We start from the raw sequence: 56,979 nt of genomic DNA on the forward strand, positions 1-56,979 counted from the left end.
AGCGATAATCCCATCATCACGTTGCCTGCCATGGCAGCTTAATCAGCCCGGCTTAGCCGGAGGTCGCTGTGACTACCGCAGGCGAACCTACACCACGCCTTGGGGCACGATCCGCCTATCCGCGCGAAGGCCGGAATTTTTACCCTAGAACCTATCTCTCCGACTGAATGTACCGCCAGTCTGCTTAAAAGCAAACTGGCGGTCGATCAGCGCGAGAACTCTATCAGAGGGTGGCGCGCACGCCCAGATAGAAGCTGCGGCCCATAGGGTCATATGTGCTCGGATCCGTGCTGCCCGCCAGTTCAGATACGATCGGCGGCTTCTTGTCGGCCAGGTTGGTAACGCCGAACCGGATCTGGAACCGGTCGGTAGCCTTGACGTGCCCGAACAGATCGAACGTGTCATAGCCGGGCACGCCCTTCTTTTCAGCCGCAGGCGCTGAGATTGAGGTATAATCGCGCAACCGGCTTAGATGTTGCCAGCGTACGCCTAGTCCAAATACCGTCGAATCATAGCCGATCGTGCTGGTGATGCGCCAGGGCACATAAGTCGTGCCGCTGCCGATTGTGCCCGCATAGTCGATATAAGCCCCGCCCGGCAGGCTTTGAATCTTGAAATTATCGAGATAGTTGGCGAGCACGTTGACGGTGAGGTCACCGCTGTCGCCGCCTATCTTCGCATCGAGCGGCAGGCGCCAATCGAACGCGAAGTCGATGCCGGCCGTCTTGTACCCGCCCAGATTTAGATACGGCTGATTGATATTGTAGATAGTGCCGTCTGTGTTGCGACTGATCCCCGAACAATAGGGACTGGACTGCGCATAGCTCCTGTTCGTACCTGTGGCGTTGAAGCAGCTATTGACGAGAGTGACACCGCTGATGGTCCCGATCGCGTCCTTAATCGCGATGTTATAATAATCAACCGACAGCGACATACGGCGCAACAGCGGTGAGGCGAAGGGCGAACTAAGCACGGCCCCAATCGTGTAGGTGTTGGCGGATTCGGGCTTCAGGCCGGCAAAGCCACTGGTGGTGCCCAAGACTTGCGTATTATTCGCTTGGAAGCTGTCGATGATGGAAGAGGGGACGCCCTGTGCGATGCACAAGCTGCGCACCGCCGCGCCATTCGCCCCGCTGCGGTAGCCCGAACGGACATCGCACGGATCGCCGCCGCTCGGCACCGAACCTAGATTGTTGAAGCTGCCGATCGCGGCCGACGAGCCCAGAAACAGCTCGCCGACATTGGGCGCGCGTACCGCCCGCTGAAAGCCGCCGCGTAGTCGAAGCGGCTCGACAACGTGCCAGTTCGCGTCGATCTTGTAGGCGCTGACGCCACCCGAGACATTATAGCGCGAATAGCGATAGGCTGCGTCCAGATTGAGGCTCTTGACCAGCGGCAGATCTTTGAGGACCGGGATCAGCAATTCGGCATAGCCTTCGACGACGTCGGTCGTGCCGCGGGTGTTGGTGGACGGGTTGAAGGATATAATTTGCGTCGGATTAGTCTGAAATTCCGCGTCCGCCGTGAAGCGATAGGCGTTGCGCCGATAGGAACCGCCGGCTGCGAACCGCAACTCGCCCGCCGGCAGGTTGAACAGTCCGCCTTGGACGTTGGCTTCCACGCTGTCCTGTGACAAGTTAGTATAGGTGGACGGGATTACACTCAGATAATTCAGGCAGCTTTGCGATATCGCCTTCTCGCCAAAAACGTTCAGCCCGCCCTCGCAAAGTGACGCGCCACCGTCTGTTGCGCGCAGCAGAGTTTCGACCCGGTCATAGGAAAGGCCGCCCGAGATAACCGTGCTCGTCGTTTTGGTATTGCCGTGCGAATAGCTAAGATCCCAGCTGATCCCGCTGTCCCCCAGCTTGCCGGTAAGGCCAGCCAGGATCTGGTAAACAGTATTTTCGGTTTTGATATTGCGCAGGCCTGCCGCGGTGAAACGTTTGGTGACGTTGAAGTCGGCAGTGGAGTTGGGCCGCGAAGCCAGTACTTTGGCCAGATCTGCGGGAATAAAGGGATTGACTACTGGAATGACCAGCGCCTGGTTGCCCTGCGCAAGCGCACCGGAGCTGCCGGTGACGACCGCATAGCGCGTCGCCATCCCCTGGACGAAGGCGCTGACGCTGTCGCTCAGCTCATAATCGGCGCGGGCGAAACCAGCATAGCGATGCAGCGGCGCCAGTATGCGTACTTCCGCATTCGGATCATAATAAAGCGATGCGCCGCGTTGCGTATAGCCGGTCGTGACGCCGCGATAGTTGCGTACGCCGTTGGTGTCCGTGAATAGCGTGCTGTCATTGTTGAAGCCAAGGACTGTGTTAGCCGCGATCGACGCGCCGACCGTGCCATAGGATGCGAACAGTGTATTGAGCGCCGCCGTTGTGGGCAGGTTTCCAGCGGTGGGATTGAACGTTCCCGCAGGCAGGCTGTTCGAAGCAACGCTGCTGCCGCCGGCGGTGAAGGCATCGGTGTAGAATTTGCGGTCTCGGCCGAACAGCCCTTCCCGGTTATAATATTCGCCTGCCACCATCAGGTGACCGCGCCCGCCGGCAAAATCCATGCCCGCCAGCACCGAGATGTCCTGCGTCGCGCCATCGCTCTGGCCGCTGATATTGCTCTGGGCATCGAGTTGCAGGCCGATGAAGTTGCGACGAAGCTTGAAATTAACAACTCCCGACATGGCGTCCGAACCATAGACGGCGGATGCGCCGCCGCTGATAATTTCGACATTTTCGACCAGGATGGCGGGCAGGTTGTTGACGTCGATCGCCATCGTGGCGCCTGCGGGCTGCATCCGGCGACCGTCCAGCAGCACCAGGTTGCGTGACGCGCCAAGGCCGCGTAGGTTCAGCGTGGCTTGCCCGGCCGAGGCGATGTTAGCGGTGTAGGCGGTGGCGCCAGGCAGCAGCTGGGGCAGCTTGTTGAGCTTGCCTTCCAGCGAGACGTTGCCGTTCGAGTCTAGCGCGGCGTTGCTAACGGTGACGATCGGGCTGTCGGCTACGAAGTCGCGGCGGGCGATGCGCGATCCGGTCACGACGATGTCGGTGGCGCCATCGGCCTGTTGCGCTGCGGCGGTACCTTCGCTCGACTGGGCCAAGGCTGCCGAGGATAGGATGAGGGCAAAACTGCTGGCGCCCAAAAACGAGAAGGCTGTCTTCTTGATGCGACCCGGAGGCGTCGTTGGCTGACCGGTATTGACGATAAACATGATGTACCCCTTAATTTTTTCAGGAATATTCCGTCCCGGGTCCTGCGTTTCTTTTTTTGTTTTTATGGTTTTATTTGATCCGTCGCGACGCCACAGAGGTGGTCGCCGCGAGGGCCGCGTCGGCGCTGGATGCGCCGAGCTGAAAATCGAAGCGGCCAGCGGGCACCATCCATGCGCCAACCTTGCCGTCCCAATCGGCCAGGATCTTCGGCTCAATGGGGAAGCGGATCGTCTTGCGCTGTCCCTTGTCGAGCACGACCTTACTCCATCCGGCTAGCCGCAGGCCGGGCTTTCCGGCGCGTTCGCGCACATAGACCTGCGGCACGTCACCGCCCGCCCGGTCGCCGTCATTCTCTATTGTGAAGGACACCATGATTTGCGGCCCGTCGGTGACGGAAAAATCGCTGTAGCGGAAATGGGTGTAAGACAGGCCATGGCCGAATGGGAACAAGGGCTTGACACCCTTGCGCGCGAACCAGCGATAGCCGACATCCGATCCTTCGATCCGGTAATCGACGTCGAAGCCCGCGATCGTCTGCGACTGGGATGCCAGATCGCGCGCCCTGTCCTTGCTGTCGTCCAGCACTGGGCGGGGCAACTGGTCCAGCGATGCTGGAAAGGTCACAGGCAGCCGGCCTGTCGGGTCGACGTCTCCGAACAGGACATCTGCTATCGCCTCGCCCCCGCCAATGCCGGCATACCAGGCTTCGAGGATGGCGCCTACATGGTCTTTCCAGGGCATCAGGACCGGTCCGCCGGTTTCCAGCACGACGATGGTGTTGGGGTTAGCCCGCGCCACGGCTGCGATCATCTCGTCCTGGCCTTGGGGCAGCGAGAGGTCGGGCGCGTCCAGCCCTTCGGTCATCCATTGCGTCGCGAAGACAATGGCGACGTCGCTCTCGCGCGCCATGTTGGCAGCGGCGGCGGGATAGAAGCCCTGATCGTAGCGGACGAATGCGTCTTTGGGCAGTTTCGCCTTGATCGCGGCAAGCGGTGAAGATGGGTGGTACATAATGCGATGACGTGCGCCGTTGCCGGGAAAGTTGATCGCGGGCCCCTGCACCGGCTGGACCTGTGACGAGCCGCCGCCGGACAGTACGCCTTCATTGGCAAAGCCGCCGATCACAGCGATGCGGCGCGCACTCCGGAGCAGGGGCAGCATCCCCTCATTCTTGAGCAGCACTATGCCGCCTTGCGCCGCGGCGCGCGCGATAGCCTTGCCTTCGGCCGGATCGACAGCCGCGATCTTGGGCGGATTTGTCATCAGGCCAGACGCGAACATCGTGCGCAGGATGCGGCGGGTCGCGTCGCGCATGCGATGGTGGAGCGCGCGGTCGCGCACGGCCGCAGGTAGCAAATCCTGCGCGAAATAGGGGCGGGCATCATTCTCGTCGGCGGACTCGCGGTCCAGCCCGGCGGTCATGTCGGATATGCCGCGCACTGCGCTCCAGTCAGACATCACGAAGCCCGGATAACGCCACTGCGTCTTGAGGATATCTGTCAGCAACGCCTTGCTGCCGCAGGACTGGGCGCCGTTGACACGATTATAGGCGCACATGACCGCGCCAGGATGGCCAATGTCGATCGCCAGCCGGAAGGCGAGCAGGTCGCTGTCATGTGCTTGATCGTCGCGGATCAGCGCATTGGCGATATGGCGGCCGGTTTCCTGCGCGTTCATGGCGAAATGCTTGATTGTCGAGATCATATGCGCGTCCTGCACCGCGCGGATGCCCAGTCCGCCCACGACGCCGCTCAGCAGCGGATCTTCGGAAAGATATTCGAAATTTCGACCGCCGCGCGGTTCGCGCACCAGATTGACGCCTCCGGTGAGAAGGACATTGAAGCCTTTAGCGCGGGCCTCCTTCGCCATCTGCGCACCGACGCGATAGGCCATGTCGGGATCCCACGCTGCGCCCATAGCAAGCGTCGAGGGAAAGGCGGTGGCCCCGTCCTTGCGGCTGCCGCTGACCCAGGACACGCCCAGCGGACCATCGGTTTCCCGCAACGCGGGCACGTTCAGACGCGGGATCGGCGGCGTGTAGGACGCGGAGGAGACGACATCGGCGGGCAGCGGCGTGGCGGTGCGGTCTGTTCGCGAAAAGATCGAGCGGACCATGTTCAGTCGCTCTGTATCGGTCATCTGCGCCTCGATGGCAGCGGCCTGCCGATCCGGATGTCCAGCTTTATCGGGCAACTGGGCGGCGACCGGGAAGGACGCGACGATGCTCGTCACTACATAGGCTGCGACCGGCCAGAAGATAGGGGGCTGTGCCATGTCGGAAGTATGTCTCCAATGCGTCTTTAATAACGACTATCAATCTTTATTGATTTCATGGGGCTGTCAACTGCTTGTCATATAAAATCTCCATGAGCACATCCTCACGTGGCCAAAGGGGGGGGGGCGCCGCCGTCTTCTTCGGCTAAGAATATCCACTTTCCGGTGATATAGCCGTTATGCACGGAGCGCCCGACGGAAAGTGGTGCGACAGGCGGCTTGCGTGATAGCGCAATGACGTGAGTCTGCTTTGCTGATGCCGGCGTCAGGCAGGGCATCCCAAGGCCGCGAACAACTCGATGCGGGAGCGAAGGCATCGATGATTCGCAGTGGTCGACGCGATCTGCGCTTCAGTCTGCTGCCATGACTGTCGAACGTTTGGTTCGCCAGGGACGACGCTCCAGCCCATATGCCTGGTCGTGCCGGTCGAGGCAAATCAGAAAAATTCGCGACGATCGACGATGACAGCTTGACAGCCGTGACGCTACAATAAAGAATGATGATCGCTAAACGAGAGATGTGGAGAAGCCGAGTGAGCGCGTCCGTTCGCCTGCACGATAAATATCCGGAACTTGGCCGTGGTCTCATCCCGATCGAGCCCTATGTTAGCCCCGACTATTGGAATCGGGAAAAGGCGGACCTGTTTCGCAAGACCTGGTTGCACGTCGGCCGCGTCGAAGAGTTGCCGAACCCAGGCGACTATATGGTCAAGGATATCGCTGCGTGCGATGCGTCGATCATCGTGGTGCGCACAAAGAAGGGTGACCTGCATGCCATGCATAATGTTTGCGCGCACCGGATGAACCAGATCGTCTATGACGAGCGGGGCAATACGCGTAAATTCTTCTGCAAATTTCATGGCTGGGCCTATGACCTGGAAGGCAATTTGACGGGCGTGCCGGACGAAGATTGCTTTTTCGACCTGGATCGCTGCGCTCATGGTCTGGCGACGGTGCCCTGCGACATATGGCAGGGTTTCATCTTTATCCACGTCGATCCGAACCCCGCAATGACCCTCGTCCAGTTCATGGAGCCCATGTATGGCAACGTGGAAGGCTATCCGTTCGCCAAGATGACGTCCTGCTTTTCCTGGACTACCGAAGTAGCCTGCAACTGGAAGCTGGCGATGGACGCCTTTCAGGAGGCTTATCACGTCGCCTATGTCCATGGCCATTCGATCGCCGATTCGATCAAGACCGACGATGGCGGCGCGATGCGGCCGCTGGATGGATTGTGCGGCGACTATCATCGTCGGCTCTCGCTCGCCGGCAATACGCGCACCGTCTACGGCAACCCAAAGGCAGTGACGCAAGGCGGCGCCGCTTTGGAAGAGGCGCTGGCTGAGTCTGCCGCCGCCAAGCCTATATCGGCGGCCGCGTTGCGGGCAGGGGCGGGGGGTGCGCGCTACGTATTTCCGATGGCGGACCTGCCCTCTGGTGTGAATTGGACCGGTAGCCCGGACTGGATGTTCGACATCAATGTCGTCTTCCCCGATTTCTACCTGTCGCTGCGCCCCAATTACTTTCAGGCCTATACCTTCCGCCCGATTGCGCATGATCGCACGTTGGTGGAGGCGCGGGTCTATTATCCCGAGATGCTGACCGCCGGGGGGCGTTTCTATCAGGAATATATGAAAGTGCAGCTGCGCGACGTGCTGCTGGAGGATTTCTCCACATTGGAACGCACGCAGGCAGCCTGCCGGACAGGCGCCAAAACCCACATGATCCTGCAGGATTATGAAATCATGGTCCGCCACAGTTTCGAAGTGATCGAACGCATCCTGGGCGACGCGGAACGCGCGCGCGCGGCGGCCTGAAGGACAAAAGCATGTTGCCTAAACAATTCGATGAGCTGCAAGTCCACGCGGGCTGGTGCCTGGCCACGGAAACGGAGCGTAATATCCGTCGGCACGCCTGCACGATCGAGGAACTGCGCGCCTTTGCCGACGCCGTCCTGCCGCGCGTCCCGCAGATCGTAGCCTATCTCGATCGTCAGCCGCTCGACGCCATGCCGGATGTGGACAAACCCTTGTTCCACATGTTGCTCTCGCTGGCAGAGATCGCGCCGGCCGTCGAATCCTACCATCAACCGGCGGTCATCGACGGCTATGATTCCCGCCGATTTGCCGCGCAGGAGGACTTCGTCCTCCGTCCTGCCATCTAAGGATCACGCCATGGCCAAATGTCGTATTTTCGCGATCGACGAGGGTTTGAAGACCGTCGTGGAAAATGGTCTCTACTCCAAGCATCTGTTCGGCACTGCCATCAGCATATCGGTGGTTAAGTTCGTGGCCCCGCGCGGCCCGGACATCCCGGCCAAGGCGCATCATCACGGCGAAGAGGCGTCGCTCCAAATCATTGGCGGCTGCAACGTGATCGAAGGGACCGGCAATGGAGACCCGGCCGATCCGGTGACGTACATGGGGCCGCGGACCGCGCTCATCATCCCGGGCGGCATCTCGCATTATGGGACGAACTACATGGGACGTGAGGGGGCCAGCATGCGATTGAACGTCGTAACGCCCCCCCGACCGGAATTTGGACCTGAAGACGGCGCGCCCTATTATCCGCTTCGCAACCGGGGAAACGTGGCGTGACGGCCGGCATGTGCATCAGCATCGCCACACCATCCGCACGCAAGATGACGTCCGCCATTGGCGGTCATCTGGAAGCGCGGCTGCGGCGCTTCGCGGGCGGCGAGGAACTTAATGAGTCAGGCGACACGTTGTTCGAGGAAGTCGCCGCAGTGATCGAAGGCGCGTTCCATGTCGATGCGGCGGGCGAGTCCTACGACCTGTCGGCAGGCGAGGGCATCGTCATTCCCCCGGGCGAACCGCGCGCGTGGCGTTGCGACGCGGACGAGGGGGGGCTGCTCTATCGCGTGTTGGTACGCGTGCCCGGCGTGGCGCCATGACCCGCATACTTATCGTGGGTGCCGGTCATGCCGGAGGACGCGTGGCGCAGCATCTGGCAGACGGCGGCTTCGAGGGCGAAATCCTGCTGGTCGGAGAGGAGGCGCATGCGCCCTATGAAAGGCCACCCTTGTCCAAGGCTTTTCTGCTGGGACAGCAGAGCATCGAGGATTTTAGCCTGCCGGATTGCGTCGTCATAGGCAAGGGCCGTTTCGAACGGCGGCGGGGCCGGGTGACGGCGGTGGATCCGGCCGGGCGGACCGTCCGTCTTGACGATGGCGGCGCCATCGGCTGGGACCGTCTGGTTATTGCGACGGGCGCGGATGCGCGCCGTCCGGCAATTCCGGGCGCAGTCCTGCCCCACGTCCATGTGCTGCGTTCGATTAATGACGCCGAACGCCTGAGAGCGGCTATCGAGACGGCGGATTCCATTGCCATCGTGGGCGGCGGCGTCATCGGCTTGGAGGTTGCCTCCAGCGCGCGCGAACTAGGTGTGCGGGTGACTGTCATCGAACAGACCGACCGTGTCATGGCCCGGATCCTCCCTCCTGGCGTATCCGGCTGGCTGGCGGAACGACACAGAGCGGCGGGTGTCGACCTGCGTCTGGAGGTAGGCGTGGCGGCCATAGGAGCCGACGCGCTGCTGCTTACCAACGACGAGCGGGTGCCAGCCGATGTCGTGCTGCTCGCCAGCGGCGCGATGCCCGCCACCGCGGCGCTGGGCGGCCTGATCGCGAAGGGATCTGACGGCGTGGCGACTGATGCGTTCTGCCGGGTGGCCGGGTGCGAGCATATCTATGCCGTCGGCGACGTCGCGCTGACCGACAGCCCGATCTATGGCCGGGCGATAAGGCAGGAAACTTGGCGAAACGCGGAAAATCAGGCGCAGGCGGTCGCGGCGATCCTGCTGGGTGGGGCGGATCCCTATGTCGAGCTGCCTTGGATGTGGACCGATCAGCTCGGGCATAACATCCAGGTGGTAGGCATTTGCGATGGCGATCGGGAGATCATCCGGAGCGATTCACGCGCGGGCGGCACCTGCATATTCCACCTCGCCGGCGACCGCATTGCCGGCGCTGTGATGATCGATGCGGGACGCGAGCGTCGCCAGATCGAACGGCTCATCCGCGACCGCGTCTGCGTCACCCAAGACCAGCTGACGGGCGCGCCACTCAAGTCGATCCTATGAGCGAGGTGGAACTGGGCGAGCGCCTCCGGGCGGTGGAGGACGAACTGGCGATCCGTCGCACGCAAGCGCGCTACGCTGCGTTTGCCGACGCGAAATATTCACCGTTGCGCCGGCGCGTGGACGACAAGGCGATGATGGACGCCGCCGTGGAACAGGCCGCGTGCTTCACCGCGCAGGCACGCTGGGATGGCGGCGTGTTCGGCGGCACCATGATCGGGCGCGACGCCCTTGCCAAGTGGTTCGCCGCCCCGCCGTGGAATTTTGCCATGCATTATTACGTCGCGCCACAAATCAAGATCGCGGACAATGCTGCCGATACGCGCTGGCGCCTGTGGCAGGTCGGCCATCGTGCGGGCGAAGCAGATCCGTTGCTACTGGCTGCGATCACGCAACAGCGCTTCGTGCGGCAGGCCGATGGCGAATGGCTGATCGACGGCATGCGCTTCGAACAGGTTCAGACCTTCCCCCTTCCTCCTTCCGGCTTCCCGCCGGTCTTCCCGACGACGGAAATTTCATGACGATGCTTGCGATGATATCATTGGACACTCCCGAACCTGCGCCCGGGGAAACGGGCAATGTCTCGCCAAGTGTAGCCGAAAATCTATGCCCAGTCGTAGCCAATCATCCCGTCAACGACGAATATAGACTGCTTGTCGTGGATGCGCCCGAGGTCGCGCTGACCGCGCGCGCCGGACAGTTCTTTCACTTGGCCTGCCCGCCTGATGGTGAGGCTGGCAATTTCCTGCGCCGTCCGATGAGTATCCATCGTATCGACCGGGATAAGCGCCAGCTGCACTTCCTCTACAAGGTGCAGGGCAGCGGGACGCGGGGGCTCGCGAATCTGGGCGCTGGCGACGTGCTGGACGCGCTCGGGCCACTAGGCAAGGGCTTCGTCCTGCCCAACGTCACGCAGCATGTCCTGATGATCGGCCGGGGCGTGGGCCTTGCCACGCTGGCACCGCTGGCCCGTGAGGGGGTCGCTGTCGGGGCGCATGTCACGGCGATCCTGTCCGCGCGAACGGCCTCGTTGTTGATGGCGGAAGGTACGCTGCGCGACGATGGGGCGAGCGTCATCATCGTGACAGATGAAGCGGAAAATAGTGATCCGGTCGCGCTGGAAGGGCTGTTGATGCGCATCCATGCGGACCGTCCGATTGATTTCGTCGCGACCTGCGGCTCCAAGCGGCTTGCGCGGCTGCTCCAGGGATTTGCTCAGGAGCACGGCATCGCCGGTCAGGTCGCGCTGGAACAAAGGATGGGGTGCGCGCTGGGTATGTGCTTTGCCTGCGTCATGCCCTTCCGCTGCCCCGGCCCCGATGGCGAACAGGCGACAAGCTACAAGCGCGTTTGCTGGGATGGTCCCGTTTTCGATCTGGCGGAGGCGGTGATATGACCGATCTGTCAGTCCGCATCGGCGATCTGACCCTTGCCAACCCGATCATGCCCGCGTCTGGTACGCTGGCTGAGGGGTTGTCCGACGTGTTCGACCTCTCGCGCTTGGGTGCGATCGTAACGAAGACGATCACAGACGACCTGCGTGAAGGCAATCCGCCACCGCGTGTCGCCGAATTGCAGCATGCTACTCTGTTTTCGATCGGCATACCCAGCAAGGGTGCCAACTATTATCGCGACACGACTGTGCCATTCTACCGCCGGTTCGCGACCCCGATCGTCGCCTCGATCTCGGCCGATACGGTCGAACAGTTCGGCACGCTCGCGGCGAAGGTGTCGGTGCCCGGCGTTGTCGCAATCGAAGCCAATGTGTCCTGCCCCAACCTCAAGAAGGACGGCCTGGCCTTCGGCATGGACCCGCAGGCGACGGCGGAGGTGATTGCCGCCATGAAACGGTCCACGCCGTTGCCGATCTGGGCGAAGCTGTCGCCCAATGTGGGCGATATCGCGGCTATTGCCCGCGCCGCCGAAGGGGCGGGGGCCGACGCGCTCGTGGTCGCCAACGCCATGCTCGCGATGGCTATCGACATCGAAAGTTGGCAGCCGCGCGTCGCCAACCTAATGGGCGGCATCACAGGCCCTGCGACCAAGCCGGTCATCCTGCGCATGGTCTACCAGTGCTCGCAGGCGGTCTCAATCCCGATCATCGGCTGCGGCGGCATCTCCAACGCGGCCGACGCGATCGAATATCTGCTGGCCGGCGCGAGCGCGGTGCAGGTCGGTACTCAGAGCTTCGTCCAGCCCACCGCCATGATCCGCCTTCTCGATGATCTAGACGCCTATTGCGTCCGTCGCGGGATTAAGCAGGTAAGCGAGCTGACCGGGGCGATGCGGGCTTATTCGCCCGAACAAATGGCGCGGCAGGGTTCGCTATGACCGGAGAATGGACGCAACTGGGTACACGGGACGCCGTGATGCAGGGCGCGTCGTGTCGCGGAATTATGATCGCCGGGCACAGGATCGGTCTGTTCATGGTCGATGACCAGATTTTCGCGATCGACGATCTGTGCACGCACGGCAACGCGCTGCTGTCCGACGGCGACCTTGAAGGCTATGAGATAGAATGCCCGTTGCACGCCGGCGCGTTCGACGTGCGCAGCGGCAAGGCGATGTGCAAGCCATTAACTCGGGACGTGCGCTGTTACGAGCTTCGGGTGGACAACGATATGCTGTCGATCCGGCTGGACCGACCATGAGCGAGAAGATCGCGATAGTCGGGACAGGCGGCACCTTCGCCATGGAAGCGCGCCATGCCTTCGACTGGGTGGAATATGGCGAAGGTGGGGTGGTCCGCCCGATCGCTGACTTGCTCGACGGCGCGACAGCGGGTCTCGATGTCGCCCTGCAACCGGTTGATTTCCGTGCGCTGGGCAGCACGGGCATCACTCTGTCCGACTGGATCGACCTAGCACGGCTAGTCGCGACGATAGAGGTTGGCTGCGTCATCACGCATGGCACTGCGACGCTGGAGGAAACCGCTTTTTTCCTCTCGCTTGTTCATCGCGGCGACCGGCCGGTGGTGCTGACCGGCGCGCAGCGGCCAGCCAATTCCGCGGGTTCCGACGCGCTGCCTAACCTGCGCAGCGCGATTGCGGTTGCCGCGTCGCCGGTGGCACGGGGCGCAGGCGTGCTGGTGGTGATCGACAATATGATCTTCGCCGCGCGCGACGTGACGAAAGAGAGTTCGGGCGCGCTCGATGCCTTCGTGGCGCCCGAATTCGGACCGCTCGGCCGGGTGGAGGCGGACGGATCGGTCCGCTTCCGGCGTGTTGCGCCCCCTTCGGCGCCGGCGATCGACCTAACTCGCGCGATCGCGCCTAGCGCTGTGACCTTGCCGCGCGTCGACATCGCCTATTCCTACGCCGGGGCAGATGGAACCGCGATCGATGCCTTCGTCGCAGCTGGCGCGCGGGGCATCGTGTCCGCCGGATTGCTGCCCGGCCGCCCCGCCAATGGCGAGGCACGCGCATTGGCGGCTGCGGCTGCGGCGGGCCTGTTCGTTATACAAGGCACGCGGGGCGGGCGGGGCAATGTAGTGCCGCAGGCTTTTCTCGACCGCGCCGGCATGATTGCAGGCGGTGACCTTTCGCCGCAGAAATTGCGGATTGTCGCTATGCTGGTGCTGAGTGCAGGGGGTAGTCTGTCCGACCTGCGCGACGTGATCGGAACAATCTAACGGCTAGGCGTGGAGACCGGGAATGAACAGTGTGACGATGGCCGCCCCAATGCCTCTTGTCAGCGCCCGGCGTGTGACCTGGCTGTGCTGGTTCGGACTTCTGGCCGAGGGCTATGACCTGGGCGTCTTTGGTGCGGTGCTGCCCGGCCTCCTGTCCGATCGGCTTTGGAAGCTTACTGCCGTGCAGGCAGGCATGCTTGCCAGTCTGGCACTGGTCGGCATGTTCCTGGGCGGCTTCCTCATCGGCACGATCAGTGACAGGATAGGTCGGCGCGGTTGCTTCATCGGATGCATCGCGTTGTTTTCGGCTGCGACCGGCGCGGCGGCAACTGCGCTCGATCCGACGGTCTTTGGGTTGTTTCGTTTCATTAGCGGTATCGGCGTCGGCGGCATGATTCCGGTCGCATCTGCCTTGGTGACCGAGTTTGCTCCGCCCGAAAGGCGGGGGCGCGAATTCGCAATCATGTATTCGGGCTATTCGATCGGCATTTTCGCAGCCGCATTAGTGGGATACGTCTTTCTGGCCAGCCATGGCTGGCGTGCCGTTATGCTGGTGGGGGCGTCCCCCCTGCTTCTGCTGCCCGTGCTGGCCGCGAAACTGCCCGAATCGCCGGCCCTGCTCCTGCGGGCCGGCAAGGTCGATCGTGCGCGCGCGATTGCTTCACGGTTCGGCGTGGATCTGCGCCAGCACGATGCGCAGCGTGTGGGTGCGGCAGGATGGCGGATGGCACTGCGCATCTTCGCGCCCGAATACCGGCGGGCCACGGCGGGTTTCTGGGCGGCGACCTTCTTGGGCATGGTCGTGGTCTATGGGCTCAATACCTGGCTCCCTCAGATTATGCGGTCTGGTGGCTATGATCTGGGGCCGAGCCTGCTGTTCCTAGGTGTGTTCGCGCTTGCGTCCTCGGCAGGCGGCGTCCTGCTCGGCATCCTGGCAGACCGGTGGGGCAGGGGGCGGGTGATCGCATCGGCGTTCCTGCTGGGCGCGGTGGCGATCCTGCTGCTGGCGACGCGCTGGCCTTTGCCGGTCACCTATGTCGTCGTCGCGGCCGCAGGGGTCGGCAGTGTTTCGGCGGCGGTGCTCGTCACCGCCTACCTTGCGAGCTATTTCCCGGCCGATCTGAGGGCGACCGCCGTGGGCTGGTGCCTTAGCTTCTCTCGCTCCGGGGCGATCGCGGGGCCGATGCTTGGCGCGGCAGTGGTGCAGGCGCGGTTGCCGACTGCCACGAATTTCCAAATTTTCGCGGTGATGGCGCTGCTCTCTGGCATTGCCATTCTGGTTGTACCATCCCCGCCGCGCGACGGGCGCTAAGGGCCGACCGCATTTCTTACTTCCGAACCGGACGACAGGGCTTCGATCATGTTCTCGCTGTTTTTAACCTTCGTTCATCCCGATGCCGCAAGACGGTTGAGTGTCCGCGAGCATGATCGCGTCGCCGCCCTTGTACGGTCCGTTCCCGGCTTGCACCGCGCCCATCTCTTCACTCCGGACATCGCGCGCGATCGCTATTTTGACGACGGCCCGTCGCCGATGCTGACGCTGCAACTTTATTTCCCACAACTTCAGACGCTGGAGGCGGCGGCTGCTGAAGGTGGGGCGCTGGCTTCGCTGTTCGGCGGGCTATTCCCCTCGCTTGCCGCCGCCGAAGTGGAGCAGCAGGCGATGTGGACCCGGCCCTTCGCAACGCCGGCATCTGATATGCCCGATGACATCACGCCATGCAGCTATCTGGTCCACTATCCTGGCCAGCCCGAAGATCTGAGCGTCTGGCTACGCTATTATTTCGCTAACCATGCGCGCATCATGGGGACATTCCCCGGCGTGCTGGAGGTCGAGGTCTTTTCCTGCGTGGACTGGGTAAGCCAGCTGCCCGCACGGCACGTCGCCTATTTCCAGCGCAACCGGATCATGTTCGAAAGTGCCGCGGCGCTGGAAGGCGCGCTCAATTCGCCGGTGCGCGAGGAGATGAAGGCCGACCGGGCGCTGTTTCCGCCGTTCAGCGGCACCAATATTCATTTTCCTATGGCGACCGACACGGTCTTCGGGCCACGGTTCGCTCCCTTCGCACGAGGTGACGCATGACCGTTACTATGCGCAGAATCGCCGTCGTCCTGCTGGGCTGGGCAAGCTTGAGCGCCGCCTTGGCGGCGCCGGATCCCGCGCCTCGTGACGTCGTGGTCGACTGGGCTGTGGCGATTCCCATGCGGGACGGTACGCGCCTCAACGCCAACATCTATCGACCCGCTCAAGCAGACGGCGGCTTGCCCGTGGTTCTGACGGTCACGCCCTACACGGCCGATACGCTGCATGGCGTCGCCATGTGGTTTGCCCGTCACGGCTATGTCTATGCAGCGGTCGATACGCGCGGCCGGGGCGGATCGAGCGGTGCGTTCCTGCCGACCTTGCACGAGGCGCAGGATGGCTATGATGTGATCCAGTGGCTGGCGACCATGCCTGGGTCAGACGGGCGCGTGGTAGGGTGGGGCGGGTCCTATGCGGGGCGCAATCAGCTCGCCTTCGCCACGCTCGCGCCGCCCGCGCTCAAGGCAATCGCCCCCGCCTCGGCAGGCATGACCACGGTCGATCGCGACATGCGGGCCAATATTCCCTTCCCGCAACTGATGCAGTGGCTGGTTTATACGAGCGGCCCCACGTCCAATCGTGCGGCTTACACTGATCGCGCCTACTGGCTGGGCGCGCTGGCCGAACTGGCAAGCGGCCGCGTGCCCTATCGCGATTTCGACCGCATGGTCGGCTTGCCCAGTCCCTTGTGGCAGAACAATCTGCGCCACCCTACGATTGACGCCTATTGGCGCGAGACGGTGACCGACGCCGGTATTCTGGATGCCGCGCAGCTCAAACGGGTCAGCATTCCGCTATTGGCTATAACCGGTGCCTATGACCCTTCGCAAACAGGTCTGCGTGCCTATCTTGACGCGCGCGCGTTGGCTGTGTCACCTGCAGTGATAGATCGCCAATATCTGGTCCTGGGCCCGTGGGATCATCCCGGGACGCGCAATCCACAGCGGGTGACGGGGGGGGTGGACATGGGCGCGGCCAGCGTGATCAATATGCTGGAACTGCATCGGCAATGGTTCGACTGGATTCTTAACCGTGGACCCAAGCCCGCCTTTCTGGCCGATCATTTCGCTTACTTCCTCGCCGGCGCCGATCGCTGGGAAACGGCGCCCAGCCTCGCCTCCGCGAGCGCTCCGCTGCGCAAGCTGATGCTAAGTTCTCCCGTCAGCAATGCGGGGGCGGTCACGCGAGCAGGCGCGTTGACGGCGCGCGCGCCTGGACAGGCTGATGACCGCTATGTTTATGATCCTTCCGTGCCGGGCCGCAACGAAGGCGTGGAGGGCTTTGACCTGGTGGCGCCAAACTGGCTGACCGATGCCACCGCGGTCACAAGGCTGAACGGGGAGGGGCTGGTCTATGACGGGCTGCCGCTGGACGCGCCCACAGACCTTGTGGGCATACCGGCGGCTGACCTTTATCTGACCATGGACGTGCCCGACACTGACATCCGCGTCGCGCTCTATGCGGTAATGCCAGACGGAACGCAGATCTTTCTAACCCAGGATCAGGCGCGCGCTCGTTATCGCACCAGCCTAACACGGGAAACGCCGGTCGTGATAGGCAAGCGGCTGCCCTATGCGTTTCATCGGTTCGATTTTGTCGCCCGGCGCCTGCCGCAAGGCGCCCGGCTGAGGCTGGTCGTGTCCCCGCTGGGGCTGAGCATCCATCAACAGCGTAACCGCAATTCGGGTAAGCCAGTGGCGGACGAGGTTGCTGCGGACAATCGGATCGCACATGTAGCGCTCGCGATGGGCCCAGGGCTAAGTCGGCTCGACGTGCCGTTGCGTCCCGCCCGCTAAGCTACGGTTCGACCGGATCGCCCAACAACATGGCGATCCAATGATCGGTCAGCCGGTCCATGTCGCGCACATCGCCCAGCCGGCGATTGATCGCGAAGCCATCAAAGGCCATCCACATCATGTGGGAGATCAGTCCGTCCTCAACCAACGGGCAGCGCGTTTTGGGCAGGATCTGGACCAGCAGGTTCGTCAGATAGTCCTCGACGCTCAAAAGCAGATCATTGGGCTTCTTGTCGTCGGGCGGGGTGGTGGCCAGCGCTTCAACCAGCGCGTTCGCCATGCCATGGTCGGTCGAGGGAATGTCGCGCCACAGCGCCAGGATGAGGCGCCGCAGTCGGGTTTCGGGCGTGCGATAGCGCATGACCGTCAACTCTGCCTCCTCCAGCTTCGCCAGCAGCCAAGGCCGGTAGACAGCGTACAGCAGCACGATCTTGGACGGGAAATAGACGTAAAGGTTGGCGACCGTCATGCTTGCCGCCCTCGCGATGGCCGATACGGTCGTCGATGCATAGCCACGTTCGGAGAAGAGATCGAATGCCGCCGCCAGAATGGCGTTGCGCATATCGTCCTTTTTCACCTGTGCCATCTAAGCCCTCTTATATGTTCTGCGCGCACGGGTGCGATCGCAATATTTTTCGAGCCTTATCGCGCGACGGTCGGGGCGCAACCCCCTTTGCGCAATCGCGATCCGATTGCAGCATTGATGTATAACACTCGCTGAAAAGCGGCGGAGAATCAAACCGGCCTTAAACGGCAGCCGCTGATTGGGCCGATCAATCTGTTAATGGATTAGCTGTCTGATTGCGACACATCATTGGCTTTAATCTCGGACGTCGTCGACTTGGGCCATAAGATCGTCTGGCGCCGCAGGCCTGTAAAGAAGATTGGCTAGCGAGGGGATCAGGCCGATGCGTTTTTCCACCTTCTGGCGTGGTGTGGTGGCCTGCAACACGCGCTGCCGTCCTCGATTATAGGCTTGGGTGACGCCGTTCAGCAGGAATTTGAGATCGGCATGGCCGGCAATGTTGATGCCCAACACTTCACGGGCGACGCGGCCATTGAAGCGTTCGACCATGCCGTTGCTTTGAGCCCTACAGGGTTCGACAAACTGCTCTGGTCGATGCAATCTCGCGGCTTGATGGCGCGAGCAAAGCGATGATCGAAAGTCGCATGACCTCAGGTCGCGAGTCAGCTTCCGGCGACGGAGTCTGCCCGGTGTCAAGGCCGGGATCGCCGTGGCGCGATCTGCCGGCGCACTACGGCCTCCACACCACCATTTATAACCGATTCAATCGCGGCCAACCGGGGTCTGGCACCGGTTGTTCGGGGCCCTGCTGATCAGTTCGCCGGGTCGATGCACCTGATGACAGTTCAAATATCCGGGCTCTCCCAGCACGCAGTCGGTGGAAAAAGGGCGACGATCACGCCATCATATTTATATCGTAGGCAATGGCTCGCGCAAACCTGAGACAAGCACACGGACGAGGTGCTTGGCGTCATCTGCCCAGACTGAATCAGCATTGACGAGCGACAGCCCGGATACAGCGCGCAGCAAGTTGAGCGGGTCGAACTCGACCTTGATTTCGCCTCCCTTCACGACTTGATCGAACAGGCCAACAAAGGCCGAGCGAACTTCGGCCCCGGATACGCCTTCATCGGATGTAGCCGGCACGACCAAAGCGCTGATTGCCTCGACGACGACATTCTTTGCCGCAATGTGATCGATGAAGAAATCTAGCCAGAGCAGCAGCGCAGCCAGCGGGAGATGGTCACGCGCCAGATCGGCGGCGGCGGCGATCAGGCCCCGTGCGTCGTCACTGCACACCGCATCAATCAATGCGCCGCGCGTCGGAAAGTGCCGATAGAGGGTGCCATTTCCAACACCCGCAGCCTGGGCAATGGCATCGAGGCTAACCTCGGATCCCCGCTCACCGAAGATACGACGTGCCGCTTCCAGGATCGCTGCGCGATTGCGCTCGCCATCCGCTCGAGGCTTGCGCCGTACATTCTGCAATTCAGCACGCATGGAAACACCTTGTTAACGGAGTGCGGCTCCGTATATAAACGGAGTGTCACTATCACTTATGTTTATTTCACAATGACCAAAGTGACAACGTCCTATGGCGATGACAATGCAAGGAAATGACTATGACGACGGCGTTCGGCGAGACTTCGACCGCGGACGAGGTGCTCGAAGGCATCGATCTCTCTGGAAAGCATGTCGTCATAACGGGAGTCTCAGCCGGTCTCGGTGTCGAGACAGCACGTGCGCTGATGGCGCGTGGAGCGCATGTCGTCGGCGCAGCGCGTGACTTAGCCAAAGCAAGCAAAGCCATCGAACCAGCGATTGCAGACGCACGGAAGGGCGGCTCCATCGAGCTGGTCCAGCTGGATCTTGCCTCTATCGCAAGCGTCCGTGCCTGTACGGATGCCTTTGTGGCGACTGGCCAGCGCTTCGACGTGGTAATCAACAATGCTGGGGTGGCATCTACGCCGTTCAACCGGACCGTGGACGGCTTCGAACTGCAGTTCGCGACCAATCATCTGGGTCATTTCGAATTCGCCAGTCGCGTAGCCGAGCTGATCGTACCCGGTGGCCGCCTTGTGGTGCTGGGGTCTGCCGCACACCGATTTTCCGATATCGATTTGGATGACCTTAACTGGCAGCGCACGCCCTATGACGCCGATATGGCTTATGGACGCTCGAAAACGGCGACCCTGCTCTTCGCGGTGGAATTCGATCGACGCCATCGAGATCGGGGCGTTCGCGCGGTTTCGGTTCATCCTGGCGTGATCAAAACCGAGCTTGCGCGGCATCTCGATCTCGCCGCACTCAATACAATGCTCGACGAGTTAAATGAGCGCAAGGCAGCGGCAGGCGAACGGCTGTTCGCGTGGAAATCCATTCCCCAAGGCGCTGCGACAACAGTCTGGGCCGGTTTCGTGGCCGCTGCCGATGCTGTTGGTGGACGATACTGCGAAAATTGCCATATCGCCCAGATCATAGATGAGGGGCAAAGTGACCCTACTATGGAAGGTCTCTACGCATACGCCGTCAATCCAGAGCGCGCCCTCGCACTATGGCGCGAAAGCGAGCGTCTTCTTCAATCATTGGAGAGCTAACGTTAAATCGCTCCAGCTGCATCACCTGCGCATTCCGGCTGAAAACGAGGGAAAACTGCGAATATCGGCTGCTGCCGAGAGCCGACCTTCGACGTCGGCACCGGGAACGGCGGCTTCGTCTAAGGATTTCGAGCACTTGCGTACGGAATCCTGGCATGGAGGAACCCGAGGGGCCCCAACCACTGGTCTATGGGAAAAAGTCTGTGGTGTGGATCGTGGGGGAGAGGCAGACTTGTAAGCCCGTCCATAATCTGCGGGATAGCAGCTGCTCCGATATCCTGCTTGGCGCAGTCGAGCGGCGATATCGCCTAGTCTGCGAGATCGGTAAGTCGCTGGCAAAGCCGCATTCCACGGGCGCAATTTAGCTTGGCGAGCAATCATCTACGCCGGGCTACGGCAAAATTCGCTCGAACGTCGAAGAATCAATCGGTCGCGCGCATGTCCGCCTACGGCAAGCTGGCCGAACTGCGTGCAAAGGGCTCCACGATTTCGGCAATCATTGTCAAACCGGGCTTGATCGCAAAACGGTTCGGCAATGGCTGCTAGCAAAGCACCCGGGCCTCTGGCAGCGCGAATGGCATCATCCTGCTCACGATTTTGCCGATTTTCCGAAAATGGGAAGAAGGATGTCGCAACGCCACCCACCTTTACCGCGAAGTGACCGAGGCCGGCTATCAGGGCAATGCGAAGGCGTTCAGGTACTGGGTGAAGATCAGGCTCCTTGAAGGCACCGTGCCGCCTCCGCCTGTCAATCGGCGTGCAAACGAGACCCCCGATCGGCGCGCAAAAGGGGGTCTGACGCAGTTTTGATGATCGGTGCTCAAGTTGCGCCGATCAGCCGGGCCTCGAGAAGGTCGAGTTTTCCGCGGCCGTACATCTGACGTTTGACCAGCTTGAGCTTGGTGATTTGCCCCTCAGTCTGGCCGTTCGACCATCGGGAGACCACTGCGGCTCGAACGGCGGCAATGTCCCTGGCGACGCCGTTTGCAAACGATGCGACGAGGCTGGCGCGTGCTCGGATTATCCATGGATCGAGATCGGCTCCCGCTTTCCGGCGGATCATAAGGTGGAACCCGTCGATGATCTGCCGTGCCTCGACAAGCGATGGCACGCCGGTTTCGACGGCGGCGACGGTGAGCGTTTCCGCCTTGGTGAGATCGTTGCGCTCGATCGTCATCAACCGCGCTATGGTTCTGGCTGAAGGCACGCGCTGCAGCGTGTCGGCATCTACCTTGTCGGCTCGCCTTCGGCGTGTTGCCCACTCTGTGACGACGCGAAGCGATCCCCGGAACCCCTGTGCCTGCAATGAGCGCCACAGTGCTGCGCCATTGTGGCGACCCGCCGCCCACTGCTGATCCAGCCATGGCAGATAGGTCTCAAGGGATGTTTCTCGCGTCCTGAACACGTCGCTGCGCTCGCCGCGCAGGACCCGCCGCACCGTGCCGCGACTGTGGCCGGTGCGGCGCACGATCTCCTTGATCCCCACACCGTCCCTGGAGAGCGCGAGGATCGCGGCATTGGTCTCTTCGCGATGAAGATATCCTTCGTATTGCAGCCGCTCGGCCGCCGTGAGCAGCTCAGGCTTGATCGACATCGCACCGATCGCGCATCGGATCTGCCGCATCGACCGGCGCACCGCGTCTAGGAAGGCATGGCTGGCGTTTTCCATGAGATGCCAGCGGTCGGCGACCTGCACAGCATTCGGCAGCGCCTTGGCCGCCGCGCGGGCATAAGCGCCGCCGCGATCGCGGGCAATTATCGCCACCTGCGGCTGCTCTGCGAGCCATGCCTGGGCGGTCGCTGGTTCCCGGTCCGGGAGCAGACGTATCGGCCGACGCCGCTCGAGATCGCAGATGATCGTGCCGTACCTTTGATTGCGCCGCCAGGCCCAGTCATCGATGCCGATCACCGTCGGAGCCGGAGACGGTGGGGTTCCCCGGCGTCTTACGACGCGGAGCAGCATGTCATTGCTGACAGGGAGCATCAGCCGCCGCGCAAAGCTGGCTGCGGGCCGACCTCCAAGCGCGAGACCGAGGTGATGAACCAGTGTTTCCAGTCGGCCCGTGCGCCGTGCCTAAGGAGCAACAGCCCCATCAGCGAAGCGTTCCGCGAAGATCCTTTGCCCGCATGACACAGTGTCGCACCGGAAACGGCGGACATCGGCCATCAGTTTTACGGCGCGGCCCGCCAAGGGCAAATCCGAGATCTGACGCCGGTAACGGCTGTGAACGCGGCAACTGACGCTGCGGCACTTTGGGCAATGGCTGGTCGGCGAAGAGCTACGAACGAGAATCGTTGCACCATCGTCGGCGATTGACGAGGCCACGATGGTAAACCCCGGTGGGATCACCGAGGAAGGTCGTAGTGCTTTCTGCATGGCGTTGCTCCCAACGTGGAAAACGAAGCCATTCAGGCAGATAATTGCATCAAAATTGAGTCAGAGCCCTTTTTGCACGCCGATTCACACAGGTGGCCCGCCAACAGCGGGCTGCACGATGGAGCGGCCCGCCTTTCAGTCCGCCAAGTCAGACCTTACCGTTGGCCAGCAGCTCGCGGGTGCGCTTGAGGGTCGAGAGGGGCCCTCGTCACTGTCGAACTGCGCCTTCTCGGTCTGCTCCTCGGGACCGCCTGGCTGCTGGCCGCGTAAGCCTAGGTAGCAATAGAAACGGGCCCGCCTCATCCTCGAACAATTCGTTGACGATGGCGCCTTCGCGCGGGCCGTTCGCCTTGAAAAACGTTACCTTCGATTGCGCTTCCAGCGTGATGATCTCGCGTAGATCCTGCCCTGCGATAGTACTCGCGCCACATGCGTGTAGCGCGCCGGCGACAGATTGCTGTGCCCGAGCAAGACCTGGATGATCCGGATATCCGTGCCGTTCTCAAGCAGGTGAGTAGCGAAACTGTGGCGAAGTGTATGCACTCTAACCCGCTTGACCAAGCCTGCCGCCTGCGTCGCAAAACGGCAGGCCGCATTAAGCACTAGGACGTCGATCGGCTTGCCGGCGCGCCCAGGAAACGCCAGCCTTCAGGTCTTGCAGGACGCCAGTAGGCCCGCAGAATGCTCAACAGGCGCGGTGACAGCATGACCGTGCGGTCTTTGGCCCCTTTGCCGTGACGGATCTGGATCAGCATCCGGTCACTGTCGATATCCGCAATCTTCAAGCTCACCGCCTCCGAGGCACGCAGTCCGGCTGCATAGCCTGTGGTGAGCGCGGCGCGCGCCGTCAGTGATGACACGGCCTCCAGGATGCGCACCACTTCGTCGGCGCTCAGGATGCTAGGCAGTTTGCGTGGCGTACGCGCGTAGACAATCCGCTCCGGTATCTCTGCCCGGTCCAGGGTCCCGCCATAGAATAAGCGCAAAGCGCAGACTGTCTGGTTAAGCGCGCCCCACGAAATGCGCTGTAACATCAGATAGACCTTACAGCACGGACATCCTCCAGGCCCAGCAGCTCAGGTGAACGGCTAAAATGGCGGCTGAACCGATTGTCCGCGTGGATGTAGGATCGCTGCGTTGGAGGCGACAGGTTGCGCAGGCTCATATCGTCGATCATATGACGACGCAGCGGGCTTACCGCTGCCGTGGCGTCAGTCATGGGATGGTCTCCTGATTGAAGATTGGTCCAGCAACCAAATCATCTGATCAGGAAGCCATTCTAGCCAAGGCCCGCCCTCTCCCGCGTCAGAGGGTTATTTCAATCCTAAAAATCATGCTTCTGCCAAAGTAATGACTGCTGGCGTGGACAAAGCGCGTCCTCGAAGATTGCATCATCCCATCGATAATGCGACATCAGCGAAATGTTTGCGAAAGCCATTTTTAGTGCGGATCTACTCGGGCTGTCTATGTTTGCTCTACCGCCGGCATTCCTGGCTTATCTTGTGATCGTCGTAGGGCGGAAAACCGCTGGCTTTAGAGACTGTTTGGAAAAGGTCAGATGAAGCAGTACGCAACCCTGCACGACGTGGCGACTGCCGCCGGCATGTCCCGTGCGCAAGTTTCACGTGCGTTGCGCGGGGACCCGGGTGTCAAGGAGGCAACCCGTGCGCGCATCGCGGAAATCGCTCGGACCGTGGGGTATAGACCGAACATCGCTGCACGGACCCTCGCCAGCGCGCGCACAACCATCGTCGGAGTGGTGATCGGAGAGCCGGACAACCCCTTCCACATCAGCCTTGCCAGTGCCATCGAAACGCAGTTGCTGGCGGCGGGCTTCGATGCCATCATCTCGATGCGCGGGATCAATGATGCTTCCGCGCTGGAAGAAGCTGAGCGCCTGATCGCCCTGCGGTCGCTCGCTGCGATCCTGATCTCGACCCCGCACAGCGACGACGCCATCCTGAAGATGGCAGGCCAAATGCCATGCGTCTTCATTGGCCGTCGTACTGGACATCTTTCGGTTCATTCGATCAGCGTGGACGACGAAGGCGGCGCTGCGCAGGCGGTGGAACATCTGGTCGGGCTTGGTCATCGCCGGATCGCGCACATCGGCAGCATGATCACTGCCGGGGCGATCGGGCGGACCGAGGGTTATCGCCGAGCGATGGCGGCGGCGGGGCTGGAACCGATGGAATATGCCGGACCGCCCGATTCCACGACCGGGCGAAACGGCGCCGACGCGCTTCTGGCTCGGTCCCGGCCGCCCACGGCGATCTTTGCCTACAACGATCTGATCGCCATTGGCGCGATGAACGGCCTTCATACACGCGGCCTAAGGGTGCCCGATGATATCTCCGTCATAGGCTTCGACGACACGCCGCTGGCGGCCACCGAGATGATCTCGCTGACGTCCCTGCGCCAGAATCCCGTTGAACAGGCCAGTGCCGCGCTGCACGCCCTGCAGGCGATCCTGCGCAACGAACCCGTGCCGGGGGTCATGATCCCGGTCGAACTGCGCATCCGCCGCTCGGTAGGACCACCTCCGGTCAGAAAGTGATGGAGCTGATTAGTCCCGGCATGACGAGGTCGCGCTCGCTCGATATGCCCACCGGATTGACGATATACTGGACGCTGGGCCGCAGGATCAGCCAGTTGCGGATGTGAACCCCGTAATAGAGTTCCATCGCATATTCTGATCCGGCCCGCGGAGTATCCGGGCTGGCTAGCAGGTCCGAATAGGACGCGCGGCGATTGACGTGTGTGCGCGCCATGTTCAGCCCGAAATCGTCGTCGGGGCGATTGGCCAGAATGCCGATGTAGCTCAGCCAGAGACCTACCTGATTTTCCAGCCGGGTGGTGCGGCGGTCCGTCTGCGTGAAGTTCAGATAGGCTGTCAGGCCGTGAGTGGTGCGGGGACCATTGCCGTCATCGACGAACCGGCCGGTCAACTGCTGTTGCATCAGCAGGTAGCCGCCATAACGGCCCTCGCGCCGGATCGGATCGAGTCCGCTCGTCGCGAACGGCCGCCCGTCCACGCCGGTCAGCACGTCGTCCGCTCTCGCGCCGCTGTACCAAGCGCCGACGCGGTAGAGACCGGGGAGACGCGAAGCTCCCAGATGGGAGCGCAGCCCCAACTCGACCGGCACCGTGACGCTCTTGGCGCCGCCGTGGCTGAGCGCGATGCCGTTGTCCAGATTGTTCGGATTGTACTCGTAGACGCCGGTCATGATCGAAAGATCGTCCGCCGTCAGCCGCATAACGGTGCCCCACTGACTGACCGGGCTGTTGAACCAGTAATCGCCCACAAGGTTGCCGATCTGTGCGCCGCACAGCGCCAGGCTGGAAGCGTCGCATGGCAGGGTTGCGAAATCCTCGCCCATGTTCACGCGCCCCAGCTTGATCGATGCGATCGTACCGAAGCGCTGCTGATACCACAGCTCCGAAAGACGATAAGTCTGGCCACGACCATATAGTGCCTGCGGTTGGAGCAGCATCGAGATGCCCGCCTTGTCCATCAGGTTGTAGCCAGAGCGCTTGCTCAGCGCTAACTGGATCTTGCCGCCTTCGACCCCTGCGAACTTGTCCATGTCGATGGTGGTGCCAAGGACATAGCCCATCACCTGCGTGACCGCGTGCCGTTCGCCGCCGCGGATATTGCCGGCCAGTTCGCCCAGGAACGAGATGTCGATATCAACACCGCGGTCTTTAAGGTTGGTCCTCAGACCGCCCCAGTCCCCGGTCAGTCCGAAACCGGTGGCGGGCTTGGGCGAGACAGGTTCGCCATTTATGGGCGCCGTCGCCGCGACAGGCCCGGCATCGCCCTTCGTCCCGACGGAGCCCAGTTTGACCTGCTGCGCGAATGCTGCGCCTGGCACGGGTGCGGCGAAGGCGATCGTCATTCCGGCGACCAATCCGCCAAGATGGCGATAACGCGCAGGCGATTTCGCCTCTGCTTCCATGTCAGGCATTGCCGATCCGATAGTTGAGTTGCAAGAATCCCGGCGTGGACTGAGGTCTACGCCGGGATCGTTCAGGTGCCCAAAAAGCGTTAGGCGAGAGGCTGTCTGAGCTTGCGGCGGCGATACCAGCGAACCAGCAGCGCCAAGACCGCGAGGCCGCCCGCCGCCGGCAAGATAATCAGCCACGCGCCGAGTCTGGCGATCAGCGGCTTCTCACCGCCGTCACGCAGCACTGTGACCTGTTCCGCCGTCACCTTTGCATCCGGGTTGCCGTAGTGCGAGGTCACGAAGTTCGCGATCGCGGCGACCTGTGCGTCATTCAGATCATCCTTGAAGCCGCGCATCATGGCATGGTCGTTGGCGCCCTGACGATGTACGCCTTCGAGGATCGTCATCACCAGATTGTTCGGATCGATCGAGCCGGTCGCTGTGCTGTGGACGAGCGAAGGATAATAATTATCCTTGGTGCCGCTGCCGGCAAGCTGGTGACAGCTGGCGCAAGTGGCACCGTACAGCACCGCGCCATCGTCGATGGTCTCGTAGCTCGCGCGGTCCTTGATCACCGGCGCTTTCGCCGCTTCACCGGCGCGGATCTCGCGAGAGACGCGCCCTGCCATTCTGGTGTCGAAATCATAATGGTTCGACTGCTCCTCGCCATAGGCGAAAGCGGCCCTGTCCTGCCCGGGGGTGGTCTTGGCAGGAACCGACTTTAGGTAGACGGCGATAGCCTGCAGATCATCAGGCTGGAGATGACGGAAGCTGTGCTCGACGGCCTCGGCCATGGCGCCCGCGGCGACACCCTTGCCTGGCGTGCTGCCATTGCGCAGGAAATCGACGATTTCCTGATCGCTCCACGCACCTACGCCCGAAACCTTGTCCGAAGTGATATTGGGAGCGATCCAGCCGCCAAACGCCGCTCCGCCGAGATAGGAGCCGTTGTCATTCGCCATCATGGCGTTGCGCGGCGTGTGGCAGGTGCCGCAGTGCGCAAGGGCATCGGTCAGATAGCGGCCACGGGTAATCTGCGCGCTCTCGCCGTTTTTCGCTTTGAACCGGTCCTGCTTGAGGAACAGCATGTTCCACCCCGACATCAGCCAGCGCTGGCTGAAAGGAAATGACAATTCGGTCTTGTGCGCCATTGCCTTCTCGACCGGCTTCACGCCCTTCATGAAGTAAGCGTAGAGATCGGCGATGTCGGTGTCGGTGATCTCGCGATAGGAATCGTACGGCATCGCTGGGTAGAGATGCTGGCCGCCGGGCGTGACGCCCTCGCGCACGGCGCGAGCGAAATCTGCCTGGCTCCAGTTGCCGATACCGTACTTCTTTGAAGGCGTGATGTTGGTGGCGTAGATCTTCCCCATCGGGGAATCGATCACGTTTCCGCCGGCGAAGGGCGCATTCTCACCGGCAGGCGTATGGCAGGCGGCGCAATCGGCGGCCGTTGCGAGATAGGCTCCGCGAGCGACGGCATCGCCCGAAGATGCGGGGCGCGGGGCTGCAGCCTCATGAGCGACTTCGGGAAAAGCAGCGTGCGCGATCCCGAGGGCCGCGCCAAGGCACGCGACAGCGGCGGACAGGACTGCGTGACGCGCGGTCAGGCGACGACGCGACATGCTCAGACTTCCTTGTCGATAATCGCTGCGGTGCGCAGGCCGATGGCGGCGCCCGTGACGGTGGGGTTGTTGGTCGAGGCGGCGGGCATCACGCCCGTGGTGGCGAGGAACAGGTTCTCATGATCCCAGGTGCGCCCTTCGTGGTTAACGACCGAATCCCTTGGATCGTCGCCCATGATCACGGTGCCCATCGGATGATCGCGGTTTTCGTACTCAGTGATGTTCTTGCTGAACAGCTTCGCCCCAAGGATCTTCTGGAACTTCTCGTAGTCTTGCTTCACGACTTCGCCCGCCCGGCGTCCGTAACTGCCGACATCGAAGTGAATCGACATCATCGGCAGACCGAACATGTCCTTGTGCTTGGTGCTCAGCGTGATCCGGTTGGACGGGTCGGGCAGCATTTCGATGTTGGCCCAGGTCGATGCATATCGCGCGGCGAGATGGCGGATTTCCGCATCCAGGCCCGGACCGATGCGGCCTTCATTCATCAGCATTTCGGTGATCGCGACGTTGCCTGCATGGTTGCCGACTTCATGGCGAATAGCGCCATGCTCGCTGCGCCAGGGTCCGTCGCGCCAGTTCAGCACGTCACCCTGCTGGACTGGACCACGACCGGACCACAGTGGCTCGTCCGCAAACATGGTGATCGAGAAGCAATTGTGATCCATTAGGTTCCGCCCGACCATGCCCGAGGAGTTGGCGGCGTCCGAAAGCAGAAGCAAACGCGGCGTCTCCAGCGCATGTGCGGCGACGAGAAACGCGCGCGCAGTGAGGCGCACGCTCCGGCCTTCGGGGGTGTGATAGTGGATCGCCACGATCTTGCGCCCGTCCGCGCTCTTTTCGAGCTTGTAGGCGACCGCGTTGGTCAGCATCTTGGCGCCGGCTTGCTCTGCCTTGGTAGCATGGCGGTCGCCGGAATACTGCGCGCCGATCGGGCAGATGGGCGAGCAGTTGTTGTTGCCGACGCAGGCGGGGCGATCATCATAGGGATCGGTCGCACGGCCATTGGGCTGATAAGTATAGTGGTACCCTGCTGCCGCCATGCGGTCCTTGAAGCGCTGACTGTAATAGCTGAGCGCCTGGGGCCGGATCGGGAAGGGATGGCTGCGCGGCGGATAGGGCGCACCGTTTTTGCCTGAATAGTCCGCTTTGTCGTCGCCCGAGATACCCATCTCGACTTCGGTTTCGTAATAATAGGGTTCGAGATCGTCGTAGGTCAGGGGAAAGTCGCGGCCGACACCGTAGATGCTCTTGAGCTTGAAGTCGTTCGGCAGGTTGCGCCAGCACGATCCGCCCCAGTGCCAGGTCGTTCCGCCGACCATCTTGAGCATACCAGGAACGTAGGAATCCGGCCCGGTATTTTCGATATAGCCGGGCGTGTAGGACGTAGGCGCCCAGGGCTGGGTAGGGTAGGAGGCATTACGGTTGCCGCCGTTGGCGCTGACGTTGCCGTTCACGCGAAAGCTTTCGACCAGCTTCCAGCGGGGAACGCGGGGGCCGGCTTCAAGGATAATGACGGACTTGCCCTGCTTTGCAAGGCGATGTGCCGCCAGCCCGCCGATAACTCCTGACCCGACGACGATCACGTCCGCGTCATAATCCGAATTTGCCATGAGGATTTCCGATTTAAAATAACAGTTGAGCGTTCAGTCGGTCGCCAAGGATGCGGGCTTTTCGCCCCAAAATCCTGGACCAGCGCGTGAATAGCTCGGGATCACGGTGACATCGTAAGTCGGGCGCCACATCAGCGCGCCGGTGTACGTGATGAAGTCGGCACCCTCGGTATAGGGGGTGACCTGGCCAACGACGCCGAGATACCAGGCACTGACGATATCGACCGCAGTCGCCTTTAGCGCGGGATCCTGCGCGATCCTTGATTGGGGATATTGCGCAAGTTCCGTGAGCTTTTCCGACCCTATCGCGTCCGCCAGCCTAGTAAATGCCGCAGCGAAACCTTTGTCTCGGCGGACAAGCGCCGACCATGCGAGTGGTCCCAGGTCGTCTGCAATTTCGGGGTGACCAGTCAGCAAGCGGGAAATCGCCATAAAATTCGACGGCGGCGGCGCGGTCGCGGTCACATCAGCAAAGGCGGAAGCCATATCCGTCGCAGATCTCAATGCGACCGGAAGTGCAAACGTTAGCCCGACAACAAAATTGCGGCGGCTAATCAGGGCTTTGCCGACCGCCACTCGCTTCTCAACCATGGTTTATCGTACCCATTTCTGTCCATGCGCCCGATTCGAGAGCGCTCTCATGGCTCTATGAGAGCGCTCTCTAAATTTGTCCAGACGTCTTATGGAAGGATAGGGGGCAGCTACCCGTCATCAGTACGCATCCGGTAAGGACCGCAGCTACTGACGGTGATCTGCCCCCACCGAGTGGACCGATTGGTCTTTTAGTAATGGGGTGGACGCCCCCCGACGGCATCGATGTGCCACTGATCTGCCCCCTGCTGAGTGGCCCAGAGACTATGATAGTCTGGACCACGAAAGGGACATCGAATGCCAAGCAAGAAGCACAAGCCGGAAGAGATTATCGGCAAGCTGCGTGAAGTTGAGATTGTGCTGGCGCAGGGGGCATCGACCGCCGAAGCGTGCCGCCGGATCGCGGTTAGCGAACAGACCTACTACCTCTATGGACGGCTCTCCCTTTGCAAGCGGCATTGAAACGTTCTGCGTGGATCAGTTGCAAACATCTATCCGGCGTCAGCTGGTTGTCCAGAGCGCCCAAATGGGAAATCCGCACACGCGCACCTCTACAGCTGGTAGGCCTCAAGGGCCTCGATAATAGTCAGGCTCGTCGCGCGTCGGCTCGATCAGTGCAGTCCATTTCTCCGTCTACTCGCAAACTGGTTCGGTTCTTCAGGCGGCGGCGCGGTATTGATCGCCCGTTCGAAGCACGGCCCAGATTATCCGTGCGTTCTTGTTGGCGATGGCAACCGTTGCGCGGTTGAAGCCGCGTCGCTCCCGAAGCTGGTTGGCCCATTGGCTGATGGGATCATTTTTATTGGGTGCCGTTCTCACTACGGCACGCGCGCCGTGAACCAATAGGCTGCGCAAATGCTGGCTTCCTCGTTTAGAGATGCCCATAAGCACCGCCTTGTCACCGCTCGAGAACTGGCGCGGTACTAATCCAAGCCAGGCCGCCATGTGGCGCCCATTCCTGAAGTCCGAACCATCGCCGACCGCTGCGACAATCGCTGTTGCCGTTTTAGGCCCAACGCCTTTGATCCTGGCGACACGCTGACAGGGCTCGCTCGATTTGAAGACGGCTTCGATTTTCTTGTCGAAATGCTCTATGCGGCGTTCGAGATCGCAGAAGAAATCCCAGAGCTCGGCAATGGTCTCGCGGGCCATAGTCGAAAGGCCGGAGTCGGCGCGTGCGAGTATCTCCGGAATCATGCGTCTCGCCCGGGTAATCGACTTGGCAAAGGCAATGCCACGATCAAGCAGCAGCCCGCGCATCTGGCTGACTAGGGCCGTTCGGTGGTTCACAAGACGCTGGCGGGCGCGGTGTAGAGCCTGGATATCCTGTTGCTCCACGCTCTTCTTAGAGGCTGTTTGGAAAATCGTTGGCGGGGGTTGTCGCGGAGATCTGCGTCTGATTCAGGCTCTGGATGTGGACCCATCAGAGCCGAGGGCGCATGGCCCAGATTGCCAAGGAGACGAAGCGCTATCCCAGTGATCTGACCGATGAGGAATGGGATCGCCTAGCGCCCCTGATGCCCAAGCCGGGGCGCCGGGGCCGCCCACGCGAGGTGGATTTTCGCGAGGTTATCAACGCCGTGCGCTACCTTGTTCGGTCGGGCTGTGGGTGGCGGATGCTGCCGATCCATTTCGGGGCATGGCAGACGGTTTATGGCTGGTTCCGGGAACTGGCTCGCAGGTTCCTGTTCCAGACAATCCACGACATTGAACTGATGCTCGATCGCGAGCGCCAAGGGCGAGAGGCCAGTCCGAGCGCAGCAGTGATCGACAGCCAGTCGGTCAAAGCGCCATCCGCAGAAAAGCGAGGGTTCGACGCAGGCAAAAAGGTTGTTGGGCGCAAGCGGCATATCGCCGTCGATACCGATGGACGGCTGCTGATGGTCAACCTGACCACTGCGGACATTTCGGACAGCGCGGGTGCCCAGACCATCCTCGATGGCATCCGCAAACGCTGGCCCTGGATCAAACATCTCTTCGCCGATGACGCCTATGACCGCCTCAAGCTCATGGACAAGGCAAGCTATCTGGATTTCGTCGTCGAGGTCATTCGACGCAGTGATCAGCAGCAGGGCTTCAAGGTTCTGCCCCGACGATGGGTCGTTGAGCGGACCTTTGGCTGGATGATCCGATGGCGCCGATTGGTCCGCGATTATGAGAAGCGCATCGACGTCTCGCAGGCCATGATCCTCGTCGCCATGGGCGGCAATCTCCTACGCCGAAACGTTCACCCCTGATTTTCCAAACGGACTCTTAGGCACCAGCGGAATGTGGGGTTGGCGCACAGCCGTAGAGATCGCCTCGGCATCGTTGCCGTCGTTCTTCTGCCTGCGGACAAATGGCTTCACATATTGAGGACTCACGATCTTCACGTTGTGGCCCAACTCCTCAAATTGGCGGGCCCAGCAAAATGCTCCAGTGCAGGCTTCGATCGCGACGGTGCAGGGCTCAATCCCGGCCAGCACCGAAAGTAGTTGGTCGCGCATGACCCGCCGTTTGAAAATCGCATTGCCCTTGCGATCAACGCCATGCAGCTGGAAGACATTCTTCGCCAGATCAATACCAAGTACATCGATCGTCATCATTCCTCTCCTTCGACTTCCGGTTGCACAACGATGCTCCGGGGTGGGAGAGCCGTCCATCCCATTAGCTGGCGCAAGGAATATGGCGGGCTGAAGACCGATCAGGCACGGCGGATGAAGGATCTGGAGAAGGAGAACCAGCGGCTGCGGCGTGCGATCTCCGACCTCACATTGGACAAGCTGATCCTGCAGGAGGCGGCCAGGGGAAACTTCTGAGCCCCGCGCGGCGGCGACGCTGCATCTATCATGTTCGACGAGAGCTTCCGATGTCCGAACGACGGATCTGCCGGGTGCTGGGCCATCATCGATCGACGCAGCGCAAAGTCCCGCCCGGGGCAGATGACGAACAGGCGCTCACGGAGGACATCATCGCGCTGGCAAAGCAGTATGGTCGCTACGGCTATCGCCGGGTGACGGCATTGCTGTGCCATGCAGGATGGACGGTCAATCATAAACGGGTCGAGCGCATCTGGCGGCGTGAGGGGCTGAAGGTCCCGCAACGTCAGCCAAAACGTGGCAGGCTCTGGCTCAACGACGGATCATGTATCCGCCTGCGGCCGGAGTATCCGGGACATGTATAGGCCTACGACTTCGTCGAAGGTCGCACGCATGACGGCCGCAAGTTCCGCATTCTGACGATCATCGACGAGGCCAGCAGGGAATGCCTGGCGCTCATCGTCGCGCGACAGCTCAAGCATGAGGATGTGCTGGCAGCCTTGGCGGACCTGTTCGCCTCGCGCGGCCCGCCAGCCAATATCCGGTCCGACAACGTCCTAGGTCAGGAAGCAGCGGCGGGTTTTGGCCAGCAGATATCTATGCGCCGACAAACATCGGCGCTGCATGCATTCTGATCCAGATGGCTTCCACCGTCAACGGGATCGCTCCCTGCCATAGCAAACATAGGATCCAGCGGTGCCGGAGCAGCCGTGGTCCTCACCGTCCTTAAAACGAGATACGCACCCAGGTGGAAGGCCCGAACATTATCTACAGGGTCGCTCTCGCGCCCTCACGGCACTTGCAGAGAGGGGTCCTTCCACCTGGCATCCGACCGTTCGAGGAACGGCCGGTACTCTGTCCCCGTCTTGATGACGGCGTGAGCCACGCGCGCCATCTTGGCGGTGAGCGCCGTCATCGCCTTGCGGCGGCGATCGGCGTCGTCCGCGTGCCCGGCGGTATATCGTCCGAGCTTGTCGCGGAAGCTGTTGTCGCGTTGACGCGCGGCGACCTGGGCAGCCATCCAGAATGTACGGCGCAATCGCGCATTGCCGTACTTTGATAGCTTCGTGCGACCGCGGAACGTGCCGGACTGGCAGGTTGCGAGATCGAGGCCGCAGAACTTGAGGAATTGGCGGTGATGGTTGAAGCGGCGAAGGTCGCCTGCCTCAGCCAGAATCGTCAGTGCGTTGATCGGTCCGATGCCGGGGATATTGCGCAGCAGCAGGTAATCGACATGCTCTGCGAGCCGTGCATGGGCGAGCCGTTCGATCTCGTCGCGCTGGTGGATGAGGCTGCGACCTTGCGCGATGACCATGCGAAACATGGTGATCGCGACCGAGTCCTCGGGCACCGGCAACGCCGCAGAACTGCAGGCAGTCTCGTAGACATCGTTGATCAGCCGGGCCTTGGAGACCTTACGCCCGATCAGTGGCCATGCCGCCGCGGAGAAGGCTTCCCGATCAAGTGCGGTAATGCTGGCCGGGGTCGGAAACCGCTCGATCAGCGCCAGGAACCAGTCCGACCGGCTGTTGCCCGCAAAGCGGGCGATCTCGGGGAAATAGAGCGGCAGGTAATGGGTCAGGATCCGATGCCAGGTCTGGGTCTTCATCTTGGAAACAACCTCGTGGGTCTTCGACAGCTCCTGAAGATCGTTGATGCCGGCGGCGAGAGGATCGACATAGCGCTGGGTAGCGCCGATCCGCAGCATGTGCAGAATGACCTGCGCGTCCTTCGAATCGTTCTTGTCCCAACCGTTGTGCAACGCCTCGCGGGTTCGGGCCAAGGCAACCGATGAGATGAGACGCAGCTCGAACCCCGCGGTCAGTAGGTGGTGCGCGAGAGTCCGGTGATAGTTGCCGGTTGCCTCAAACCCGACAACGATAGGGCGACCAATAGCAGCGAGCTGTTCGGCAAAAGCGTCATAGTCCTCCTTGGTCGCCATGACGGTCATACGTCGGCGCCGGCCGCCTTCCGGTCGCTCGATAAGGACCTCCTGCCGGTTCTTAGACATATCGATCGCTACCAGCACCGCGCCGGCGGGTGTAGAACAGAGCTTGGTCATGGTCGGTCAGCCTCCAAAGTGTTGTCTCGACAACTTCACTTTAGACACCTGCTGGCCGGCCATGGCTTGCCCTGATGAAGCCTACGGCCGCTACGCGGCCTTGCCTTCATCAGGGCCATCGCGGCTCCCGAAACGGCGCTTCCCAATGTGCTATGGCAGCGAGTTTATCGCGACGGCCGTCCAGCAATGGCTGGGGCAGATCGGCGTGAAGACGCTCTACATCGCACCGGGATCACCATGGGAGAATGGCTATAATGAAAGCTTCAACGGGTCGCTTCGCGACGAACTGCTCAATGGCGAGATCTTCTACAGCCTCGCCGAAGCCAAGGTGATGATCGAAGCCCGGCGGCGGCATTACAACACCGTGCGCCCGCACAGCAGCCTGGGTTACCGACCGCCGGCGCCAGAAACGGCCTCACCGCCATATCCGGCCTCCGGTTCCGCTTCGCTCCACCTCCGTCCGGATATGGCGGCGATGAGCTTAATGCACTAACAAACCAATCGGTCCACTCGGTGGGGGCAGATCAATCGCCTATCTCGTTATCGTCGCCGCACCCCGTACATTAGGCGAACTGCTCAAACATTATCACAAGTCACTATCGGCTGTTCCGGTCGGCGAGATTTCCAAGGAACTGACCGCCCAAGCGATGTCCGATATCGAAAAGACGGTTGCGGCCGCCTGATGCCATGATGGCAGCGGCGCTATCGCGATGAACCTCCACTGGCCGCTTCCCGACCCTTATATCTGCTGCTTACAGGCTTTGGCCTCCTGACCGCATGGATGGTCTGGTTGCCATTCGTCTTGAAGAAATTGCCGGACGGCAAGAGCCCCAGACATTGCCGTCACATCGATCACCACGGCTTCCCGAAACTGGCCTTTGCGGGGTTGCGCGACCGTCCCGGTTCTCCATCTCCGATATGCCATTTCAGGAAAACGCAATCGGGAACAGGTTTCGGGGGAGCCAACCTGTCATCCGAATGTCTGCGCGCACCGCCACCCGCCGCCCTGCAAAACGTTCTCAAACGGGAAGCGGCCGGCGAGCTATCTCGCGGCGGCGCTCCTCTGTTCGGCAGGCGTCGCAGCGCGGTGTCCGTAACTGAGGACGCTGTTGATCCGCCAGGCGCCATCGTGCTTCGCCCAGACCATCACGAACTTGGCGATCCCCTCGCATCTCCCCGTCGCCAGGTCGCAGAAGCGGTGTTCGCCTTCCTCGACTGCGCCATAGTCCTTGATCGGATAGACGCGGAACGTCGTCGGGATCAGCTCGGCTTCACCTTCCCGCAAATGTACTTGCGCACGCCGTCCACCATCGCATCACGATCAAGCGTCGCCCGGCCAGTGTCGTGATAGAAGGCCACCTTCGGATCGAAATAGCCGGAGAAGGTCGGCAGATCGCAGCGGTTGTAGGCGTCGAACACCTTGGCATCGAGCGCGCTGATCTCCGTTGTCAGCGGATCGGCCGGAGACGGCATGGGTGTCGCGAGAAGGCCTGCGCCAAAGGTGATGGCAGTCAACATGATTTTGGTCCTGTCAGTTCATCTGGCTACGAAGGAAGGCGATCAGTTTCGGATCGCTGCCGGTGCTTTCGAGAATGGGCAGGATAACCCGCCATCCGTTGTCGCTGTTGGTCAGGATGACCACGCCGTCGCCGCTCGCACGATTGATTGCGGCAAATGTGAAAGCCCCAGCATCCTTGCCAGTGTGGAGCATGGTCGTTTCGCCAGGAAAGCCGAGAAGCTGCCAGCCGAGGCCAAAGCCGGTCCAGCGGGGACAACTAGTCGCCTTCCTTCCAACACATAGCTCGGGAGTCAGATCCGCCTGCGATTTACTGCGCTCCGCTGCAACAGATGCGATCAGGCCCCGGTCGTTGCGGGCATTGATGAGGAAGCGCGCATAATCACGGGCCGTCGCGTGGGCCAGATCGGCAGCATTGTAGCGCGTCACCCGCTCGACGGGGAGCGACTTGCCGGCCTCGTCATATGGCACGGCGATCGGCACCGTCTCATTTTGCGCCGACACATAGCCCGACGCGCGCATATGGACCGGGGCGAACAACGAGCGCCCGGCGAGCGTTTCGAACGGCTGCCCGGTGCGACGCTCGGCGTAGCGCGCAGCATATTGATACCCCTCGCCCGAATAGCCGGTGATCGTGCCGGGATCATGAACGAAGGCCAGCCCCTTCGCATCGCGCCAGTTCGGTAATCCGGTGCGATGGCTGAGCGCCATGCGAACCGTCAGCTTCAGCCGTCGCGGATCGCGCGACAGGTCGGGGTCGCTCCAGTAGCGATCCATCGGTTCATCGAGCGACAGCTTGCCGGCCGACACCAGTCGCAGGATGACTTCCGCTGTGAGTGGCTTCGTCAGCGAGGCGAGATTGTAGGGCGTGGCGACAGTCGCCGCCCGGCCAGGGCCAGCCATGCCCCAAGCGCCCGTCGAGACGATCCGTCCGTTGCGAATCACAGCGACTGAAGCACTTTCCACGCGCTGTTCGCGAAGGGTTGCGGTCATATCCGGCAAAGAGGCCTTGGCGCTGGCGTCCGCCATCGAGGCGCAAGCCACCAGCGCGATCAAACCGCCGTAAACTATCCCTTTCAGGAGATTGGCTGTATTACTCATGTGCAACAGCTATCAGCGTCGAAGTTGGGCCGCAACCCGGATCGTATTTCCATCGACGAGACGAACGTGCGAACCGCTCTGGAGATTGCCCAAAAACCATCGTTTTCAGGAGGCTTCCAAAGGCCGGCAGTTCCGGTTTGTCTCCCAGCCTTTCTGGACGGCTGACGACCAACCCAAGCCTTTCTGCAGGCGGGGCGTGAACGGCCGCGCTCGCCGAAACCAGTCTTCCCTTGGCATCGATGCCGCCGGATCAAGGCACTTCCTGATACACCGCCTCTACATTGTTCCCGGCGGGATCGATCACGAAGGCCGCATAGTAGTTCTCGTGATATCGAGGGCGAAGTCCGGGTTTGCCGTTATCTCGCGCGCCCGCCGTTAACGCAGCTGCATGGAACGCATCGACCTCGCTTCTGCTTCTTGCCGCGAAAGCCAGATGGACTGACCCTTGAGCAAGGGCGGCTCCACTTCTAACGAAGAAGTGAACCTTCTCGCGCCCGTAGCCTGCCATTTGCCCGTCAGGGCGCTCTAACAGAAACTTCTGCTCAATCCCCAAAGGCGCCAGCGCTGCCTGATAGAAGGTGCTGGCCGTCGTAACGTCGTCAACTTTGATGCTGATATGGTCAAAAAAGCTCATGGCTGTCCGACTCCTTTCCGGCACAACGCCGTTATTGTTCGGGTGCTTAGCCTGCGGTGTGCGCCTCGCATCCGCATGTCTTGACGCCGCCGGCTTCAGGCTGTCGGCAGCATCCCGCCGTCCAGTCGGATATTGGAGCCAGTGATGTATGATGCTCTTGGGCTCGCAAGGAAGCAAATGGCATCCGCGATCTCCTCCAAGGTTCCTACACGGCCTACCGGCACTTGCGCAAAGAGCGGCAGCACGGCCTGCTCAACTTCTTCCCAAGGCGCATCCACAGCCACGCCCTGTTGCGCCCCCACTTCTCGGAACTTCATGTCCAACTTGGCGCTGTGGATCGTGCCAGGCGAGACGGCATTGACGGTCAAGCCATCCGCCGCGACCGCCTTTGCCAACGATGTGGTCATGGCAAGCATCGCAGCCTTCGCAGCCGAATAATCCGGATTTCCCGCAGGAGGCATCATTCCGGCCAAACTTGCGATATTGATGATGCGGCCCCACTTCGCCGCACGCATTTTAGGCAGCAAGGCGGTTATGACCCGAACCGCCGCGAGTACATTTCGGTCATACACCGACGCCCATGAGCCGGGAGCGGTGTTGCTCCAATCTTCGCCGGCACCCGAGCCGCCCGCATTGTTGACGACGATGTCGATGGAACCAGCAAGGGCAACGCCCTCCGCGATCAGGGCTTGGACATCTTCGTCCACCGTTAGATCTCCGGTGACGACATATGCCTGACCGTCCCGCGAACGTATCTGCTGTTCGACGCGCGTGGCTTGTGCCCTGTCACGGCCATGAACGAGGACAATTGCGCCTTCCTGCGCTAAGCCCTTTGCGACAGCCTCGCCGATACCTTTGCTGCTGCCTGTGACAAGGGCGACCTTGCCATCCAACTGTAAATCCATGATCGATGCACCTATCTTGACTAAACCCGGATGTAGGAGGCCCACAATCGGTATCGCAAGACCGCACCAAAAAGTGCCTGTCACAATTCTTAATAAGGCGGCATGCCTCGGCCCTGATGGGGCGGTCGCTCTTGTAGCCCAAACTTTGCGAATGATCAGTGGTCGCTGGAAGCTGGCGATCCTGTTTCGGCTTTACGCTGATCCAGTCTTGCGCAGTTCACACCTACTTCGCGACATACCGGGCATTTCGCAGAAAATGCTGACACAGCACTTGCGAGAATTGGAGCGCGATTGCCTCATCGACAGAACGGATTTTGGTGAGCAGCCCCCACGCGTCGAATATCGCCTGACCGCAAAAGGGTACGAGCTCATGCCAGTGCTGATGGCGGCACGGCAATTCTCGGAGAATCATCAAAGCTGAGCGAGGAGTCCGCCGAAATTACAACTGTGCCGCTCGCTTCTCTCACGTCGGGAACTCTTGCAGGCAAAAAGTGCGAGTTGCAGACGCTGAACAGCCGCTTCTGTCGATCGCTGCCTTTCGACGTGGTGCACGCGCACGATGGCTTCGTCCAGGGATTTCGGGCGCTTGCGTACGGAATACTGTCATGGAGGAACCCGCGGGCCCCGTCCACTGGTCTATGGGTAAAAGGCAGCGGTAGATCGTTCGGGCTGAGGGGGACGTGTCAGCTTGTCCATAATCAGTAGGATACGAAGGTACTGTGAGGGCGGTTGAGCAGCGTCGCATCCCTGATCCGGCACCCAATGGGCGCGGTTTTGATCGCACCCTTGACGTGAGCGCACATTTTCTCGTTGGCCGAGATGTGATGATTTTGGCCAGGCTGTAGGGTAAGCCATGTCGGATCATGGCGTGTTTTCACGGGTGGGGGGCGTCGATGTCAGCGGCGCGCGGGGCAGACGCCAGCGCGCGAAGGTCTCGATGAGGGTCATGTGCCCGCCGCAGCAAGGACATGGCGGGCTGTGATCAGGCAGCTCGTCGGGTTCGGGCGCCTCGACCAGTACAGCAACGCCCAGCAGCCTGCGAGCCAGCGCGATGGCGTCCTTGTGCGTTGAACTGGCGAGCAGGCCATGATGCCGGATACGGTGGAAGCCGCTCGGCAGGTCGTGGATCAGAAAGCGGCGGATGAAATCTTCCGTTGCCAGCGTCATGACCCCAGCTTGCCGGTGTCGAACAATGCCAGCAGGCGCGTGAGGAACCGCGGCGAAACAACGCACCCAGCACGCGCACCGGCAGCAAGAAGGCGGGACGCGACGAGATCCAGCGCGTGCCGTCGAGCGCGATGCCGCCACCGGGCACGATCATTTGCACATGCGGGTGATGGGTCAGGGTCGATCCCCACGTATGCAGCACTGCTGTGATGCCGACCCGCGCGCCGAGGTGCCTGGGATCGGCGGCGGTGGTGAGCAGCGTATCCGCAGCCGCGCGGAAGAGCAGGTCGTACACCACCGCCTTGTTCTGCCCCCCGATGGCGGCGATCTCGGCGGGCACGGTGAACACATGGAGTAATCGCGGGAGGCGATGCGTCATCTGCCACATGTGTGCTTGTATTTAGAAGTTGGCTGCTCCCCGATAAGATGGAGAAACGGGCTCTCGATTGGAACCGAGCCTAAACATCGAAAGGAGAACAGCCGTGGCGCAATATATAGGTTTTGACGTTTCGCTTAAAGACAATTTTGTCTCGGTTCGCGAGGATGGACGGCGGATCTGGCAGGGTAAATGTCCGTCTGATCCAAGATTGCTTTCTGAGGTGATCCGCAAGCGTGCGCCCGAAGCGACGCAGATCGTATTCGAAACTGGGCCGCTGTCGATCTGATATTATCATGAAGTCACAGCGACTGGGCTGTCAGCCATCTGCATAGATGCTCGGCAGGCAAAGAAGGGGCTCGATATGGCGTGGAATAAAACTGACGCTAACGATGCCGATGGTCTCGCCCATTTGGCCGAGGCTGCCTTCTACAGAGAGATTCGCGTAAAGGGTTACGACAGTACCCCGAAGAGTGGCGCTTCAGAAGAGATGCCCTCTGATGGTTTTGCTTTGTCTGATCGATGGTGTCCATCCCGGCCCATTTGCAATGCATCCATCCGGATGTTCTTCATGCGACGCTCGCTTCTCGCAACCTCCTTCGCACGCGCTGCTGCTCCCGTGTGACACTCACGCCCTCCCGAACGACGCGCCTGCACTGGTGACGCCGGCTCTGCGCCCTAACTCGCTGAAACAATAGAACATTGGGTGTACCTAACTGAATCTTCGAGGAATCTTGCGCAGCGATTCCGGGCCTGCTAGGCTTGGGAAGGGTATCCGGCATTGAAAGGGGGGCGGCCCGCATGACCGTTTCTCAGCCAGAAGAGATGCTGCGAGGACAGATCGAGCGCCTGCTAGGCAGGCTCGGTTATGATCACGATCGCGATTTCAGGACTAACGCGGACGATCAGGAAACGCTGCAGCTGCGCCATGCGCTGGAGGTTGCCTTTGACCGGATCGGCGTTGTGGGAGCCCTGTGCCCCCGAGCGCCCCTCGCAGGAGAAGACGGCGGCAGCAAGGGGGCCCGAAGCCTGCCCGTCGTTTATGTCATTGCCGCCTCAGGGCTGGCGGACGCGGAAGAGAAGCACCGGGCCGTCTGGTCACAATCGGTCGTGCCGCAGATCCTGATGGCGATGCCCGACGGCTTCCAGGTACGCAACGGCTACGACTATCGCGCAGCCGGCCCGCTCGTGGGCTGGGAGGCGCTCGACAACGACGAGCTACCCGCTTCGCTGACTGCATTGACCTCCCTCTCGATCAGGAGCTCGCGTGCTTGGAGCGACTTCCAGATCGGCGACCGAGTGGACGGACGGATCGCGCGCGATATTCGCAATCTGAGCCTGAAGGTCCGCGCTGAGGACCAAGCTCTTGCTGATCGTCAGGATATCGTGAACGCAGTGATCGGACGGTTCCTGTATCTCTACGTGCTTGTCGATCGTCAGGTCATCGACCAGGCGTGGGTAAGCGCGCTCACCGATGGTGAGGGCATCGCGAGTTGCCCTTCGATCCAGCTGCATGAAGGGCACGGCGTCAGCGCTCCTCCTCTGCCTTGGCCTACAAACGAAGTCTGGTCGCTCTTCGATGCCATCGATCAGGTGCTGAACGGGTCGGTTTTTGCGGTCGCACCCGAAGACCGCAGGCTCGTCTCCACAACGACGATGCACTTGGTCCGCCGCGTCCTTCGCTCTGACGAGATCGACCGCAGCGGGCGTCAGCAATATGCCTTCATCGATGTTGATTACTCGACAATCCGCACTGAGACGATCTCAGCGATCTACGAGTGTTTCTTCGAGCTTGAGGGAGAAGGCGAACGGCAAAAGCACGGAGCCTATTTCACGCCAGCCTTTGTTGTCGACTACATCATGCAGGAAGTCGATCGCATCGCGCCGCTCTCGTCCGATGTGAACGTCATCGATCCGGCATGCGGCTCTGGCGCATTCCTGGTTGGCGCATATCGCAACATCCTGGAACGCAGGCGGGCCGCGCGCGACGTGCTCGACCCCGGAGTGCTGCGCAAGGTTCTGACTGATTGTATCCGAGGTATCGAGCTAAAGGACCAGGCAGCCAACGTGGCCCGCTTTAGCCTCTACCTAACGATGCTCGATTACCTGCCGGGCCGCACCCTGCCATCGCTTCAGGACGAACTTGGCGAGGAGCGGCTTTTCCCGGACCTTACCGAAAACATCCTCAATGCCGATGCATTTGCGCCGCTTCCCGGAGATTTTCGCCGCGCCTTCACGCATGTCCTCGGCAATCCTCCCTGGAAGAAGGCCGAGTCTGGATCGCTGGCGCTCGAATACGAGCAGCATGTTACCCGCACCCTCCACGATACGGTCGTCGACGAGCATAATCTCGCCGAGCTGTTTTTCTGGCGCGCATCTCAGGACCTTGCCAAGCCCGACGGGGCGGTGATCGCCTTTGTCATTCCGAGCAAGTGCTTCATCGCCCCATCAGCGGTCCACTTCGCGCATGCCGTCGCAAACCGCACCCGTCTGCTTGGCCTCGCAAACTTGACGAGCTTTCGTCGCAAGCTCTTCGAGGATGCCGAGGAAGCCGCGACGATCGTCTTCGTGTCGCCGCAAACGCCACAAAGCAATTCAGTGGGCTGGCGCTATTCGCCCAAGCTCGCAAGCCAGCCGGTTGGCGCAGATGGCCGGCCTTGGGCAATTGTTGTCGATCGTGGCCAGGTCGAGCGCTTTCATCAGGTCCAACTTATGGCAGCCGGTCATCAATGGTACCGCGACTTCCTTTTGCAGCCGCTTGACCGCAGGGTTGCGACCTCGCTCGAAACAACTGGTAAAGCGGGCCGGGCTCTGAATTTTGAAGGGTTTCTCGCGGCATCGGGCATGCATGTCTCGGTGGGTGAGACCTACAGCCGGACGGGGCTTCCTCAAGACCTCGTCCTAGGTACCCATGGTGCCAATGATTTCCGCAAGCGCCTCGGTCTCGATCCCAGTGGGATTGCGGACCTCTCCAACTCCGGCAATAGGCAAGCTTACGAAATCGATGACGCGACGTTCGCCGGTCTGTCCGAACGTCTGCGCCTGATGTTTCGCGGCCCCACCATGTTTCTTCCACGATCGCAGGCGCGGCCGTATGTCGTCGGGCGCGCTGCGTACAATGCCTCCATCCAGGGCATTTACTTCAAGAGCGATCTGGTCGCGCCTGACCTGCGGGAAGCGGTGCTAGAGGAGGTGGGCTCCTACTTCTCCACTGCCGTCGGACGGTACCTCATTTCCATTTTCGGCAGACAGTGGATTGCCGACCAACGCCGGTTCGAAACCCCTGACCTCAAGCGGCTTCCGTTCCCCTATCTCAATTATGCGGAACTTCTGCAGCATCCGATTTCGGGTTTCCAGAATGCGGATGGCGTCTTTGACGAAGAAGGTTTCGCCTACTTTGCTGCGCGTCAATTCGGCGTAGAGCCCATCTTTGCGCAAGCTGCCCTTGAGCACCGGTCGCTTCGCGAACCGTTCCAGAACGGCAAGCGGTCTCACGTGGCGACAAGCGAGCCGAGCACCCGTGCACGCGAGATCTATGAACAGGCAATCCGCGACGAACTGAAGAAGCTCCTCGCTGGAACGCCGCTACGGGTTATTTCCCGCCGGCTCCCGGAAAACCGTAGCGAAATCCAGATCGTACTGGCCGCGCATCCCGACACCATCACGCTCACGGAATGGGAGCGACCAACGCCCGACCTCGCGATGGAAACGTGCATCGATCTGCGCAACGAGGAGGACCATGCCATTGTGCGCCTGTTCAAACCAGATGTCGCCACCGCGTTTACTGCAGAGCGCGCGTATGCGGACGCAATTGGTGTCGCGAACAGGATCATGGCCGGATGAGCCGTGGTGCACTTCCCACGATCAGTGCCAGCATTCCACGATGCACCGGATACATCGGGAAGATTCAGGCCCAGGTGTGGGAAGACTTCATAACCAGCGTCCTGGCCCTGCTCAGGACAGCAGGTGGACGGATTGCCCGCGGTGATGAGGGCTATGACTACAAGGTTCGCAAAGGTTGGTTCGGCAAGGGGCAGTACAAGATACTAGGAACCGAGGTCGCTCTGCCCCTCGAAAACGCGGTCACCGATGCACTGACGCGGGCCTGCGAGACCATCCGCCGGGACCGCCGGCCCAATCACTTCCTGATAGACAAGCATATCTTCATTGCGTCCCAGCAACCTCGTGAAACTCAGGAGCAGCTAGGCGACATCGCCTTTACCACAGACATCAAGATCGCGTCATCCACGCTCCACTATCTGGACTTGCGCATTGAGGCAAAACGCCTGCTGGGCAGCGCCCATGCGGCGGAATACTGTGGCACGGAGGGTTTGCTTCGCTTCGCTCATTCCGAACCCTACACAAGCGCCCCGCTAGGCATGATGCTGGGCTACACATTCCGCTATGATGACGCGCACTGGCATTCGAGCATCCAGACCCAAGCAGCAAAGCATGGAGTCACTGATTTCAAAGAGCTGCGCACCGGTAGATGGACCACGGCCGCGAGCTTGATGACCTCACCCGGCGTTGGAGACGTTCTGGTCCTTCATGTCATGCTATCATTTGAGAGCAAGCCCAGTGTCCGAGAGCTGGACGGGGCCGCATGAAAGATAGGTAAGCGCCGACGGAAGGCGGCCTTGCTGCCGGCACCGGAATAGGAAAGCTCGCGGCCTTTGAGGAGGTGTGAACAGGGACATCGAGCAGTCAAACGAGATGGGGTGGTTGCCGCCCTCCATGGCTCATTTTTAATCCAGCAAGCTGAGAAAAGCCGGGTGACTGCGTCGGTTTCAATTTTCCGTATGCGCATCAATGTGCAACAGGCTCGGGCTTCTGCCAAACGCCGAGCGTCAACGCCTCATAACCATTGAAAAAGGTTTCAAAATTGAAGAGGTGCCGCTGACCGTCGTCATTCACCAGGCGCACCTCGGCTTCACCGAGCCGGCCAGCACGCTGTGGCCCTGAATAGCCCGCAACGATCCCGAACAGGTCCCCATCAGTTAGGCGCCCAAAGTTCGCGCGGAACAAGGGCGACTGGATGCAATAACGGCATGGATTCATGGCATCGAAATCGGGTTTGCGTCGGCTTCGATGCGGATGCCCCGTCACCAAGGCGATCATCGGACGTTGCGCCTCTGCCTGCTCAACGAACCGCCACAGAGTCGAAGTTATCGTGTTACCATATTGGGCGCTTAGCCCACGGATTAGCGCCAAGGACGGCTCACTCGCCATAGCTTCTTCGCCAAAACGGTCCGCCATAAACAGCAGGCGACCCGCAGCGAAATTCGCCTCAGCCTCCATTGCCTCGTGAAAGTGCGGAGTGAGCGTTGCCGCGTCATCGCCGAACATCATGCCTTCGTGCCACGGAATGATGCTGTGGCCAATTTCATGCGCCTCGTTCCAGCGATGCTTGAGCTGCGGCACGTCAGCATCGATCAGGATGCGCTTTGAGTCGGGTAGGTATAGGGCCTTGAGACTAAGCTTCTGAATCGCTTCCCTAAGGAGCGTTGGGCGCTGCAGCACCTGTAACCCGGCGACCTTCATGCGGCTGAAAACCTCCCGCACGAAACCATCGTCGGTCGAACTGTAAAACTGTCGGTCAAGCTTGAGCAGTTCGCGCACCATGCGAAGGTCGATCGGCGGCTCCGGATTACCGAGTCCGCGCAGAATCTTTCCGACCTGATCATCGATGTCTGAGACCGTACGCGGTCCGAGCGCGACGTTCCTCATCTTTGCGCCCTCTCTTCGATAACCGACGCCACAATGTTGAGCAGCGCTATCTCGTCAGGAGACAACGCGCTGCAAAGCTCGGAGCGCGCCGCATAGCGCTGCTGATCGATAAAGGGCTCGACGTCATTCGCGACGAGAACGCCAGCCATCTCGTTCAGTTTGCCCTTTGGCAAATGATAAGTTCGCGCGATCGCCCACACAGTGCGGGCATCGACGCGATAGAAAGGATCCTCTTCGATCGCTTGAGCGTCGCTTAACTCGATATCGACAGCCTCGGCGAACTGATCAACGGACAGGCCCTCGCGGCGGCGCAGAAGATGCACGAACTCGCCGAACGAAGGCGGCGGCTCGCTCGCCACGCCTTCCTCATTGTCGCCGGTGGCATTCGCCTCCGCCAAACCACGGCTCGCGCCGATCGGAACCTCGGCCTCCCCACCTAAGCGGGCCAGCCACCATTCCTTGCTCCTTTCAAATCGCATCATCTTCACTCCTGCGCGATCAACGCTTGAGCAACGTCGGCGGTCATCTCGAAATAGCACAATTCTCCATGCACCTCTGCGTCAGGACCAAAGTCTATCATACCAAGGTCCCGGTAAAAGCTTTCTGATTGCGGCAGCGAGTGGAGCCCCACTCGCCCCTTAAATTCCTGCTGATCGCTGAGCGCGGCCGCCGCTATCATCAGGATCAGCCCCGCACCCTTGAAACGCCGTTGCATGCCAACGATCGGCTGATTCCAAGGCGCAACCTCTAGATAGTCGACATAGGCGATCGGCCTACCTGCCGTGTCGGCTAAACGCGACTGCATAGTCGTGACATCGATCCGCATCATCGCCTGGGTCATACCATAAGCAGTGACGCAGAATGTCTCAAAACCGAGCAAACCGCTTTCTTCCACCTTCTCCGGCCAGCGCCAATGACCTGACTGGGGCCAGTCGGCTTTGGGTACGCCTTGCTCGTACAGAGTTGCCTTGATCGCGCCCAGCTCTGGCTGCCAGGCATTATGCCAGTCCAGCAGATGCGGCACGCCGATGCCGCAGACCAATTCAGCCGGGACGACATCTCCAGTCGCCACGTCACGAAGAAAGACGGGCGATGCGTCACTCACAGAAGCATCAGCTCGGCCTTGTCGCGCGTAACGTCATTCTCGAAGACAAGCTTGTCGCCTTTCTCCACGCGCGCGTCGAGCATCTGATACAGACGCAGCGCCTGACGCAATACCGCGGTCTTACTAAGATCCTTGCGCGCAGACAGCTCCTCGAGCGCGCGCATCTCCGCATCGGTCAAGTTGAGTGTCATGGTCCGCTTAGACATCATATTCTCCTCGGCTGGTTCTCGATATGGAAGGAGCAGCCAGTTTGTCAATGATAGACGTTGATAAAATATGTATTGATTAGCTATTTTATGGCTATTATATCATATTTAAGGAGATAGCCATGAGTCGCGAATATGTAAGCCATGGGGAAATAGCCCGCTTTGCAGACAGCCGGGTGAACCTCAAACGGGACGACGCGACGGAATTACGCGCCCAAGCCAACCGGCTGCGCGATAAACTCGAAGGCTATCTCGTTAACCATCCCGATTTCGGGCTGAAGAAAATGTTGCTTTCAGGTAGTCTGGCGAAGGGCACTGCGCTCAAGTCGATCAGCGATATCGATGTCGCCTGCTATGTCGCCTCGGACTCGGCGCCGCATTCGATCCGTGATCTAATCGACTGGCTTGCCAAACGCCTTGAGACTGCTTTCCCGAACTTCAAGCCGTCGCAGATCACCCGCAAGACCTATTCGGTCTCTGTCCAGTTCATCGCGACCGGCAATGAGGTAGACATTGTCCCGATCCTCTATTCGGGCGATCCGCAGTGGCGCGGCGCGCTGGTCTCGCAAGATACTGGCGAGCAGCTCATGACGAGCGTGCCCATGCATCTAGACTTCATTCGCAAACGCAAGGCCGCTTGCCCCCAGCATTTCGCCCAGGTGGTACGTCTCATCAAGTTTTGGGCGGGCCTGCGCAAGCGTGAGGACATAACCGGAAATTTCCGATTCAAGTCGTTCATGATTGAGCTGATTGTGGCACAGCTTGCCGATCGGGGTGTGTCGCTCAACGATTATCCCGAAGCGTTGCAGTCATTCTTCACCTACCTTGCTACTGACCAGCTACGGTCGGTGATAGCCTTCACTGATTATTATCCTGCGGGCACATGCCGATCGACGTCGGACCCGGTTCAAATCTGGGATCCGGTTAACTGCGAGAACAATGTTGCCAAGCTATATACAACTACCAACCAAGCGCTGATCGTGGATGCCGCGATCGATGCCGGTGACGCGATCGACGCGGCGCTGCGTGCGATCTCCAAGAGCGAGACCATCCGTTACTGGCAGAAGGTCTTCGGACCGAGCTTCGACGCGTAGGAGTAAGGCGATGAGCAGCTACACGAGCACAGAAACCAGCAGCTTCACGATCACGCACGCGCGCTACATCGCGTCGAAGGTCGCAACTGACCTAAAGCGCTTTCAGCGCTTCTACGGCGCGCCAAACGACGACTGGGTCGATCGCTACGAAGGCGAGCTCGCTGGGTTGCTCAAGCACGATGCGGTCGACAATGTCATCTACGGCTTCCAGCGTAATTCGCTCTGGACCCCGGCGTCAGTGCGCTACCGCGCGATCCCGGGTGGCTCGCTGATGGCCGACGATGATCCGGGCAAGATCAGACCGGGCATCGATGTCGGCGGCGCGCGATTTACCTCGTTTCTAAGCTATTCGAACCGTTGGTTTGATCTCACCCAGAACGAGCGTGAGCGCATCGAGGGCGCCCTTCCCATCCAGCGTACGATCAGCTCGCCGCCCGGGTTAGAAACCGGCGCTTGGAGCGACGACTTGAGCTATTCGGCGGGCGGCCGTGGACTCGGACGCAGTAGCGTGAGGACTTGATGATGAGCGAACGCATAACGATCGGCGAATTGTTCGACCGCCGTCTTGAATTTCCCGATCTGGATGCCCGGCGGAGACTTGTCCGCCTTGTCGGTATCGACGACACCAAGGCGCGGCTGACCAAGATGCTCGGCATTCTTGTTAATCCCGCTGGCCCCCGCGCTTGGGCCGCCAAGCACCATCCCGATGCGCAGGTGTTGCTCGACTACGTCGCGCGCCGCCCGCCGCTAGTGATCCTCGCTGGCGATGTCGGCTCAGGTAAGACTGAGCTTGCTGAGACAATCGGCGACGCGATCGCACGCCAGGAGGACATTCCGGTCACCCTCTATCCGCTCAGCCTCTCGACGCGGGGCAGTGGAAAGGTCGGCGAGATGACGCGGCTTGTGTCCGCCGCCTTCGACCTGACGCTAGAGGCGGCCACTAAGCTGCAGCGCAGCGATGGCCGCGCCTCGGGCGGTATCATTCTTCTCGTCGATGAGGCGGATGCGCTCACGCAGAGCCGTGAGGACGCTCAGATGCACCATGAGGATCGCGCCGGCGTCAACGCTTTCATCCGAGGAGTCGACCAGCTGGCAGCCAAGCGTGTTCCCGCTGCGGTGATTTTATGCACGAACCGCCTCTCCGCGATCGACCCGGCCGTCCAACGGCGCGCAGCCGATATCTTTGCGTTTCATCGCCCGAATGCAGACCAGCGTCGCGCAGTGCTTGAAGGAGCGCTCGGCGAAGCTGGCCTGCGCTCTGGAGACATCGAAAGCATCGTTGCTGTGACCGGGCAGGATCGCAGCCGTCCAGGCTTTACCTATTCCGACCTGACGCAGCGACTAATCCCGACACTTGTCCTCGATGCGTATCCCGATCGGCCCATCACCGCCGCGCGATCTCTGGAGTTGGCAAAGTCGATATGCCCAACGCCTCCATTCAAGGATGCAGCCGTATGAGCGGGTTATTCGCCAGCAGGGGATGTTAGCATGGCGGAAGCCGTCACTGCTCGCTGGCATGGCGACAATTACCAATCCCGAGTATTCTGGGATAACGCTCTCAACCTGCTCGACGACACCTCGTGTGTTGTCGAGGTCACATTTGAGGCAAACGGGCCCAAGTCCTTTGACGACGTAGTAATCAAATACGACCCGCCGGTCGCACGTTCGGGACCCGATCGAATTCATGCAGACTATCACCAGGTCAAATATCATGTCGATCGCGGTGGTCACTTCGGCTATGAAGACTTCACCGATCCGAAGTTCATCGGCGCCACCACGTTCTCTCTCCTCCAGCGTCTGCGCGACGCCCAGTTGCACGCCAGCGCTCCGTCACTCTTCACATTTCTCACGACATATCGGGTCTCGCCCACCGATCCATTGGCGCGGTTAATTTCGGGCAACGATCGCACATTGATGCTCGAGAAACTGTTCGACGGTACGAAAGACGGCAGTCGAATGGGCAAGATCAGGAAGTGCTGGCGGGAGCATCTCGGACTCACCGACGATGGTGCGCTGAGAGAGGTCCTACGTGGATTTCGGATCGTCGACGGGCATCGTTCACTCGAGGAATTGCGCTCACAAATCAACCTCAAAGCCAAGGTCGTAGGCATGCTGACATGCAATGCGGCCGACTCTGATTTTCGGTACGACGAGCTTGCGCGTCAGCTCAAGTCGCGCGGCCTTGCCGCGTTCACAAGCGAGTCTCTTCTCCGCCTTGCCCGAGAAGAAGGCCTGCTCGACGGCACTCAGAAAGCTGCGGATCTTTATTCACCGATCGCAATCCGGAGTTTCCTTGGTCCTGCTTCAGACCTGACCGGCGCAAGCGGCGAGAATGCCTTGTCGCTCGTAGACGATTTCCGCCAACGCTACATCCAAGAAGGCCTCGACTGGCAGCGAGACATTCGCCCACGTGTCGAGACGTTTCTCGCCGCCGCAGCCACCCGCTCGCGTCATATGAGGCTCATTCTTGATGCGCATGCGTCGATCGCCTTTCTCGCGGGAACTGTTCTTGACGTGAAGTCAGGCATTGACGTGCAGCTTATTCAGAAGGGCCGTGTGGGCGCCCGCATCTGGCAAGCGGATGATCAGACCACCGGCCCCCGCTTCGACGAAGCAGTTATGATGTCCGGCAGTGGACGCGACGTCGCCGTTCTGCTCAGCGCCGCGCAGGACGTAAATCCTCAGGCCCGCGCGTATATCGCAAAGGCGTCACTCAAGATCGGCACGATGATAGATTTCTCGTTCAGTAGCGGCCCAGGTCAACAAAGCATCTCCGGTGGTGCCCATGGCGCCTCACTGGCTGAGCAAGTTGCTAACGCCGTGCGGCGGGCCAAGGCTACGGATCCAGATGCAGTCGTGCATCTGTTCGCTTCGGTGCCCAACAGCATTCTGTTCTACCTTGGCCAACAGCACCAGGCGATCGCGCCGTGTATCGTCTACGAGTTTGACTTCGACCGGCGTGGCGACAAAACCTACCATCCTTCGTTCATAATGGACTGAACAATCCGCGCGAATTTCACTCTCCCCGCTGCATGGCATAGCAGATCGCAGTTAGCCGGAGGCGTATTTTGGTTGATTGAAATTCGGCCCTTGCCACTTGATCTATCGTTACCAATCAAAGCGCTTTTAGTCCGCTTTCTCCTAGTTGCGATAGCAGACGCTCATCATCTCCTTCCTTCCGCGCCAGATGCCGGGGGTATCGGTGATCGACGGCTATCTCGCCGCACTCGTCGTATCGCCCCGGATCATTCCTCCCAAAGACCGCACGATCTTCCAGCGGTATAGCCAGACTGGCGCTACCCTGTGCCGACCCTTTGTCGCAGTTCAGCGACCAAATCTCACTTCCCAGCAGCAGCCAGTCCGCTAAAGCACCGAGCCCCGCAGTGAAGGCGGCGAATAAGCGCGCCTTCCGCCATTGCAGTTGCCCGACGCGGGTCTTCCTTGACCAGAGGCCGGATCGCCTCTTCGTTCCAATCACGGCGATGCTTGATGTCGAGAACAGCGTGGAGATCGAAATAACGGCGCTCGGAACCACTTAAACCGATCCGGCGCAAGCCTTTTGCTGTATGCGCCGCCCGTGAACGCGGCCTCCTCCTCTAGGACTGTCGATTTCCCGATGCCGGGCTCCCCGAGAAGAACAACGAAGGGGATGTCTCGAATGGAACTGAGGCGTTGAGGAGCCGCCATCTCCCGGCGGTTTGGAGCAACGACGCGGATCCAGCGATCCAGCCCGGGATCGGCCACCTCTGCGGCGGCGCTTCCGACTGGTGGCCTTTGTTTCCCGGAGGCGCGGCGCAGGACTCCGCGCACGCTGGTGAGCGCCTTAGAGATTATACCTGAGAGCCTTTTGAACATCGCTTCAGCCTACTCCGGCCTGTTGAGGTTGCCCACCGACGGCAGGACGATTGCGTCGAAGTCCTTTCGGTCAAAGTCCTAGCAGATGCCTCGCCAGTCCCATGTTCTGAGCATACTCGACCTTGAGGGGCGAAAACTCGGCGGCGATCTCAGGCTTGAGATGCTTCCTGTCGACCAGATACTCGTTGAGGTTGGACGAGAGGAACACGATCGGCGCGGTAGTGCCGGCGGCGCGGAGGGCCGAAGCCAGCTCGAGCACAGTTTCGTAGACCAGACAATCCTTGGAGGATTCCTTCGCGCGAGTTGCGGGTGGGGTGGCTGTGTTGACGCGGGCGAACGCCTTGGCCGGTGCGTCATGGCCCGGCCTGAATGTCTGCATGCGGGCTAGCCAGCGCCCGACGATGGACCGGGCGCGTTCGACGTGGTCGTCCCGATGGGCGAGGTTCACAAGATTGACGCTGCCGTATACCGCATCTAGCGAGTTTATGCGACCAAGCTGTTCTCGCACCTTCTTGATGGCGCGTTCCGCCTCCTCCTGCGTCGAGGCGTCGTGGTCTTTAAATTCGGTCACGACCTGCTCGGGGAGGAAGCATCAGCCTTCCCGCTTCCGCCGCATTCAGCAATTCCAGACCGGCGATCCGGTCCGGAACTCGCATCGTATCCCTCGAAGGGTCGCGCATGACGTCGAGAAGCGAGCACGTGTCGAAGCACAGCACCGGTTCGGACGAAGCTACGAGACTCGCGGCCGAGATCATCCGGATCAATGCTCGTCGTAGTAGGTGAGCAGCGCGACCGCGTTCTGATAGTAGCTGGCGAGGCTGTAGGCGGTTTCCTCGTCCCAGCCGTCCGCCTCGCGCAGCCAACGGGCGAGGATTTCGACGTCGATCTCCTTTCCCGAACGATGGGACGCGACCACGAAGTCGAACCAGCGCCGCTCGTCCATCGGATGGCTCGCCCCGGTCGACTTGTTCGCGGCCGCCGAGAATCGCCGCAGCCGGGTTGCGACATCCTCGCTCGTCCAGTCCTCCAACGACTGGCTGCCCGACGACAGCTGGATTGCGACCTCCAGACGATCGCAGACCGGACGGGCGACGCGATCGACGAAATCCTCGAGGATGGAGTTGTACTCCGTGAAGGAAAGGCTGCGCGTCTCGAGAGGGACAATGTTCGGCACGTAGTAGCCGCCATCCCTTCCCCACAAGGTGAGGCTCGCCGCCGGAAGTTGTCCAGTGGAAACGCGCCGGAACAATAGCACGTCCTCAGTGGTGACCGCGTTGCGCCTGATCTCATCGGCGCGCTTCGCGTGGTAGAGCCAAGGATCGACCGCGGCCTCGATGAGCGCGATCCGTAGCCCTTTGAGGGCGCCGAACGGCACCCCTAGGCTCATATCGCGAAACATCTCGATTCCGTCAGCCATTTGCGTTTCCCCTACAACTGATGACCTCCTAGCCGGTAGAGCTGCTTCTCGCACGCGTAATCGACGCGGATTCAAAGCGGCAGCAACCCAATACTGCACAGGGTAATTTATCGATCTAGTGCTTTCCAACGTCTGGTAAGTCGACCGACGCTCCTTCAAAATTGCCTAGCCGGAACGTCCGTTTTGGCGAGTAGGGGGGCGACAGGTGCCAGTAGGCCGCCGGCCAGACATCCTCCTTCAGTAACGCGGGAGGCTATGCAGGCGAACATCGGGTTCAGGGAGCACCGGACGTTTGAGCTGCCCCGCTGGATCGACCGCTTTGTCGAAGGGTTTCGGGCGCCGGCAGGCGTACGAAAGTCTCACATGTACGACCCGCGGGGGCCTCAGGCGATAGGCTATGGGGATTTCGGGTCGGCGCCGTTTCGCGGACTGGCACAATCGCCGGTAGGGTGCGATGGACGGGAACCAGGCGGTCGGCATTTTGTCCGGGGCGGGCAGCATAATCGGTGCGTGCTGCCATCATTCTGGTCGTGAGCGGCGGCATGGATCGCTTCCAGCGCAAGCGCCGTGATTTCCTGCCACGACGCTTTGACAGGATGGATATGGAGCAGTTCATGCCGGTTCATGACGTAATCTCCGGGATCGCCTCAGGATGTCCGGCGGTGCTCGCGGCTGTCGCCAGCGTTCGAAGGTCTCGATGATGATCATATGCCCGCCGCAGTTAGGGCATGGTGGTCGCAGATCGACGGGTTTTTCTAGGATCGCCTCGTCAGGCGGCGCAGCTACCTCGAGCAACGCGCGAGCACGCGCGAGGTTGGCTTTGCGCGATGAGCTGGCCAGCAGACCGTAATGCCGGATACGATGGAAGCCACGAGACAGGACGTGCGACATGAACCGCCGGATAAACTCGTCGGTCGCGAGTGTCATAACGCTTTGGTGTTCGGGTCCATCGCGACGGTAATCTTTGTAGCGCAGCGTGACGCCCTTCTCGTCGAAACTGATCAACCGGCGGTTCGAGATAGCGATCCGGTGAGTATAGCGGGACAGGTAGGCGAGCACCGCTTCAGGGCCCGCAAAGGGCGCCTTTGCATAAACCACCCATCGCGTCTTCCGGACCGGCGCCAGATGACGCAGGAAGGCGCGCCGTTCGGCAAGTGATGCGAGCGATCCGAAGAAGGCGAGCTTGCCGGCGTCAAAAAGCTGGATCAGCCGGGTCAGGAACAGACGGCAAAACAGCTTGCCCAGCACGCGCACCGGCAAAAGGAAGGCGGGGCGCGTCGATATCCATCGCGTCCCGTCGAGTGCGATGCCGCCACCCGGTACCACCATATGGACGTGGGGATGGTGCGTAAGGGCCGAGCCCCATGTGTGGAGCACGGCGGGATCCCGATCCTGGCGCCTAGATGCCTGGGATCGGCCGCGATCGTCAGCATAGTCTCCGACGCTGCCTTGAACAGCAGATCATAGACCACCGCCTTGTTCTGAAAAGCGACGCTGGCGATCTCCGCCGGTAGCGTGAAGACGACGTGAAAGTATCCGACCGGCAAAAGGTCGGCTTCGCGCTCTGCCAGCCAGATGCGCCCGGCCGCGCCCTGGCACTTTGGGCAGTGCCGGTTACGACAGCTGTTATAGGCGATCCGCCAATGCCCGCAGTCCTCGCAGGCCTCGACATGACCGCCAAGGGCTGCGGTGCGGCAGTTCTCGATCGCCGTCATCACCTTGAGCTGGGTGAGGCTCAGATGCCCGGCATGGGCGGCCCGATAGGCCGGTCCGGCGGTGCGAAAGATGTCGGCGACCTCGAGTGAGGTGCGCAACGGCTCAGCCGTCTGGCGCCACTTGTGGATCGGGCAGCGTTACCAACCTGTCGAGCGGGTTAATGACAGCGCGCACCGTTCGGGTGGCAACCGTGGTGTAAAAGGCGGTGGTTTCGCATGCCCCAGCAGCGCCTGGATGATGCGAATATCGACCCCATCCTCCAACAAATGCGTGGCGAAGCTATGCCGCAAGGTGTGCGGGCCGACCCGCTTGGTGATGCCTGCGGACTCTGCGGCGTCGACAACGATGCGATGGAGTTGTCGCGTACTGAGCGGCTTGAGGTAGTGCATCCCCGGGAACAGCCAGCCATCGGCATGCATGACGCCCTGTTGCCGGCCAACGGACCACCACTCGCGCAACAGGGTAAGCAGGTCAGCGGGCAGGAGCGCATTGCGATATCGCCCGCCTTTGCCGCGCTCCACCCGCAGGAGCATGCGCTTGCTATCGACATCGCGGACTTTGAGCATCGTCACCTCGGCGGCACGCAAACCCGCGCCATATCAGAGACACTGGTGATCATCGTACGCTCCTTGGTTGAAAGGAGTCGCGATAATCTGCCTATGCCGCAGCAGGCTCAACCAAAGCGCCGATATCAGTGGGTCAGCGGTACTTCAAATCCAGGCACCCATCCCGCGCCAGCGGGTTCGTACAAGTCTCTTTTCTACGCGTTCGAGTTGAGGCAGATCCGACCAACTTAGGCCATTCCGGCTTGAAGCCGCGTATGTCGGGTTACCCTAAAACCCGCCATTCGGGTCTAGCATGCCTGCCGGTCTGCAGTGCGCCACTTGTCGCCGTCCGGTACCTCATTTCCGTTCCCTGGAAGCGGCCATTCGTT

General features: G+C 61.0%; 47 protein-coding genes and 12 pseudogenes. 28 read left to right on the forward strand and 31 right to left on the reverse strand.

Features of this window, described 5'->3' with window-relative positions:
* Nucleotides 1-223: 223 nt before the first annotated feature.
* On the reverse strand, nt 224-3,208 hold the full coding sequence (locus BMY84_RS25600; protein WP_093087727.1) for a TonB-dependent receptor plug domain-containing protein: 2,985 nt from the start codon (nt 3,206-3,208) through the stop codon (nt 224-226).
* Nucleotides 3,209-3,278: 70 nt separating this feature from the next.
* Complete coding sequence (locus BMY84_RS25605) at nt 3,279-5,483, reverse strand: beta-glucosidase (RefSeq protein WP_093087728.1); 2,205 nt, start codon at nt 5,481-5,483, stop codon at nt 3,279-3,281.
* Between the two features lie 532 nt (nt 5,484-6,015).
* On the opposite strand from BMY84_RS25605, the gene BMY84_RS25610 reads away from it, so the two are divergent.
* The 13 genes from BMY84_RS25610 to BMY84_RS25670 are packed head-to-tail and all read left to right on the forward strand — an operon-like array spanning nt 6,016 to nt 17,090.
* Nucleotides 6,016-7,299 carry an aromatic ring-hydroxylating oxygenase subunit alpha gene (locus BMY84_RS25610; RefSeq protein WP_218147031.1) on the forward strand — a complete coding sequence of 428 codons (1,284 nt, stop codon included), beginning with the start codon at nt 6,016-6,018 and terminating at the stop codon, nt 7,297-7,299.
* 11 nt (nt 7,300-7,310) lie between these two features.
* A complete protein-coding gene (locus BMY84_RS25615; protein ID WP_093087731.1) occupies nt 7,311-7,646 on the forward strand; it encodes a hypothetical protein in 336 nt (111 codons plus the stop codon).
* A gap of 10 nt (nt 7,647-7,656) precedes the next feature.
* Nucleotides 7,657-8,079: a cupin gene (locus tag BMY84_RS25620; RefSeq protein WP_093087733.1), complete on the forward strand. Its 423-nt coding sequence runs from the start codon at nt 7,657-7,659 to the stop codon at nt 8,077-8,079.
* Complete coding sequence (locus tag BMY84_RS25625; protein WP_093087734.1) at nt 8,076-8,396, forward strand: cupin domain-containing protein; 321 nt, start codon at nt 8,076-8,078, stop codon at nt 8,394-8,396. Before BMY84_RS25620 ends, BMY84_RS25625 begins: the two co-directional genes overlap by 4 nt.
* Nucleotides 8,393-9,583, forward strand: a complete 1,191-nt coding sequence (locus tag BMY84_RS25630) for an NAD(P)/FAD-dependent oxidoreductase (protein WP_093087736.1) — start codon at nt 8,393-8,395, stop codon at nt 9,581-9,583. Before BMY84_RS25625 ends, BMY84_RS25630 begins: the two co-directional genes overlap by 4 nt.
* Nucleotides 9,580-10,101 (forward strand): nuclear transport factor 2 family protein, encoded by a 522-nt coding sequence (locus BMY84_RS25635; RefSeq protein ID WP_093087737.1) that lies wholly within the window; start codon nt 9,580-9,582, stop codon nt 10,099-10,101. Before BMY84_RS25630 ends, BMY84_RS25635 begins: the two co-directional genes overlap by 4 nt.
* On the forward strand, nt 10,098-10,976 hold the full coding sequence (locus BMY84_RS25640) for a dihydroorotate dehydrogenase electron transfer subunit (protein WP_218147032.1): 879 nt from the start codon (nt 10,098-10,100) through the stop codon (nt 10,974-10,976). Before BMY84_RS25635 ends, BMY84_RS25640 begins: the two co-directional genes overlap by 4 nt.
* Nucleotides 10,973-11,911, forward strand: coding sequence for a dihydroorotate dehydrogenase (locus tag BMY84_RS25645; protein ID WP_093087740.1), 939 nt, complete (start codon nt 10,973-10,975; stop codon nt 11,909-11,911). Before BMY84_RS25640 ends, BMY84_RS25645 begins: the two co-directional genes overlap by 4 nt.
* Entirely contained in the window at nt 11,908-12,231 is a 324-nt protein-coding gene (locus BMY84_RS25650) for a non-heme iron oxygenase ferredoxin subunit (protein WP_093087741.1), read from the forward strand. Before BMY84_RS25645 ends, BMY84_RS25650 begins: the two co-directional genes overlap by 4 nt.
* Entirely contained in the window at nt 12,228-13,211 is a 984-nt protein-coding gene (locus BMY84_RS25655; RefSeq protein WP_093087743.1) for an asparaginase, read from the forward strand. The genes BMY84_RS25650 and BMY84_RS25655 overlap by 4 nt, the downstream gene beginning before the upstream one ends.
* 22 nt (nt 13,212-13,233) lie before the next feature.
* Nucleotides 13,234-14,523, forward strand: a complete 1,290-nt coding sequence (locus BMY84_RS25660) for an MFS transporter (RefSeq protein ID WP_093087744.1) — start codon at nt 13,234-13,236, stop codon at nt 14,521-14,523.
* Between the two features lie 48 nt (nt 14,524-14,571).
* Entirely contained in the window at nt 14,572-15,294 is a 723-nt protein-coding gene (locus BMY84_RS25665; protein WP_093087746.1) for an EthD family reductase, read from the forward strand.
* 8 nt (nt 15,295-15,302) lie between these two features.
* Nucleotides 15,303-17,090, forward strand: coding sequence for a CocE/NonD family hydrolase (locus BMY84_RS25670; RefSeq protein ID WP_177204207.1), 1,788 nt, complete (start codon nt 15,303-15,305; stop codon nt 17,088-17,090).
* 1 nt (nt 17,091) lies between these two features.
* On the opposite strand, the gene BMY84_RS25675 is transcribed toward BMY84_RS25670, so the two are convergent.
* From BMY84_RS25675 to BMY84_RS25690, 3 genes are all read right to left on the reverse strand, one after another.
* Nucleotides 17,092-17,676, reverse strand: a complete 585-nt coding sequence (locus BMY84_RS25675) for a TetR/AcrR family transcriptional regulator (protein WP_093087749.1) — start codon at nt 17,674-17,676, stop codon at nt 17,092-17,094.
* 234 nt (nt 17,677-17,910) lie between these two features.
* Nucleotides 17,911-18,165: a hypothetical protein gene (locus tag BMY84_RS25680; protein ID WP_093087750.1), complete on the reverse strand. Its 255-nt coding sequence runs from the start codon at nt 18,163-18,165 to the stop codon at nt 17,911-17,913.
* 360 nt (nt 18,166-18,525) lie between these two features.
* Nucleotides 18,526-19,116 (reverse strand): TetR/AcrR family transcriptional regulator, encoded by a 591-nt coding sequence (locus BMY84_RS25690; RefSeq protein WP_093087754.1) that lies wholly within the window; start codon nt 19,114-19,116, stop codon nt 18,526-18,528.
* Nucleotides 19,117-19,238: 122 nt separating this feature from the next.
* Between BMY84_RS25690 and BMY84_RS25695 the strand changes: the two genes are divergently transcribed.
* The gene (locus tag BMY84_RS25695) at nt 19,239-20,213 is read left to right on the forward strand and encodes an SDR family NAD(P)-dependent oxidoreductase (RefSeq protein ID WP_093087755.1); all 975 of its coding nucleotides are present in this window, start codon (nt 19,239-19,241) and stop codon (nt 20,211-20,213) included.
* A gap of 820 nt (nt 20,214-21,033) precedes the next feature.
* On the opposite strand, the pseudogene BMY84_RS25705 reads toward BMY84_RS25695, so the two are convergent.
* From BMY84_RS25705 to BMY84_RS30260, 4 genes and pseudogenes are all read right to left on the reverse strand, one after another.
* A pseudogene (locus BMY84_RS25705) lies at nt 21,034-22,590 on the reverse strand (ISL3 family transposase).
* A gap of 360 nt (nt 22,591-22,950) precedes the next feature.
* On the reverse strand, nt 22,951-23,193 hold the full coding sequence (locus BMY84_RS30925; RefSeq protein ID WP_218147033.1) for a tyrosine-type recombinase/integrase: 243 nt from the start codon (nt 23,191-23,193) through the stop codon (nt 22,951-22,953).
* Nucleotides 23,193-23,624 carry a tyrosine-type recombinase/integrase gene (locus BMY84_RS30255; protein ID WP_218147034.1) on the reverse strand — a complete coding sequence of 144 codons (432 nt, stop codon included), beginning with the start codon at nt 23,622-23,624 and terminating at the stop codon, nt 23,193-23,195. Before BMY84_RS30255 ends, BMY84_RS30925 begins: the two co-directional genes overlap by 1 nt.
* Nucleotides 23,624-23,809 (reverse strand): phage integrase N-terminal SAM-like domain-containing protein, encoded by a 186-nt coding sequence (locus tag BMY84_RS30260; RefSeq protein WP_218147035.1) that lies wholly within the window; start codon nt 23,807-23,809, stop codon nt 23,624-23,626. Before BMY84_RS30260 ends, BMY84_RS30255 begins: the two co-directional genes overlap by 1 nt.
* 339 nt (nt 23,810-24,148) lie before the next feature.
* Between BMY84_RS30260 and BMY84_RS25720 the strand changes: the two genes are divergently transcribed.
* Nucleotides 24,149-25,147: a LacI family DNA-binding transcriptional regulator gene (locus BMY84_RS25720; RefSeq protein ID WP_093087758.1), complete on the forward strand. Its 999-nt coding sequence runs from the start codon at nt 24,149-24,151 to the stop codon at nt 25,145-25,147.
* On the opposite strand, the gene BMY84_RS25725 is transcribed toward BMY84_RS25720, so the two are convergent.
* The 4 genes from BMY84_RS25725 to BMY84_RS25740 all read right to left on the reverse strand — a co-directional run bounded on the left by BMY84_RS25725 (nt 25,137) and on the right by BMY84_RS25740 (nt 30,366).
* A complete protein-coding gene (locus tag BMY84_RS25725) occupies nt 25,137-26,558 on the reverse strand; it encodes a carbohydrate porin (RefSeq protein WP_093087760.1) in 1,422 nt (473 codons plus the stop codon). The two genes, BMY84_RS25720 and BMY84_RS25725, sit on opposite strands and share 11 nt — an antisense overlap.
* Nucleotides 26,559-26,638: 80 nt before the next feature.
* Entirely contained in the window at nt 26,639-28,162 is a 1,524-nt protein-coding gene (locus BMY84_RS25730; protein WP_093087761.1) for a cytochrome c, read from the reverse strand.
* Between the two features lie 2 nt (nt 28,163-28,164).
* A complete protein-coding gene (locus tag BMY84_RS25735) occupies nt 28,165-29,775 on the reverse strand; it encodes a GMC family oxidoreductase (RefSeq protein WP_093087762.1) in 1,611 nt (536 codons plus the stop codon).
* 33 nt (nt 29,776-29,808) lie between these two features.
* Complete coding sequence (locus tag BMY84_RS25740) at nt 29,809-30,366, reverse strand: sugar dehydrogenase complex small subunit (RefSeq protein WP_093087764.1); 558 nt, start codon at nt 30,364-30,366, stop codon at nt 29,809-29,811.
* 297 nt (nt 30,367-30,663) lie between these two features.
* Between BMY84_RS25740 and BMY84_RS29465 the strand changes: the two are divergent.
* Nucleotides 30,664-30,792 (forward strand): annotated as a pseudogene (locus BMY84_RS29465) (IS3 family transposase); the annotation flags it as partial.
* Between the two features lie 231 nt (nt 30,793-31,023).
* On the opposite strand, the pseudogene BMY84_RS25745 reads toward BMY84_RS29465, so the two are convergent.
* Nucleotides 31,024-31,737 (reverse strand): annotated as a pseudogene (locus BMY84_RS25745) (IS110 family transposase); the annotation flags it as partial.
* Between the two features lie 41 nt (nt 31,738-31,778).
* Between BMY84_RS25745 and BMY84_RS25750 the strand changes: the two are divergent.
* Complete coding sequence (locus BMY84_RS25750; protein WP_093087765.1) at nt 31,779-32,603, forward strand: IS5 family transposase; 825 nt, start codon at nt 31,779-31,781, stop codon at nt 32,601-32,603.
* On the opposite strand, the gene BMY84_RS25755 is transcribed toward BMY84_RS25750, so the two are convergent.
* Nucleotides 32,580-32,951, reverse strand: a complete 372-nt coding sequence (locus BMY84_RS25755) for an IS110 family transposase (protein WP_256215446.1) — start codon at nt 32,949-32,951, stop codon at nt 32,580-32,582. The genes BMY84_RS25750 and BMY84_RS25755 overlap by 24 nt on opposite strands.
* A 66-nt stretch (nt 32,952-33,017) precedes the next feature.
* Here BMY84_RS25755 and BMY84_RS25760 point away from each other — a divergent pair.
* Nucleotides 33,018-33,718 (forward strand): annotated as a pseudogene (locus BMY84_RS25760) (IS3 family transposase); the annotation flags it as partial.
* A gap of 214 nt (nt 33,719-33,932) precedes the next feature.
* On the opposite strand, the pseudogene BMY84_RS25765 reads toward BMY84_RS25760, so the two are convergent.
* Nucleotides 33,933-35,226: pseudogene (locus BMY84_RS25765) on the reverse strand (IS110 family transposase).
* A gap of 154 nt (nt 35,227-35,380) precedes the next feature.
* On the opposite strand from BMY84_RS25765, the pseudogene BMY84_RS25770 reads away from it, so the two are divergent.
* Nucleotides 35,381-35,719, forward strand: a pseudogene (locus tag BMY84_RS25770) (integrase core domain-containing protein); the annotation flags it as partial.
* Nucleotides 35,720-35,753: 34 nt separating this feature from the next.
* The gene (locus BMY84_RS25775; RefSeq protein ID WP_256215449.1) at nt 35,754-35,909 is read left to right on the forward strand and encodes a baeRF12 domain-containing protein; all 156 of its coding nucleotides are present in this window, start codon (nt 35,754-35,756) and stop codon (nt 35,907-35,909) included.
* A gap of 359 nt (nt 35,910-36,268) precedes the next feature.
* Here the strand turns inward: BMY84_RS25775 and BMY84_RS30265 are convergent, their stop codons facing one another.
* From BMY84_RS30265 to BMY84_RS25795, 5 genes are all read right to left on the reverse strand, one after another.
* Nucleotides 36,269-36,511 (reverse strand): hypothetical protein, encoded by a 243-nt coding sequence (locus BMY84_RS30265; RefSeq protein WP_218147036.1) that lies wholly within the window; start codon nt 36,509-36,511, stop codon nt 36,269-36,271.
* Nucleotides 36,487-36,744: a nuclear transport factor 2 family protein gene (locus BMY84_RS30270; protein WP_218147037.1), complete on the reverse strand. Its 258-nt coding sequence runs from the start codon at nt 36,742-36,744 to the stop codon at nt 36,487-36,489. Before BMY84_RS30270 ends, BMY84_RS30265 begins: the two co-directional genes overlap by 25 nt.
* Nucleotides 36,745-36,757: 13 nt before the next feature.
* Complete coding sequence (locus BMY84_RS25785) at nt 36,758-37,843, reverse strand: serine hydrolase domain-containing protein (RefSeq protein ID WP_256215447.1); 1,086 nt, start codon at nt 37,841-37,843, stop codon at nt 36,758-36,760.
* Nucleotides 37,844-38,093: 250 nt separating this feature from the next.
* Nucleotides 38,094-38,477 (reverse strand): VOC family protein, encoded by a 384-nt coding sequence (locus BMY84_RS25790; RefSeq protein WP_093087768.1) that lies wholly within the window; start codon nt 38,475-38,477, stop codon nt 38,094-38,096.
* 95 nt (nt 38,478-38,572) lie between these two features.
* Complete coding sequence (locus tag BMY84_RS25795; RefSeq protein WP_093087770.1) at nt 38,573-39,382, reverse strand: SDR family NAD(P)-dependent oxidoreductase; 810 nt, start codon at nt 39,380-39,382, stop codon at nt 38,573-38,575.
* Between the two features lie 151 nt (nt 39,383-39,533).
* Here BMY84_RS25795 and BMY84_RS30275 point away from each other — a divergent pair, with 151 nt between their 5' ends.
* The gene (locus BMY84_RS30275) at nt 39,534-39,803 is read left to right on the forward strand and encodes a winged helix-turn-helix transcriptional regulator (protein WP_218147038.1); all 270 of its coding nucleotides are present in this window, start codon (nt 39,534-39,536) and stop codon (nt 39,801-39,803) included.
* 440 nt (nt 39,804-40,243) lie between these two features.
* Here the strand turns inward: BMY84_RS30275 and BMY84_RS25805 are convergent.
* A pseudogene (locus tag BMY84_RS25805) lies at nt 40,244-40,898 on the reverse strand (transposase); the annotation flags it as partial.
* Nucleotides 40,899-41,031: 133 nt separating this feature from the next.
* On the opposite strand from BMY84_RS25805, the pseudogene BMY84_RS25810 reads away from it, so the two are divergent.
* From BMY84_RS25810 to BMY84_RS25820, 3 genes and pseudogenes are all read left to right on the forward strand, one after another.
* A pseudogene (locus BMY84_RS25810) lies at nt 41,032-41,388 on the forward strand (IS110 family transposase); the annotation flags it as partial.
* Between the two features lie 338 nt (nt 41,389-41,726).
* Nucleotides 41,727-44,768, forward strand: a complete 3,042-nt coding sequence (locus tag BMY84_RS25815) for a DNA methyltransferase (RefSeq protein ID WP_093087773.1) — start codon at nt 41,727-41,729, stop codon at nt 44,766-44,768.
* Nucleotides 44,765-45,532 carry a hypothetical protein gene (locus tag BMY84_RS25820; RefSeq protein WP_093087774.1) on the forward strand — a complete coding sequence of 256 codons (768 nt, stop codon included), beginning with the start codon at nt 44,765-44,767 and terminating at the stop codon, nt 45,530-45,532. Before BMY84_RS25815 ends, BMY84_RS25820 begins: the two co-directional genes overlap by 4 nt.
* Nucleotides 45,533-45,731: 199 nt before the next feature.
* Here BMY84_RS25820 and BMY84_RS25825 read toward each other — a convergent pair whose 3' ends face one another.
* From BMY84_RS25825 to BMY84_RS25840, 4 genes are read right to left on the reverse strand one after another with little or no spacing between them, the layout of a single operon-like run.
* Complete coding sequence (locus tag BMY84_RS25825; protein ID WP_093087776.1) at nt 45,732-46,652, reverse strand: ImmA/IrrE family metallo-endopeptidase; 921 nt, start codon at nt 46,650-46,652, stop codon at nt 45,732-45,734.
* A complete protein-coding gene (locus tag BMY84_RS25830) occupies nt 46,649-47,134 on the reverse strand; it encodes a helix-turn-helix domain-containing protein (RefSeq protein WP_093087777.1) in 486 nt (161 codons plus the stop codon). Before BMY84_RS25830 ends, BMY84_RS25825 begins: the two co-directional genes overlap by 4 nt.
* A 2-nt stretch (nt 47,135-47,136) precedes the next feature.
* Nucleotides 47,137-47,757 carry a hypothetical protein gene (locus BMY84_RS25835; RefSeq protein ID WP_093087779.1) on the reverse strand — a complete coding sequence of 207 codons (621 nt, stop codon included), beginning with the start codon at nt 47,755-47,757 and terminating at the stop codon, nt 47,137-47,139.
* A complete protein-coding gene (locus BMY84_RS25840) occupies nt 47,754-47,936 on the reverse strand; it encodes a ribbon-helix-helix protein, CopG family (RefSeq protein WP_256215448.1) in 183 nt (60 codons plus the stop codon). Before BMY84_RS25840 ends, BMY84_RS25835 begins: the two co-directional genes overlap by 4 nt.
* Before the next feature lie 149 nt (nt 47,937-48,085).
* Here BMY84_RS25840 and BMY84_RS25845 point away from each other — a divergent pair, with 149 nt between their 5' ends.
* Genes BMY84_RS25845 through BMY84_RS25860 form a run of 4 tightly spaced genes read left to right on the forward strand, consistent with a single transcriptional unit; the run spans nt 48,086 to nt 52,057 of the window.
* Nucleotides 48,086-49,057 (forward strand): CBASS oligonucleotide cyclase, encoded by a 972-nt coding sequence (locus tag BMY84_RS25845; protein WP_093087782.1) that lies wholly within the window; start codon nt 48,086-48,088, stop codon nt 49,055-49,057.
* Nucleotides 49,058-49,067: 10 nt separating this feature from the next.
* On the forward strand, nt 49,068-49,577 hold the full coding sequence (locus BMY84_RS25850) for an HORMA-1 domain-containing protein (protein WP_093087783.1): 510 nt from the start codon (nt 49,068-49,070) through the stop codon (nt 49,575-49,577).
* On the forward strand, nt 49,577-50,515 hold the full coding sequence (locus tag BMY84_RS25855; protein ID WP_218147039.1) for an AAA family ATPase: 939 nt from the start codon (nt 49,577-49,579) through the stop codon (nt 50,513-50,515). The genes BMY84_RS25850 and BMY84_RS25855 overlap by 1 nt, the downstream gene beginning before the upstream one ends.
* Before the next feature lie 30 nt (nt 50,516-50,545).
* Nucleotides 50,546-52,057, forward strand: a complete 1,512-nt coding sequence (locus BMY84_RS25860) for an SAVED domain-containing protein (RefSeq protein ID WP_093087786.1) — start codon at nt 50,546-50,548, stop codon at nt 52,055-52,057.
* Nucleotides 52,058-52,395: 338 nt separating this feature from the next.
* Here BMY84_RS25860 and BMY84_RS25865 read toward each other — a convergent pair.
* The 5 genes and pseudogenes from BMY84_RS25865 to BMY84_RS25885 all read right to left on the reverse strand — a co-directional run.
* Nucleotides 52,396-52,635 (reverse strand): annotated as a pseudogene (locus BMY84_RS25865) (iron-containing redox enzyme family protein); the annotation flags it as partial.
* A gap of 347 nt (nt 52,636-52,982) precedes the next feature.
* Nucleotides 52,983-53,489 (reverse strand): annotated as a pseudogene (locus BMY84_RS25870) (hypothetical protein); the annotation flags it as partial.
* 183 nt (nt 53,490-53,672) lie between these two features.
* Entirely contained in the window at nt 53,673-54,329 is a 657-nt protein-coding gene (locus BMY84_RS25875; RefSeq protein ID WP_093087789.1) for a hypothetical protein, read from the reverse strand.
* Nucleotides 54,330-54,941: 612 nt separating this feature from the next.
* Nucleotides 54,942-56,143 (reverse strand): annotated as a pseudogene (locus BMY84_RS25880) (IS91 family transposase).
* 4 nt (nt 56,144-56,147) lie between these two features.
* Nucleotides 56,148-56,644: pseudogene (locus BMY84_RS25885) on the reverse strand (tyrosine-type recombinase/integrase); the annotation flags it as partial.
* Between the last annotated feature and the right edge of the window lie 335 nt (nt 56,645-56,979).

It is taken from the genome of Sphingobium sp. AP50 (assembly GCF_900109095.1).
Classification (GTDB): domain Bacteria; phylum Pseudomonadota; class Alphaproteobacteria; order Sphingomonadales; family Sphingomonadaceae; genus Sphingobium.

What these genes read in the sequence shown, in the direction of transcription:
- BMY84_RS25665 (WP_093087746.1), top strand. Translation starts at nt 14,572, where the DNA reads ATGTTCTCGCTGTTTTTAACCTTCGTTCATCCCGATGCCGCAAGACGG.
- BMY84_RS25620 (WP_093087733.1), top strand. Translation starts at nt 7,657, where the DNA reads ATGGCCAAATGTCGTATTTTCGCGATCGACGAGGGTTTGAAGACCGTC.
- BMY84_RS25860 (WP_093087786.1), top strand. Translation starts at nt 50,546, where the DNA reads ATGGCGGAAGCCGTCACTGCTCGCTGGCATGGCGACAATTACCAATCC.
- BMY84_RS25825 (WP_093087776.1), bottom strand. Translation starts at nt 46,652, where the DNA reads ATGAGGAACGTCGCGCTCGGACCGCGTACGGTCTCAGACATCGATGAT.
- BMY84_RS25740 (WP_093087764.1), bottom strand. Translation starts at nt 30,366, where the DNA reads ATGGTTGAGAAGCGAGTGGCGGTCGGCAAAGCCCTGATTAGCCGCCGC.
- BMY84_RS25615 (WP_093087731.1), top strand. Translation starts at nt 7,311, where the DNA reads ATGTTGCCTAAACAATTCGATGAGCTGCAAGTCCACGCGGGCTGGTGC.
- BMY84_RS25730 (WP_093087761.1), bottom strand. Translation starts at nt 28,162, where the DNA reads ATGTCGCGTCGTCGCCTGACCGCGCGTCACGCAGTCCTGTCCGCCGCT.
- BMY84_RS25655 (WP_093087743.1), top strand. Translation starts at nt 12,228, where the DNA reads ATGAGCGAGAAGATCGCGATAGTCGGGACAGGCGGCACCTTCGCCATG.
- BMY84_RS30275 (WP_218147038.1), top strand. Translation starts at nt 39,534, where the DNA reads ATGATCAGTGGTCGCTGGAAGCTGGCGATCCTGTTTCGGCTTTACGCT.
- BMY84_RS25645 (WP_093087740.1), top strand. Translation starts at nt 10,973, where the DNA reads ATGACCGATCTGTCAGTCCGCATCGGCGATCTGACCCTTGCCAACCCG.
- BMY84_RS25725 (WP_093087760.1), bottom strand. Translation starts at nt 26,558, where the DNA reads ATGCCTGACATGGAAGCAGAGGCGAAATCGCCTGCGCGTTATCGCCAT.
- BMY84_RS25675 (WP_093087749.1), bottom strand. Translation starts at nt 17,676, where the DNA reads ATGGCACAGGTGAAAAAGGACGATATGCGCAACGCCATTCTGGCGGCG.
- BMY84_RS25855 (WP_218147039.1), top strand. Translation starts at nt 49,577, where the DNA reads ATGATGAGCGAACGCATAACGATCGGCGAATTGTTCGACCGCCGTCTT.
- BMY84_RS25660 (WP_093087744.1), top strand. Translation starts at nt 13,234, where the DNA reads ATGAACAGTGTGACGATGGCCGCCCCAATGCCTCTTGTCAGCGCCCGG.
- BMY84_RS25735 (WP_093087762.1), bottom strand. Translation starts at nt 29,775, where the DNA reads ATGGCAAATTCGGATTATGACGCGGACGTGATCGTCGTCGGGTCAGGA.
- BMY84_RS30255 (WP_218147034.1), bottom strand. Translation starts at nt 23,624, where the DNA reads ATGTTACAGCGCATTTCGTGGGGCGCGCTTAACCAGACAGTCTGCGCT.
- BMY84_RS25695 (WP_093087755.1), top strand. Translation starts at nt 19,239, where the DNA reads ATGACGACGGCGTTCGGCGAGACTTCGACCGCGGACGAGGTGCTCGAA.
- BMY84_RS30270 (WP_218147037.1), bottom strand. Translation starts at nt 36,744, where the DNA reads ATGTTGACTGCCATCACCTTTGGCGCAGGCCTTCTCGCGACACCCATG.
- BMY84_RS25875 (WP_093087789.1), bottom strand. Translation starts at nt 54,329, where the DNA reads ATGGCTGACGGAATCGAGATGTTTCGCGATATGAGCCTAGGGGTGCCG.
- BMY84_RS25720 (WP_093087758.1), top strand. Translation starts at nt 24,149, where the DNA reads ATGAAGCAGTACGCAACCCTGCACGACGTGGCGACTGCCGCCGGCATG.
- BMY84_RS25630 (WP_093087736.1), top strand. Translation starts at nt 8,393, where the DNA reads ATGACCCGCATACTTATCGTGGGTGCCGGTCATGCCGGAGGACGCGTG.
- BMY84_RS25605 (WP_093087728.1), bottom strand. Translation starts at nt 5,483, where the DNA reads ATGGCACAGCCCCCTATCTTCTGGCCGGTCGCAGCCTATGTAGTGACG.
- BMY84_RS25845 (WP_093087782.1), top strand. Translation starts at nt 48,086, where the DNA reads ATGAGTCGCGAATATGTAAGCCATGGGGAAATAGCCCGCTTTGCAGAC.
- BMY84_RS25755 (WP_256215446.1), bottom strand. Translation starts at nt 32,951, where the DNA reads ATGATGACGATCGATGTACTTGGTATTGATCTGGCGAAGAATGTCTTC.
- BMY84_RS25795 (WP_093087770.1), bottom strand. Translation starts at nt 39,382, where the DNA reads ATGGATTTACAGTTGGATGGCAAGGTCGCCCTTGTCACAGGCAGCAGC.
- BMY84_RS25635 (WP_093087737.1), top strand. Translation starts at nt 9,580, where the DNA reads ATGAGCGAGGTGGAACTGGGCGAGCGCCTCCGGGCGGTGGAGGACGAA.
- BMY84_RS25750 (WP_093087765.1), top strand. Translation starts at nt 31,779, where the DNA reads ATGTGGACCCATCAGAGCCGAGGGCGCATGGCCCAGATTGCCAAGGAG.
- BMY84_RS25600 (WP_093087727.1), bottom strand. Translation starts at nt 3,208, where the DNA reads ATGTTTATCGTCAATACCGGTCAGCCAACGACGCCTCCGGGTCGCATC.
- BMY84_RS25820 (WP_093087774.1), top strand. Translation starts at nt 44,765, where the DNA reads ATGAGCCGTGGTGCACTTCCCACGATCAGTGCCAGCATTCCACGATGC.
- BMY84_RS25850 (WP_093087783.1), top strand. Translation starts at nt 49,068, where the DNA reads ATGAGCAGCTACACGAGCACAGAAACCAGCAGCTTCACGATCACGCAC.
- BMY84_RS25670 (WP_177204207.1), top strand. Translation starts at nt 15,303, where the DNA reads ATGCGCAGAATCGCCGTCGTCCTGCTGGGCTGGGCAAGCTTGAGCGCC.
- BMY84_RS25640 (WP_218147032.1), top strand. Translation starts at nt 10,098, where the DNA reads ATGACGATGCTTGCGATGATATCATTGGACACTCCCGAACCTGCGCCC.
- BMY84_RS30260 (WP_218147035.1), bottom strand. Translation starts at nt 23,809, where the DNA reads ATGACTGACGCCACGGCAGCGGTAAGCCCGCTGCGTCGTCATATGATC.
- BMY84_RS25650 (WP_093087741.1), top strand. Translation starts at nt 11,908, where the DNA reads ATGACCGGAGAATGGACGCAACTGGGTACACGGGACGCCGTGATGCAG.
- BMY84_RS25785 (WP_256215447.1), bottom strand. Translation starts at nt 37,843, where the DNA reads ATGAGTAATACAGCCAATCTCCTGAAAGGGATAGTTTACGGCGGTTTG.
- BMY84_RS25830 (WP_093087777.1), bottom strand. Translation starts at nt 47,134, where the DNA reads ATGATGCGATTTGAAAGGAGCAAGGAATGGTGGCTGGCCCGCTTAGGT.
- BMY84_RS25815 (WP_093087773.1), top strand. Translation starts at nt 41,727, where the DNA reads ATGACCGTTTCTCAGCCAGAAGAGATGCTGCGAGGACAGATCGAGCGC.
- BMY84_RS25690 (WP_093087754.1), bottom strand. Translation starts at nt 19,116, where the DNA reads ATGCGTGCTGAATTGCAGAATGTACGGCGCAAGCCTCGAGCGGATGGC.
- BMY84_RS25790 (WP_093087768.1), bottom strand. Translation starts at nt 38,477, where the DNA reads ATGAGCTTTTTTGACCATATCAGCATCAAAGTTGACGACGTTACGACG.
- BMY84_RS25680 (WP_093087750.1), bottom strand. Translation starts at nt 18,165, where the DNA reads ATGGTCGAACGCTTCAATGGCCGCGTCGCCCGTGAAGTGTTGGGCATC.